The 57671-nt window shown below is 47.5% G+C and carries 54 protein-coding genes (2 of these 54 cut by a window edge); 17 read left to right on the top strand and 37 right to left on the bottom strand.

What is annotated here, in order from left to right; translation table 11 throughout:
* Together ZX61_RS06515 and ZX61_RS06510 are read left to right on the top strand one after the other, a co-directional pair.
* On the top strand, positions 1-1101 hold the 3' portion of the coding sequence (locus ZX61_RS06515) for an MFS transporter (protein WP_049843871.1). The gene continues 414 nt to the left of window position 1, outside the view; 1101 of the gene's 1515 nt are visible here — the last part of the coding sequence; its start codon lies off the left edge, out of view; its stop codon occupies positions 1099-1101.
* Positions 1102-1105: 4 nt separating this feature from the next.
* Entirely contained in the window at positions 1106-1933 is an 828-nt protein-coding gene (locus ZX61_RS06510; protein WP_049843870.1) for a transglutaminase domain-containing protein, read from the top strand.
* On the opposite strand, the gene ZX61_RS06505 is transcribed toward ZX61_RS06510, so the two are convergent.
* The 3 genes from ZX61_RS06505 to ZX61_RS06495 form a co-directional block, all read right to left on the bottom strand.
* The gene (locus ZX61_RS06505) at positions 1923-2144 is read right to left on the bottom strand and encodes a hypothetical protein (protein ID WP_150114966.1); all 222 of its coding nucleotides are present in this window, start codon (positions 2142-2144) and stop codon (positions 1923-1925) included. The genes ZX61_RS06510 and ZX61_RS06505 overlap by 11 nt on opposite strands.
* 147 nt (positions 2145-2291) lie before the next feature.
* Positions 2292-2516 carry a hypothetical protein gene (locus ZX61_RS06500; RefSeq protein ID WP_150114965.1) on the bottom strand — a complete coding sequence of 75 codons (225 nt, stop codon included), beginning with the start codon at positions 2514-2516 and terminating at the stop codon, positions 2292-2294.
* Positions 2517-2580: 64 nt separating this feature from the next.
* Entirely contained in the window at positions 2581-3084 is a 504-nt protein-coding gene (locus tag ZX61_RS06495; protein WP_049843867.1) for a YgjV family protein, read from the bottom strand.
* A 317-nt stretch (positions 3085-3401) separates the two neighbouring features.
* Here ZX61_RS06495 and ZX61_RS06490 point away from each other — a divergent pair, with 317 nt between their 5' ends.
* The 3 genes from ZX61_RS06490 (at position 3402) to ZX61_RS06480 (ending at position 6582) form a co-directional block, all read left to right on the top strand.
* A complete protein-coding gene (locus ZX61_RS06490) occupies positions 3402-4424 on the top strand; it encodes a zinc-binding alcohol dehydrogenase family protein (protein ID WP_049843866.1) in 1023 nt (340 codons plus the stop codon).
* Between the two features lie 239 nt (positions 4425-4663).
* Positions 4664-6160, top strand: coding sequence for a M20 family peptidase (locus ZX61_RS06485; protein ID WP_049843865.1), 1497 nt, complete (start codon positions 4664-4666; stop codon positions 6158-6160).
* A 167-nt stretch (positions 6161-6327) separates the two neighbouring features.
* Positions 6328-6582, top strand: coding sequence for a hypothetical protein (locus tag ZX61_RS06480; RefSeq protein WP_004744218.1), 255 nt, complete (start codon positions 6328-6330; stop codon positions 6580-6582).
* A 390-nt stretch (positions 6583-6972) separates the two neighbouring features.
* Here ZX61_RS06480 and ZX61_RS06475 read toward each other — a convergent pair whose 3' ends face one another.
* From ZX61_RS06475 to ZX61_RS06460, 4 genes are all read right to left on the bottom strand, one after another.
* The gene (locus ZX61_RS06475; RefSeq protein WP_004749455.1) at positions 6973-7581 is read right to left on the bottom strand and encodes a redoxin family protein; all 609 of its coding nucleotides are present in this window, start codon (positions 7579-7581) and stop codon (positions 6973-6975) included.
* A 2-nt stretch (positions 7582-7583) separates the two neighbouring features.
* On the bottom strand, positions 7584-8087 hold the full coding sequence (tpx, locus tag ZX61_RS06470) for a thiol peroxidase (protein ID WP_049843864.1): 504 nt from the start codon (positions 8085-8087) through the stop codon (positions 7584-7586).
* Between the two features lie 360 nt (positions 8088-8447).
* Positions 8448-8933, bottom strand: a complete 486-nt coding sequence (locus tag ZX61_RS06465) for a hypothetical protein (RefSeq protein WP_004744221.1) — start codon at positions 8931-8933, stop codon at positions 8448-8450.
* Positions 8920-9714: a winged helix-turn-helix domain-containing protein gene (locus ZX61_RS06460; protein ID WP_235431303.1), complete on the bottom strand. Its 795-nt coding sequence runs from the start codon at positions 9712-9714 to the stop codon at positions 8920-8922. The genes ZX61_RS06465 and ZX61_RS06460 overlap by 14 nt, the downstream gene beginning before the upstream one ends.
* A 1182-nt stretch (positions 9715-10896) precedes the next feature.
* On the opposite strand from ZX61_RS06460, the gene ZX61_RS06455 reads away from it, so the two are divergent.
* Complete coding sequence (locus ZX61_RS06455) at positions 10897-11763, top strand: carotenoid biosynthesis protein (RefSeq protein WP_268808139.1); 867 nt, start codon at positions 10897-10899, stop codon at positions 11761-11763.
* Between the two features lie 127 nt (positions 11764-11890).
* Here the strand turns inward: ZX61_RS06455 and ZX61_RS06450 are convergent, their stop codons facing one another.
* On the bottom strand, positions 11891-12715 hold the full coding sequence (locus ZX61_RS06450; RefSeq protein ID WP_004744224.1) for a LysR family transcriptional regulator: 825 nt from the start codon (positions 12713-12715) through the stop codon (positions 11891-11893).
* A gap of 89 nt (positions 12716-12804) precedes the next feature.
* On the opposite strand from ZX61_RS06450, the gene ZX61_RS06445 reads away from it, so the two are divergent.
* From ZX61_RS06445 to ZX61_RS06435, 3 genes are all read left to right on the top strand, one after another.
* Entirely contained in the window at positions 12805-13179 is a 375-nt protein-coding gene (locus tag ZX61_RS06445; protein WP_049843863.1) for a hypothetical protein, read from the top strand.
* Between the two features lie 399 nt (positions 13180-13578).
* On the top strand, positions 13579-14040 hold the full coding sequence (locus tag ZX61_RS06440) for a VOC family protein (RefSeq protein ID WP_049843862.1): 462 nt from the start codon (positions 13579-13581) through the stop codon (positions 14038-14040).
* Between the two features lie 228 nt (positions 14041-14268).
* Entirely contained in the window at positions 14269-14943 is a 675-nt protein-coding gene (locus ZX61_RS06435) for a glutathione S-transferase N-terminal domain-containing protein (RefSeq protein WP_235431302.1), read from the top strand.
* A 24-nt stretch (positions 14944-14967) separates the two neighbouring features.
* Here ZX61_RS06435 and ZX61_RS06430 read toward each other — a convergent pair whose 3' ends face one another.
* The 6 genes from ZX61_RS06430 to ZX61_RS06410 form a co-directional block, all read right to left on the bottom strand.
* The gene (locus ZX61_RS06430) at positions 14968-15585 is read right to left on the bottom strand and encodes a LysE family translocator (protein WP_049843861.1); all 618 of its coding nucleotides are present in this window, start codon (positions 15583-15585) and stop codon (positions 14968-14970) included.
* Between the two features lie 145 nt (positions 15586-15730).
* Positions 15731-16096: a cupin domain-containing protein gene (locus tag ZX61_RS06425; protein WP_049843860.1), complete on the bottom strand. Its 366-nt coding sequence runs from the start codon at positions 16094-16096 to the stop codon at positions 15731-15733.
* Positions 16097-16148: 52 nt separating this feature from the next.
* Positions 16149-17807, bottom strand: coding sequence for an SgrR family transcriptional regulator (locus ZX61_RS06420; RefSeq protein WP_082173415.1), 1659 nt, complete (start codon positions 17805-17807; stop codon positions 16149-16151).
* Positions 17808-18252: 445 nt separating this feature from the next.
* Positions 18253-18573 carry a hypothetical protein gene (locus ZX61_RS23955; RefSeq protein WP_150114964.1) on the bottom strand — a complete coding sequence of 107 codons (321 nt, stop codon included), beginning with the start codon at positions 18571-18573 and terminating at the stop codon, positions 18253-18255.
* 216 nt (positions 18574-18789) lie between these two features.
* On the bottom strand, positions 18790-19272 hold the full coding sequence (locus ZX61_RS06415) for a tetratricopeptide repeat protein (protein ID WP_049843859.1): 483 nt from the start codon (positions 19270-19272) through the stop codon (positions 18790-18792).
* An 82-nt stretch (positions 19273-19354) separates the two neighbouring features.
* Positions 19355-20287, bottom strand: a complete 933-nt coding sequence (locus ZX61_RS06410; protein ID WP_235431300.1) for a hypothetical protein — start codon at positions 20285-20287, stop codon at positions 19355-19357.
* A gap of 485 nt (positions 20288-20772) precedes the next feature.
* Between ZX61_RS06410 and ZX61_RS06405 the strand changes: the two genes are divergently transcribed.
* Positions 20773-21378 (top strand): porin family protein, encoded by a 606-nt coding sequence (locus ZX61_RS06405; protein ID WP_200904217.1) that lies wholly within the window; start codon positions 20773-20775, stop codon positions 21376-21378.
* Positions 21379-21499: 121 nt separating this feature from the next.
* On the top strand, positions 21500-21871 hold the full coding sequence (locus ZX61_RS06400; RefSeq protein WP_004744236.1) for a hypothetical protein: 372 nt from the start codon (positions 21500-21502) through the stop codon (positions 21869-21871).
* 103 nt (positions 21872-21974) lie between these two features.
* Here ZX61_RS06400 and ZX61_RS06395 read toward each other — a convergent pair whose 3' ends face one another.
* From ZX61_RS06395 to ZX61_RS06385, 3 genes are all read right to left on the bottom strand, one after another.
* Complete coding sequence (locus tag ZX61_RS06395) at positions 21975-24842, bottom strand: HD domain-containing phosphohydrolase (protein WP_049843856.1); 2868 nt, start codon at positions 24840-24842, stop codon at positions 21975-21977.
* Between the two features lie 152 nt (positions 24843-24994).
* Positions 24995-25606: a hypothetical protein gene (locus ZX61_RS06390; RefSeq protein WP_004744238.1), complete on the bottom strand. Its 612-nt coding sequence runs from the start codon at positions 25604-25606 to the stop codon at positions 24995-24997.
* Positions 25607-25893: 287 nt separating this feature from the next.
* Entirely contained in the window at positions 25894-26478 is a 585-nt protein-coding gene (locus tag ZX61_RS06385) for an outer membrane beta-barrel protein (RefSeq protein WP_004744239.1), read from the bottom strand.
* 344 nt (positions 26479-26822) lie between these two features.
* Here ZX61_RS06385 and ZX61_RS06380 point away from each other — a divergent pair, with 344 nt between their 5' ends.
* Positions 26823-28328 carry an aldehyde dehydrogenase family protein gene (locus tag ZX61_RS06380; protein WP_049843855.1) on the top strand — a complete coding sequence of 502 codons (1506 nt, stop codon included), beginning with the start codon at positions 26823-26825 and terminating at the stop codon, positions 28326-28328.
* Positions 28329-28608: 280 nt separating this feature from the next.
* On the opposite strand, the gene tpx (ZX61_RS06375) is transcribed toward ZX61_RS06380, so the two are convergent.
* The 4 genes from tpx (ZX61_RS06375) to ZX61_RS06360 form a co-directional block, all read right to left on the bottom strand.
* Positions 28609-29109 (bottom strand): thiol peroxidase, encoded by a 501-nt coding sequence (tpx, locus tag ZX61_RS06375; protein WP_004744241.1) that lies wholly within the window; start codon positions 29107-29109, stop codon positions 28609-28611.
* A 160-nt stretch (positions 29110-29269) separates the two neighbouring features.
* Positions 29270-29758 carry a hypothetical protein gene (locus ZX61_RS06370; protein WP_049843854.1) on the bottom strand — a complete coding sequence of 163 codons (489 nt, stop codon included), beginning with the start codon at positions 29756-29758 and terminating at the stop codon, positions 29270-29272.
* Positions 29742-30566, bottom strand: a complete 825-nt coding sequence (locus ZX61_RS06365) for a winged helix-turn-helix domain-containing protein (protein ID WP_049843853.1) — start codon at positions 30564-30566, stop codon at positions 29742-29744. Before ZX61_RS06365 ends, ZX61_RS06370 begins: the two co-directional genes overlap by 17 nt.
* A gap of 130 nt (positions 30567-30696) precedes the next feature.
* Complete coding sequence (locus ZX61_RS06360) at positions 30697-32112, bottom strand: EAL domain-containing protein (protein WP_230300142.1); 1416 nt, start codon at positions 32110-32112, stop codon at positions 30697-30699.
* A 459-nt stretch (positions 32113-32571) separates the two neighbouring features.
* Here ZX61_RS06360 and ZX61_RS06355 point away from each other — a divergent pair, with 459 nt between their 5' ends.
* The 5 genes from ZX61_RS06355 to ZX61_RS06330 all read left to right on the top strand — a co-directional run bounded on the left by ZX61_RS06355 (position 32572) and on the right by ZX61_RS06330 (position 36245).
* Positions 32572-33294: a winged helix-turn-helix domain-containing protein gene (locus tag ZX61_RS06355; RefSeq protein WP_049843852.1), complete on the top strand. Its 723-nt coding sequence runs from the start codon at positions 32572-32574 to the stop codon at positions 33292-33294.
* Complete coding sequence (locus tag ZX61_RS06350; protein ID WP_004744246.1) at positions 33269-33784, top strand: hypothetical protein; 516 nt, start codon at positions 33269-33271, stop codon at positions 33782-33784. The genes ZX61_RS06355 and ZX61_RS06350 overlap by 26 nt, the downstream gene beginning before the upstream one ends.
* 38 nt (positions 33785-33822) lie before the next feature.
* A complete protein-coding gene (locus ZX61_RS06345; protein ID WP_004744247.1) occupies positions 33823-34587 on the top strand; it encodes a winged helix-turn-helix domain-containing protein in 765 nt (254 codons plus the stop codon).
* Complete coding sequence (locus ZX61_RS06340; RefSeq protein WP_049843851.1) at positions 34571-35053, top strand: hypothetical protein; 483 nt, start codon at positions 34571-34573, stop codon at positions 35051-35053. The genes ZX61_RS06345 and ZX61_RS06340 overlap by 17 nt, the downstream gene beginning before the upstream one ends.
* Positions 35054-35264: 211 nt before the next feature.
* On the top strand, positions 35265-36245 hold the full coding sequence (locus tag ZX61_RS06330) for a GlxA family transcriptional regulator (RefSeq protein ID WP_004744249.1): 981 nt from the start codon (positions 35265-35267) through the stop codon (positions 36243-36245).
* Positions 36246-36278: 33 nt separating this feature from the next.
* Here ZX61_RS06330 and ZX61_RS06325 read toward each other — a convergent pair whose 3' ends face one another.
* From ZX61_RS06325 to ZX61_RS06250, 16 genes are all read right to left on the bottom strand, one after another.
* A complete protein-coding gene (locus tag ZX61_RS06325; protein ID WP_004744250.1) occupies positions 36279-36575 on the bottom strand; it encodes a PAAR domain-containing protein in 297 nt (98 codons plus the stop codon).
* A gap of 9 nt (positions 36576-36584) precedes the next feature.
* On the bottom strand, positions 36585-37148 hold the full coding sequence (locus ZX61_RS06320) for a DUF6931 family protein (RefSeq protein WP_004744251.1): 564 nt from the start codon (positions 37146-37148) through the stop codon (positions 36585-36587).
* Positions 37148-39139 carry a type VI secretion system Vgr family protein gene (locus tag ZX61_RS06315; RefSeq protein WP_049843849.1) on the bottom strand — a complete coding sequence of 664 codons (1992 nt, stop codon included), beginning with the start codon at positions 39137-39139 and terminating at the stop codon, positions 37148-37150. Before ZX61_RS06315 ends, ZX61_RS06320 begins: the two co-directional genes overlap by 1 nt.
* A gap of 68 nt (positions 39140-39207) precedes the next feature.
* Positions 39208-41109: a hypothetical protein gene (locus ZX61_RS06310; protein ID WP_049843848.1), complete on the bottom strand. Its 1902-nt coding sequence runs from the start codon at positions 41107-41109 to the stop codon at positions 39208-39210.
* Positions 41110-41128: 19 nt separating this feature from the next.
* Positions 41129-41767 carry a protein kinase domain-containing protein gene (locus ZX61_RS06305; protein WP_049843847.1) on the bottom strand — a complete coding sequence of 213 codons (639 nt, stop codon included), beginning with the start codon at positions 41765-41767 and terminating at the stop codon, positions 41129-41131.
* 2 nt (positions 41768-41769) lie between these two features.
* Positions 41770-45219, bottom strand: coding sequence for a type VI secretion system membrane subunit TssM (gene tssM / locus ZX61_RS06300; protein WP_049843846.1), 3450 nt, complete (start codon positions 45217-45219; stop codon positions 41770-41772).
* 1 nt (position 45220) lies between these two features.
* Positions 45221-46366: a type IVB secretion system protein IcmH/DotU gene (icmH, locus tag ZX61_RS06295; protein ID WP_004744257.1), complete on the bottom strand. Its 1146-nt coding sequence runs from the start codon at positions 46364-46366 to the stop codon at positions 45221-45223.
* A 7-nt stretch (positions 46367-46373) separates the two neighbouring features.
* Positions 46374-47690, bottom strand: a complete 1317-nt coding sequence (tssK, locus tag ZX61_RS06290) for a type VI secretion system baseplate subunit TssK (RefSeq protein ID WP_049843845.1) — start codon at positions 47688-47690, stop codon at positions 46374-46376.
* On the bottom strand, positions 47690-48157 hold the full coding sequence (gene tssJ, locus ZX61_RS06285) for a type VI secretion system lipoprotein TssJ (protein WP_049843844.1): 468 nt from the start codon (positions 48155-48157) through the stop codon (positions 47690-47692). The genes tssK and tssJ overlap by 1 nt, the downstream gene beginning before the upstream one ends.
* Complete coding sequence (locus ZX61_RS06280; protein WP_004744260.1) at positions 48157-49101, bottom strand: type VI secretion system-associated FHA domain protein; 945 nt, start codon at positions 49099-49101, stop codon at positions 48157-48159. Before ZX61_RS06280 ends, tssJ begins: the two co-directional genes overlap by 1 nt.
* A gap of 33 nt (positions 49102-49134) precedes the next feature.
* Positions 49135-49830, bottom strand: coding sequence for a substrate-binding periplasmic protein (locus tag ZX61_RS06275; protein ID WP_004744261.1), 696 nt, complete (start codon positions 49828-49830; stop codon positions 49135-49137).
* Positions 49827-50966: an ABC transporter substrate binding protein gene (locus ZX61_RS06270; protein WP_004744262.1), complete on the bottom strand. Its 1140-nt coding sequence runs from the start codon at positions 50964-50966 to the stop codon at positions 49827-49829. Before ZX61_RS06270 ends, ZX61_RS06275 begins: the two co-directional genes overlap by 4 nt.
* Positions 50963-53161, bottom strand: coding sequence for an MFS transporter (locus ZX61_RS06265; protein WP_049843843.1), 2199 nt, complete (start codon positions 53159-53161; stop codon positions 50963-50965). Before ZX61_RS06265 ends, ZX61_RS06270 begins: the two co-directional genes overlap by 4 nt.
* 3 nt (positions 53162-53164) lie before the next feature.
* A complete protein-coding gene (locus ZX61_RS06260; RefSeq protein ID WP_004744264.1) occupies positions 53165-54316 on the bottom strand; it encodes a D-alanine--D-alanine ligase family protein in 1152 nt (383 codons plus the stop codon).
* Between the two features lie 153 nt (positions 54317-54469).
* Complete coding sequence (gene tssH / locus ZX61_RS06255; protein WP_049843842.1) at positions 54470-57079, bottom strand: type VI secretion system ATPase TssH; 2610 nt, start codon at positions 57077-57079, stop codon at positions 54470-54472.
* Positions 57080-57088: 9 nt separating this feature from the next.
* Positions 57089-57671, bottom strand: partial view of a type VI secretion system baseplate subunit TssG gene (locus ZX61_RS06250; RefSeq protein WP_049843841.1) — the 3' portion only. Its footprint extends 401 nt past the window's final position; only the last 583 of its 984 coding nucleotides appear in the window; its start codon lies beyond the right edge, outside the window; it ends in the stop codon at positions 57089-57091.

Here is a 57671-nt window from a genome sequence, read left to right as displayed (position 1 = left end):
GCGATCATCGCCTCAGCGTTTTCCGTGGTCACCGTTTTGGGGCTCCCGAGTCTTAGCTATGTCTCAATACACATGTCCTGGCAAATGGGCTTTATTATCTTAGCCACGATCACAGCCATTACCGCCGTAGTTGCGTTCCAATTTTTGTCCCTCGGTCCCGTCCGTGGGTCGGAAACCTCGTCTGACGAACCGCTGACTTTCCGTACTACCCTCGCTGCCTCGCTAAACGGACTGGCGATCTTGCCTGCCTTCATCTTGATGCCCATTCTTGTTCCCCACCTGCTGATCAATGGCTTACTTAGCGAAAATGAGGTCTCTTCCCTATTTATGGCGGGTGGGCTGGCCTCTTACCTGGGCACCAAGCTCTCCGGCAAACTGTGTACATACACTACCCCACTCAGCATCGTGACAGGCTTTACCTTGCTTTTGCTTGCTTCCTTGGCCAGTCTGGCCCTGTTCCAGGTCCACGCCTATGTTTTCTATGCGCTACTGTCCGTCGCCATCTACGGTCGAGTCGTCGCAGGCTCAACATTGAGCGCCCAGTACCCACCGAACTCGTACCGCATTCGCTTCACGGCCTTGCAGTTGACTCTAACCAACCTGTTGAGTTGCTTAGCATTTACTGCCTCACCACTGTTAGTCAATAGCCAGCGACTTGAAGGGGCTCTATGGCCCCCTATTTTCACCGCGGTTGCCGTTTCTACTCTGATCTTGCCACTGGCCGCTACCGAGATCACTCGCTTCTTGTCGAAACGCGTCCCCACCCCCCGGCCCATGAGGCAGACAACCTGTCATGGTGCCCTACTCCACAAGGGCGAACCGGACACCTTGACTCTGAGCTTCCCCGCCCACTGTCCCTTCTTTACTGGACACTTTCCTAACCATCCAGTCGTCCCCGGAGTGATCCTACTGGATACCATTACCGAATTATGTCTCATGCCAAAGTCAAACCAACCCTGGACTTTGACTCAAGCGCGCTTTTTCTCTCCCGTCCATCCAGAACAAGTGCTGACCGTCAAACAAACACGGTCCGAGCAAGCCCTGCACGTCATTCTTTTTTGTCATGACCAAAAGATCATGACATGCCGTTTCGATTGGTGATTTTATGATTAACTATGCCACCCCTTCCTCCCAGACCCAATTAAATGAGTTCGGCGCTTCAATCGGCGCTCTGCCGGCTCACCCACGTGACATCCTCACCTATTGTCACAACGTGATTGAAAATCACAACGGGCAGAATGCTTCGCACATCGCTGTGGGTCGCTTAGAAGACTATCGTTATCGCAGTGCCTACCAACTTTTTCAGGTGATCCGGCAACGCGGACTTCGACTTGACGCGGACAACCCCTTTGAACAGAAAATCGTTGGCAACTGTCAAACATTGGCAATCTTGGCCCTTGCCTTGCTTCGTCATCAAGGGATCCCAGCCCGCATGCGTTTTGCACTCTGCACTTACTACCAACCTGGGCGCTACCTCGAGCAGGTGGTGATTGAATATTGGCAGCAGTCACGCTGGCGTATCCTAGAGCCAGCGCTCAGCCCAGAAAGGCTCAGCCATTTGTCGACGCCCATCAACTTTAGCCTCGACGATGTACCGCGCGACAAGTCCGTGTGCTATACCGACTTCTGGCAAGGCTACCGACGTGGCAAATTGGATTTGAGCCTGTTGAAACATCAAACTTACAAAAAAATTGTTGGGTTTGAGCTGCTGATCTGGCGCACCCTCCAAGATTTGCTCGCGTTGCACAAACGCGAGCTCTACTACTGGGATCACTTCGACTGTACCGAGTACCAAATCCAACCGGATAAAATTGACCGCCTGATCGCCAATTTAAAACAACCGCACTTATCAAAAACAACGACCCGACAGCTCCTTCGTCTGCACCGCCACCTCCGGATCCGAAACCCATTCTCTCAGGTGATCAATGATTAGCTATTTCCCTACCGCTCACGCTGCGCCATTTGCATTTATCGACAACGTCCTTCAGCTCAATCGAAAGACGATCATCGCGACCACCCAGTGGACGAACGCCCCCCAGTATCATACGTACTGGCGACACCCTTGGCCGCTGTGGTTGGAATGCTTGGCTCAGGCAAGCGGTGTACATCTGCGTAACCGCCTGACTGATTTCCCATCGGGCCACTACTACCTGTCTGCTGTGAACCGAGTCGTTCTTTTCCGACCTGAGACCTTGCTCACCCCCATCACGCTCGTTGCCCAGCATCAACGCACACTGCTCCAACAGTCACATTGCTACTTGTGTCGTGCTTTTGACCCGCAACGGCGACCACTATTGCGCTGTTCGCTGATGCTCACCGCCGCCACCGAGCTCAATCGGACGCGACGCGATGAATTTACGCCGAAACGAAGACACTGATTCAAGGCGAGTTTTATCTAAAGGTGCTGTTGCCAAGTCTATAGGACCTTGGTGAACGGTCGATAGGCAGGTTAGGGTGTCCGTCGCCACAATGTCCATGCTGAAGAAAAACAGCGAGTCAGGACACTGACGCTTCAAGACGAGAAAACCATCAATAGCTAAAACGGCAAAGCTTGCTGATGCTCACCGCAGCAGAGGACTATTATGCGACCCCCGCGCGTTTAAAATAGTAGCGGTAATAGCCAAAGAGGTTGCTCGACATGAACAAGACTTCCATTAGTACCGCAGTGGGTGAACCAACCAAATAGTTATGTAGAAGCCATAACGCTGTTCCTATTATCATCAGTTCCCTTAGTCGACGGTCACTCTCCTGAAATGCTGCGAGGGTCTGAAGCACGGAGCCCATACAACCGATGATGCTAGTAAGCCCTGTGAAGGTAGCACCAGTGACGAGAACCGACGCCGAACAAAACACATATTTCAAAATAGAGGAAGTCGAAAAAATACTGACTAAATAACGCAAAGTCGCCACCCCCATTAGGGACGCGGCTGTCCATTCCGAGAGCAATGCAAAATGCGTAGAAATCAACACGCCCGCACAAAACAAACACGCGACGATCTTTTTTCTATCCTTAAACTGAAACGACATCAGATCAAAACAAATCGCTATAGCCACAAGGACCTGGGATAAAAAGAACACATCCATAAATCAACTACCTATTGATACGCGCCCCTGCGCGAGTTTTCTCCCTGACAATCCGTCCCATCCGAAGACATGATGAGGGGTCTTGACCGCCCTGTTTTGTCTGTATCACGCTCACTTCGGATGCCCGCGATGATACCTCCCTCAGCGCTCTTGAGCCAGTGTCGCCACACAGATATGTGTGTGTTAATTATCAATAAACGTTTGAAAGTCTTTCAGCCTTGCGCTCGTTTTTCTCTGACATTGAGCTCCGTATAGTTGGCATAACACCAGACGACGGCAACGTTGCCGAGCCTCGAAAACAATAAGGAAAGTAGATAATGTCAACCACCATGAAGGCCATTGGATTCAGTCAATCACAACCTATCGAAGCCTCATCGAGTCTTTTTGAATTTGAAACCGCCCTCCCATCACTGGGAAAATTTGATCTGTTAGTTAAGATCGCTTCTGTCTCCGTTAATCCTGCCGACACGAAAATACGCATCAGAGCGGCAACCGACACCACACTAGAACAACCTCGCGTTCTAGGTTATGACGCTGTTGGTGAAATTGTGGAAGTTGGTGCAAACGTCACGAACTTTAAACTAGGTGACCGTGTTTACTATGCTGGAGATGTCACCCGCCCAGGCACCAACGCACAATACCATGCCATCGATTCTCGGTTGGTCGCTCTGGCGCCAAGAGGGCTGACAGACGCAGAAGCGGCCTCACTGCCTCTGACCTCATTAACCGGTTGGGAAACACTGTTTGACCGCTTGCGCGTCGACCCTACAGAACGAAAGACGCTCCTGATCATCGGGGGTGCCGGTGGCGTCGGATCAATCACGACGCAGATAGCCAAGCAACTGACGAACCTCACCGTGATTGCGACCGCTTCTCGACCAGAGACTGAAAATTGGGTCAAACAAATGGGGGCCGACTATGTTGCGAATCATAAGAATCTCTGTGAATCCGTCCAAGCTCTGGGGTTTGAGACCGTAGACTACATCTTTAATACAGCAGATACGTTGGGCCACTGGGATGCGATGGCTGAGCTCATTGCCCCTCAGGGCACAATCGCTTCGATTGTCGAATTTGAGGGCGGTGTTGATTTAAGCAAGCTACAAGGTAAATCCGTCGGATTTGTTTGGGAACTGATGTTTACACGTTCTCTCTACAAGACGGCTGATCTATACAAACAAGGGGACATCCTTAGACAGATTGCGAATTTGGTCGACGCGGGTCGGATTCGATCGACCTTAACAAAAGAGCTCCATGGCTTCTCAGCAGAGACCATCAAACAAGGGCACATTCTGCTCGAAAGTGGGGCCACAATCGGTAAAGTCGTCATCAATTACGATTGACTTGACGCCAAGTGACGGGATGTCTTGGGCAGTAGAGGCCAAATAAAACATCGTTCAACTTCGCCGTTCATCAAGGCTGATGATAACGGACTCTTAAGCAGCTCGACGCTGCTTAGGAGAGACCGTTTCCCAAACATGACCTGTTCGATTCTGCACAATCACACTCATCGGGTCAGCTTATACGAAGACAGCGGATAAACTAGTGCCCGACAAACCATGCCGCCTTTTTTGGACCACTGATGACACTCCGATCTTTTGTTTCTCTCGTTTCTCTCGCACTGCTGGCTCTTGTATTCACGTTACTAATCCGAACATGGTTACACCAGAAAGCACTTCCTAACCAACCCCACATTGAGCAAAAACCTGCCAATGCCGCTCAGTTGACTCGTCTTAGCCAGGCCATACAGTTTCCTACTGTTTCACGCTTAGATGGGCGAGATCCCAATGCCACGCGTGTCGACCCTGCCGTGTTCTTAGATTTTCACCGATGGCTTGCAGGCGCCTATCCTCTGGTGCATCGTGACTTAGAACTCGAGCGCATCAATCAGTTTAGTCTTTTGTACCGCTGGCCCGGCAGTGATCCAAAGGCGCGGCCCATTGTCCTAACCGCACATCAAGATATCGTGCCCTACGCAATATCGACACGAAAGACCTGGATCCACCCTCCTTACTCAGGCGCGATCAAAGATGGCTATGTTTGGGGGAGAGGAACAATGGATGATAAAGCCTCAATGCTCGCCATTTTGGAAAGCATAGAAGCCCTCTTGTTATCCGGTGCCAAGCCCCAGCGCGATATATACCTTGCCTTCGGTCATGATGAGGAAGTGGGTGGTGAGCACGGTGCCAAAGCGATGGCCGAACGATTAGCGCGCCTCGGCGTTAGCCCTGCCCTGGTTCTTGATGAGGGGGGCTTTGTTCTTGATGAGGTGGTGCCCGGCGTCCCTGTCCCGGTCGCTTTGATAGGCGTAGCAGAAAAAGGCTACCTCAATGTATCCCTGACAGCAAAAGGGATCCCGGGTCACTCATCCATGCCCCCAGCCCAAACCACACCTGGGCGATTGGCTCGAGCGATTTCACGTTTAGAAGACCATCCCATGCCGGCAGAGTACAGTGGCGCTACTCAACAGTTATTCGATGCCACGTCAGGTTACATGGCATTCAATTATCGCCTTCTCTTTGCGAACCTTTGGCTATTTAAGCCTCTTTTGCTTGACCAGCTGACGGCCAGTGCTGCGACCAATGCGGTGGTCCGCACGACTATGGCTGTCACTTTGTTGAACGCCGGAGTGAAAGACAACGTGCTTGCCCCTGAAGCAACGGCCAATATCAATGTTCGCTTGCTTCCTAATACGGAGCCCAAACAAGTGCTCGAGTACATAGAAGCCATCATTGACGACCCTGCCATACAAGTGGACATTCGCCCGCCTTACAATCGTGCAACCCCTATCTCCGAACAAAACAACCGCGCGTTCAAGATACTCAAGCACACCACTGAAAAAGTATTTGGCGCGTCACGCACCGTTGTCGCCCCTTATTTGACGATCAATGCAACCGACGCTCGGCATTACATTGAACTAACAAGCCGAGTCTATCGATTCTTGCCGCTCGCACTTGATGACAGTGATCTCCCACGGATACATGGGCCCAACGAGCGGATAAGTGTTGAGGCTTATGGACAGATGCTGACATTTTATCGCTCACTTGTTCAACAATTGGCTATGCCAAACTTGAATTAATTAAAACCATTAATGTTTTATTTCAAAGACTTAAAATTAAGTAATTACTTTAATTTTGAGGTATTCATACAAGTTCATTACCGATGATTCTGCCTTCTAAGTAGAGTGGTGTCTGAGGGGGGCAATTACACCTCCCATATTCAACTCTTGAAATCATAGGAATAGACATGTCATTAAAACTTGCGCTAAACGACCTTGAAGAATACCAGACGTTGACAGGCCAAGAAGGCCCCCATATTGACGATCTGAGCCTGTCATTAAAATGCTTCTTCGTAAAAAGTAAATGGTTAGATGAGCAAGATAAATTGCGTTTAAAACAACGAGCTCTGGCTCAGTTGGAGCAAGAAACACGCTTTTGCCAAACGACTTACAACTATGAGGCCGAAGACGTCATTTCGTCCCTGGCAGGCAGATTGACCTAGAGGGATTTACTCAGTAACGAATTAAAGCGGCATTCAGCCGCTTTTTTTGTCACTGTAATACAATCCGTGTATTTTTTCCTTGAAGAAAAAGGCATGACGCCCCGACTAAACCGATTCGGTCAGTGAGGAAGAATCACCCTCGCGGCCAGTGACTGGAGTGGCAGACATTGCGGCTAGGAAAACGTTGAGAGGATTCAAAGCGCCTGAGCTCTTGGCACAATTGCTCAGGAGAAAAACCCACAGGCAGTAGAGAGTAAAATAGCCAAAACGCCAGCGTTATCAACGTGACCGCTATTAGTGGCTTCAAAAGGTTCATTATTCTGTCACTCATACATAAAAAGCGGCATCAAGCACGGGAGAGAAGGCGCTCGATGCCGAAAATAGCCACCGTTAGATATGGCGTTTCGCAATCGCTACAGCGGTGTTCAAATCCGGCAATTGCGTCAGCTCTGGAACGCGTTGGATATGCAGAATACGGTCGTCTTTACCTACGACGATAATGGCACGCGATAACAAGCCCAATTCTTCGATATGGGCGCCTGTTTGTTGGCCAAATTCGTGCTTGTATGAATCAGAAAGAAACGCGACCTTCTGGCTTAACTTTTGCTCAGAGATAAAACGCGCTTGAGCAAACGGAGTGTCAGCACTCACATTAATGAATTCAAGCTGATCCGCGTATTCAGCATGTTTTTCAGCCAGTGTATTAAACACGACGGCCTGTTCCACACACACAGGCGTATCAACCGACACCAATAGGTTGTAGATTCGAACTTTACCACTGCCTTGAGTCTCGACCGGTTTCAACGCTGAATTGGCCAGTGTCATGGCCGGAATAAGGTCACCGACTTTGACGGCATGGCCGCCTAGCGTGAAGGTCGTAGAATGTTCCAACGTGACATTCTGATCCTCTCCTAACTCCGCGGTTTGTTGTGTCACATCGTAACCTGCGTAAGCGGCACCGGACATGATCATGGCAAGTAACACTAATGCGCGCTTCATGATCATTCTCCCTTTACCGCGGCAATGGCTTGCTGATAATTTGGCTCGTCAGCAATTTCACTCACTAACTGTGAATGCAACACCTGACGCTGCTCATCGAGTACAACCACTGCACGCGAAGTCAGACCGCGCAACGCACCGTCTGCAATCGCTACACCGTAACTTTGAGCAAACTCTGGCGAGCGGAAACACGAAGCAATAGACACTTGATGTAACTTGTGTCGCTCGACAAAACGAGCAAGTGCAAATGGGAGATCAGCAGAGACACACAAGACGACAGTGTTGTCCAAGGTTTTTGCCGCTTCATTGAATGATCGAATACTATCAGCGCACGTCGGCGTATCCGCACTTGGGAAAATGTTGAGCACCAATTTTTTCCCATTAAAACGCTCAATGTTGATATCAGCCAATGTTTGGTCACACAGAGTAAACTCTGGGGCTTGCTCCCCTTTTTGCGGTAGTTGACCGTTTACAGAAACCGGGTTCCCTAAGAATGTTACTGACATGATTACCTCTTTTATGTACACATAGTGCATTCACTTTGATGAGTTCACTCGTTAATAACAGGATGTTGAGCAATCCAAACGAGCAACCCTTAGAACGAGGCACATGGTGTCAAAATACTCATTAGTTCCATAGTGAACTAATCAAAACCTTTATGATTCACACCTATGTGATTGTTTTTATTGATGAATAAGCACTATCTTTGGTGATCTCATGCAAGAGGAAATCGTGCGTGTCTTACTTGAGCCAGAAGTCACTGATGAGGCGCTGAAGTAATCCTGGGTGGAATCAAACAACAGGTCGAATTTAAGGTAAAAAAAAGCACCGCAAAAAGCGGTGCTGATTTGAAATACGGCGTGGTTTTATTTTCGACGCGTGATGCATTTCACCCCACCCTCAAGTAACTTCGTATAACAAAGGACTTTGCGGTTGTGATGAATGATCTGCAACATTTCGTTATTGAGACGCCTCATAGCATGAGCCTCAACCTGAATCACGTTGTTCGCAGGCATAGGCGCATCTATCGGTAGTGAAAACTCCGTAAACTGTACCAAATTATCACTATAAAAATCCGTAAAGTAACTAAAGTACAGTCCGCGTTGTCCATCTTCTATCACACGACTCGTGTGGGACTTTTGATTGAAAAACAAACGATGGTTAATCGTGTGGTAATCCTCGATTAAAAACACATCGCCGCTTAACGTCACATTAAGCGTGCCACTGTAGAAAAGTTGACTTGTTTTTCCATTCATGAAGTCAGGCACATCGGCAATTTTGAGCGCTACGTTCGTCAGCGTAGCGAGACCTGCTAGGGAAAAAAATACCAGCAATACTCTATTGACAGACATCGCGTACCATTCCTCCCATTAGGTAAAAGTTCTCCTGCAAATCAAAGGTAAAGTTTCTGACTTCTTGATCTCCCGTCGATTTACAGCGGTAGACACAGGAAAGATAATAATTACTGACACCTGTGGAAATCAGCAGATCGGTTACAGGCGTCCCTTCGAGGTGGGCGCTTTCATCACGGAAATAATGATAGAGTGTTTTACTCGCAGGGTTGTCGAGGAACATAAACGTCCTCTCATCTTGTGTCTCAGTGATCCAACGATCCAACGGCACATTCCAACCGAATGTCCAACGATTCACAGCCTGAGCAGTCTGAAACAAAAATACGACAGCGAAAAACAGCGCCAGCAATGCTTTCAGTTGTTGGTGATAATGATGCTCTTCTGCGTCACGGGACGTTGCCGCAACCGTTGCCTCTTCCGGCGCACAAACGGCAACTTCAGGCAATTGCTGATGCTCAGGCTCTGCCAACTGCACGACATTTTCAAACAGCATGTAGCCACGCGAAGGGATGGTTTTGATGTACTTTTGCTCTTTGCCATTATCACCCAGTGCTAGTCGCAACTGAGCAATACATTGGGTCAAACTGTTATCGGAGACAATACGATCACCCCAAACTTGAGTAAACAGCTCTTTTTTCGGTACAACCTGACCTTGATTCGCGATCAAAACTTCTAACACTCGGCACTCTGTGCCTTTCAGTTTTTTGCCATTCAAGGATTTCACATTAACCAGTTGTTCCCGGGCAAGAGGATACAACTGCCACAAAGATTCGCAGTTCATACACGTACAATTAGTCAATCTACAACTTCTTAGGTGCGACACCTAAGGCTAAGATCGTCCTTGATAGGCCATCGATAGCCGATTTGCTCCCTTGGGAGCACGTGACTCCATCCTAGAGTACGTCATTAAGCCTAGCCATAGGTAACGGTTGCTCTTCGCTGCAGACAGGTCGGCTTGCAGGTAAAAAATCCCCGCACCATGTACTTCAGCTTTATGGAAAGAAGCCCGTTTTTGGGCGTACGATACCCGCTCAATTTATAAAAAACAATAATAAAATATTACCATTTGATATAAAAAGTAAATGACTGTATACCATCTAGTTCTAAGGCTCTAAATAGCAAAATACCCTTAACATTAGCTATACAATCCAACAACACGTTTTAATTAATTGATTATTATTCAAAGACTTGAGATAAAATCACTTGATGGTAATTTAATATTACTCTCACATTTTATCGCCTAACTGAAGTCGGGGGATCGATCCCATCACAGGCCACAGAGCACAATATAACGGCCTATCACAACTGTAACGAAATCTGAATTTCCGTAAATCAACGGCAATTCGCAGTGAGGATAACCACATCGACTATGCCGGGGTAGTTCTCAAAATGATATTCAGAGTTTCCATATGGAAACAATGAAGTTCGACTCGCGACTGCCAGTGACACCACTCATATGGTTGAGTCCCCCGTCATCTCTCGTGAGCAATAAAAAAGCCACATCATCCGATGTGGCTTTCTTGAAGCCGCTGACCAAGCGTCCTTGGAAAGCGCACTGACCCACAGTCTAGACGCCTCCAACCAAAAGTGAAGAAAAACAACATTCTTCAGCGAAATTTCTGAAGCAAGATTCATTTATATCAGAAATGCCTAGCGCAATTCACTCGAACAGATGCCCCCTTCACCAGATTGCCAGCGTCAGATCACTATCGAGGCCAACATAATGGCGGACCCATTTATCAGTGACGCGACCTACATGCCAATTCGATATATTATCTAATTGGGCAACTCGAATATTTCCCTGTTGTCTCTAAATTGATACTGATTAGACCAGACAACAAATTTTTTATGATACTTTGTGGCGCTTTATTATTACAGCTCGACTGATATCAATTAATTCGCACCATCTTTCATTGTGCTTAATTGCTATCATGACTTTTAATTTGAAAAATAAGAGTATCATATGAAGCATAGAACCTCTTTATTCTTGCTTGCAATCACCATTGTTTATATTGTTTATTCATTCATTCGGGGTTATACCGATATAAATATCTCGAGTATATTTACCCCACTAATATTGCTCCCGTTTGCAATCATTCACGGTAGTATGTACTGTGGAGTAAAGAAAATGTCTTATTTCTTTCTTCTAGTCTTTATTGTCAGTGTTTTCTACGAAAGCGTCAGCGTTTCAAGTGGATTTCCTTTCGGTCACTACTATTATTCTGATAGGCTAGGTACCAAAATATTTGACGTGCCATTGGCAATCATGCCGACCTATTTCAGTTTGGGCTATGTTTCTTGGTTTATATCAATGATCCTGCTCAATCAGTTTGATAAACCGATCCCAACGGTAAGCAAAGCCATCATCATCTCCCTGGTTGCCTCATTTGTCATGGTTTCATGGGATGTCGTGATGGACCCAGTGAATTCGCTCATCAAATCTTTGTGGGTCTGGACCGATCGTGGTGTGTATTTTGGCGTGCCTTTAAGTAATTTCTTTGGTTGGTTTTTGTGCGTCTTTACCTTTTATTTGCCTTTCACATTATGGTGCTACAACGATAAAGTGCATTTGAAACAGATCCCAACCCATGGCTACCTATACCTGCCCTCAATCGTTTACATTACCATCATGTCGAAATACATCCTTTGCTTCTTGTTCAAAGACAGCGTTGATGTCACCACGTTGCATGGCGAAGTTTTTAGTTCCAAAGACGTTTATGGGAGTGTCATGCTTATTGGTCTCTTTACCATGCTACCGATCGGCATCCAATCTATCTATAAGATCTACCGACACCGCAATCATTCGCTCCATGCGACAACAGCGCTTTAATTCACACAATACGGTACCCTGTTACCTGGCGCTCGCGTTGCCTGACAACATAAGTACCGTATTCGCCTCACGACGCAGCCACCTTACAAAAACAACCTGCTAGAGCGCAAAAAAATCGGCTGCGACGTTAGAGTTGAATATGAAGAATCCTCTTCATTTCACTGGTGATGATCGCGGATATTTCCAGCAAATTCTTTGGTAAAGGCGATTGAAAAGGGTATGTAATGTATATGTTGTGGCAATCTTGATACTTCTCTAGAATCGTCACATCACACATTGAATTCGCCTTGAAGTAGTAATCTGGCACAATGCCTACACCAATACCATTCTCCAAGAAGGTGATCAGCAATGGCACATTATCCACTTCGATAGTTCCATTGTAGTTGTTCGCGACTGTCTCTTTATGACGGAACTTCTCATAGACAATCAGAGTATCTCCGCGACTCTTTTTTGAACTGACTAAAATGTTGCTAAATGTCCCAATATTGTGAGCAATGAGGCTTTCATCGCGGATGCTGCCGATCCTAATCGCCATATCTATATTGCCCTCAATCAGGTTTTCCACCTTATTCGTTGCAATAATTCTAAAAGAGACGTTGGGGAAACTGCACTTCAGTTTTTTCAAGATATCGATAAACAATGAGGCCGCAATGGAGCTCGGCATTGTAATCGTGAACTTACCACTCATCTCATCGTTCATGGTCGACGTCTTGTAACTCAATTCATTTAGATTGGCGAGTAACTCAAGGGCCGTTTCCTTAAGGCTCTCTCCTTTTGGGGTGAGAGAAATGTTACGAGTGGTTCGATAGAGCAATTTCACGCCAATCGATGCCTCCAGATCGGCGATATGACGACTAATATGAGCTTTTGATTTACCAAGTTCATTAGCGGCTTTGGTAATCGAGAGGTGCTTGCATACAGCGGCGAAGCTTATCAGTTCATTATTCATCATAGTTAGATCATTGTTCCCTATATGTAACACTATGTCACGTTGTTTTCATTACTGGCTATTGATATAAATCATTCCAAGGAGGGGGAATAATGTTAAGACTACATGAAGAAATCCTTATTAGGAAACAAACCAATGAATTTCTTATCGCATTATCCAAAAATGAACTCAGCCAGTTTAATATTGTTGGCTGTTCGATTAAAGGAATCAATGTCGATGAAATTCACCATATTAACATTCAGAAAAATGAACAATTAGTTGAAGTAAAAGACAACCAGATTACAAACTATGTCGCCATTATAGGAAGTCTGCCCAGATTAGCTCAACCGACAAAATTCGTCATTACGTTAGAGTTCATCAATGACGATTTAATTCCACAACTCAACACCATAAGGATTAATGATTATGACGATAACGCGCTCTTATTCGAAACAATATTACTTAAGTCTAAGGGGTTTATTGATTAATAAACTCGTCAAGTTCATCAAAGGTTATATTGAATTAGTCAGCCAACTGAAACCATACAATATCGAGGTGTACTATGCTTATCGTAAAAATGATTAAACGCACTTTGTTAAAGTTAAAACCTGCCCCAAAACGCTATCAACACTTGGAACCAGAATCTAAATCAGCCCATGTTCTTCGCGATTTGGGGTTAGACTAATCAATCCTAACGTCTAAACCACTCGATTCAGGATTCAGGTTGAATTCAAGCGCGCTTTTAACCTTGGCCAAAGTAGACAATCTCTACCCTAAGACTATTCAGTTTTGACGAAAACTGTTTTTACATTTCCCCCTCTTCTCTTGGCCGTCACCCGTCGCGTATTGTTGCACACAAGTTTTCTTATCAGTCACAAGGTCGTCACATGCGCATAAAGGCCATCGATCATTTTACAATCAGAACCTCCGACTTAGAAATGACCGCTCTGTTTTTTGAACAATGCATAGGGCTTCACCGTGGTCCACGCCCGCAATTTGCATTTCCAGGGGCATGGATGTACAACGACGACGGACACCCTATACTGCACTTAGTGTCGCTGCCAGAGGGGCATATTCCCGAAGCGCTCGTCGCTTATTTAGGGAATAAAGGCGCTCAATCTGGCTCAGGAGCCATCGACCATGTCTCTTTCAAAGGACACGACCTAGCCTCGACTCAGCAGCACTTTGTACACCAGAAAGTTCCGTTTCGAGAACGTGTGATCCCACAAATCAATGAACATCAGATCTTTCTCGACGATCCCAACGGTATAACAATTGAAATCATTTTTCCTTTTTCACCTAGCAACAAGATAGTCGGTACTCCCTTACCAGTCGTCGATGTGATTTAGTGCGAAAGTAAACATGCGCCTAAGTTTGAATAGCCGTCGCGTAGGCAAGGACTGGCAGTCGATAGTCGATTCTCGGGTCAATGAAGGCTCAAAGAGCTCTCAACTCTACTTTGCGAGTGAGAGAAGTGATAGACACTCGCCCTCCTCAAGGGGATTGAACTCCGCCTCCACATACTCTAATGTCAGAAACAACGTGAATGCCAAGCGAGCGATGCAGAAGGAGAGCGCATGATTACACTCTATGAATTAGCGGGAGAGCAAGGGGTAAACTTCAGTCCATATTGCTGGAGAACCCGGATGGCGCTTCAACACAAAGGGCTGCCATTCACAACGGTCGATGTCGGGTTTACCGAAATAGACGAGGCTTCACAAGGCCTATTTCACACCCTTCCTTTCATTCACGATGATCACAATCGCCGTATTGGAGGCTCATTTGAGATCGCCGAGTACCTCGAAAACGCCTACCCTGATACACCCTCACTATTCTCCTCGCAACAAGGTAAAACGCTGGCGTTATTCTTTGAGAAGTGGGCAAGAACCTTACACACCGATATCGCGCGTATCGCGATTTTCGATATCTTCAATAAACTCAAGGATCGAGACAAAGCTTACTTCAGGGCCTCACGTGAAAAAGCGCTCGGAGACTCGCTAGAAAACGTGCAATCAAACTGTCAATCCGCGTCCACAGCGCAGCTCACAGACAAACTGCAATTGCTGGAGCAACATCTTAAAGATCTCCCCTTTGTCGGTGGTGAAGCGCCACTTTATGCCGATTACATTGTTTATGGCACATTAAAGTGGTTATTCACCGTCAGCGAAAACGTCAAGCTCACCCACCTAGGCCCCCACATTCAAGCATGGTATCTTCAACTAGACAGTAAGCACTCCCCCAATGAAACCTAGATGCCCAACAAGCTCGTGACTCAATTACCGATTTTTTAGCGCCAGCGCGCCAGCCGCCCCTAATAGAAGGACACCGCTTCCTCTAGTGACAGACAGCAATGATAGTCGTGTTGTCGAGGCCAGGTGGCGGGCTAAACAGGCATAGAGCATCACCAGAGTAAAATCCAACACCGCCATGGATGGACACATGATCAGCAGTTGTGGCAGAACTGGCGTATGTATGTCGATGAATTGAGGGAAGAACGCCGTAAAGAAAACGATGGCTTTAGGGTTGCCCGCGGCGACCATAAAACCTGACCAAAACAGTTTATAATTAGAGACAACGTCGCCAACGGACTCTGGCTCTTCAATGGCCGTTGGTCTTGCAAGCAACATTTTAATCCCCATAAAACATAAAGTGATGACCCCGAACACTTTAATAACTGCAAACGCAAACTCGGAATTGGCGATCACTACCCCTAAACCTAAGGCCACCAAAAGCATTTGTATCCCATTGGCAGTGATATCCCCCAATGCGGTATAAAAGACACGTCGATGCCCAAAACGAAGCGCGTGAGCGATCCCTAGAAAAATGCTCGGTCCTGGAGTCACCGTTAAGATCAGCGATGCGGCCATAAAACCAAGCCATACTTGAAAGTCCATTTTGCGTCCCCCTTTAATCAACGCCTATATAAGCCGCTGCGAACAACATTCAATGTCAAGTGTGTTGAGCTGAGCACGACCGTCAGCCTCGCCGCGTTCTAACCCTCTCCCTGCGGGGAAAAAGGGTCAATTGCTCAGTGAAAGCTTAGAGCCAAGACTGATGCTCGAGTGACACCGTTCTGTCACACTCCGTTTCACCTGTATGTGCAGTTGACTCAGGTTCAATCATCATAAAATGAGTGTCTGGCAACGCTTTAGGGCAATGTTCGACGCCCTTCGGTACCACGTACATCTCTCCTTCGTTCAACACCACATCCCCATCTCTTAATTGAAGCGTCAGTTGCCCTTTCAGCACTAAGAACAATTCATCTTCATTCTCGTGGGCATGCCAAACCAGTTCGCCACTCCCTTTCGCGATCTTCACCAACTGACCATTTGATTGGCCAACAATTTTGGGTGTCCATTCTTCATCAAACAAACGAAACTTCTCTGACAAATTGATTTTTTCCATTTTCACCTCGTAACCCATACGTTTCACTGTCGACTGAGTAACAAAACTCAGGTCACTCTAACCACATATTGGCTAAAGACATCAATCCCATGTTTCCAGTTTCTGTCCCGTACACGTTATCTGCTCTTTGATACACAACATGGTCGCGCCATAAGGGGCAAAAATGGTAGTTTTGGATCAACCAATCTTCAGCGCGATATAGCTTTTGCAAAAAATCCTGACTGTGTTCACTTTCCTGCATTAACGTATCCACAAAACTCAACAGACTTTGCTGAGCCGGGTGGGACAAACAGCGCGCAAACACGTCTCCACACAACAACCACTCGTAATATTGAAAAGTCAGATCATCGCCAAACGCATAGCAATCATAGACGATATCGACCTCGCTACCCGCCACATCTTCGTCAGGGTCGTGGATCCGCACTTCAATCCCTTTTTCTTGTAAAGCGCTCAATAAAGGCTTCACTTCAGCTCGATGGACGCATCTCACTTCAACTACCACAGGTCTAGAAGGCTTCAACCTAGTTTGGTCAAACAAGTGAAACCCTTTATCCTGATGACAATCCATGACACTGTTCGCCGCTTGGCGTGAGGTTCGCTCCAGAAAGCCGCGGCTATGGTACACAACCCAGCTCCGCTCAGCGGTCGATAGGGCATGCTCATGGTGTCGAAACTGGAGGACAGTACACCCACTCTGCTCAATGACCTCCTGATCTTGCTCCAGTTCCCCATCCGTCAGGTAAGATTCCGTAACATGCATCGACCCAGCGGGTAAGGCCTCATTTGTCCAAAATTCCGCACGCTCAATTTCACCTCCCAATCCAAAGTAATGCTGATTTCGCACTAAACTCCAATGTTGACTCTCTAGGCGTTCAACAGCATACGCCCCCGTCCCTTGCGGAACCTCAGAACGAAAGTCAAAAATGGCGCTATGGGCATCTGCCAATAGATGAAGAAAAACCGGATCGTTTTGACGCAAAACAAACGCCACCCACTGGCCATCCACGTCGATACGCTCCAAATGGCGAAATAGAATCTGGTATGGATGTACCGTATCGCGTCGCATCTCAAAGTTCGCTTGAACCCATTCTGGTGTTAGGCGCTCACCGTTATGAAACGTAATATTGTTGCGAATTCGAACGCGAATTTGGCACTCACTCAATCGTAACTGATGGCCGAGATGTGGGTAAATTTGTTGGTGTTTACTGTCATACCGCAAGAGTGTGTCAAATACACTCTCGATCAACAAAATTGAACGCGTTGACAGGGCACAATGGGGCCGCCATTCAGGCAAATCGTATGGCACAAGATACATCAATGTATTTTGCTCACGTAAGGTTTGTCGAGCACTATCAAGCCAATAGGGCATACGTTCTTGAAACAGTCCAACTCGACCGAACTGCTCTGCCAATCTATAGGCCTGATTCAGATTTCCATTCTGAGCCAGTTGCTCCAGTTGCTCAGTCAAAGCCTCTTCAAAACTTTTTAACAAGGTGAATTGCGAATGATGCCCCCTGCCCCGGCCTGGTACCCAACTTATCACCCCCAACTTTTGCAACGAGGTCATTAGCTTACTAACATTGCGCTCTGAACAAACTAATAGCTCAGCAAGTCGGGAAATATTGACACCACACGCTATTTGCACCGAAAACTGACTTTCGAGCTGCTTAACACGCTTCAATTGACTGGATGAAAGGAAACAGGATTGCACGATACCTACTCTATTATTGTTACTTACCCTAACCGCCACTCCTCACTCCGTGTCGCTCGCTTGAGCTCCTAGATAGCGACTACAGCGGCAACCACAGACCAACGACGAAACCGAAGAAAAAGACGTAAGGCCACCGATATGATTTGCGCGACACACCTACAACGTGTGCAACGTTTGGTTCAATCAAATAACGTTTTGCATTCAGCGTATAAAACGTATAGTCGAGTGGGTTCATTGTCGTACTCCTGGCAACTTGCTGTAAACGTGCTAAGCAGTATGCGGAGTGAATAACGAACTAAGAACGATCACTTGAATGAATATGGTTCACCTTTTACGCCATGGCGCCTTCACGGTCTATGTAAGAGAGGCGTTCGCGCACCAAACGACTGCCAATACTCATTCTCTCACCCCTTCCTCATCAAGAGAGACCGTCAGGTTCGCCTCGTTAATAGCTTAGAACTAACTCACAACGGACCACATCCGAATCACGCAATATCGTGTGAGCCTCTCGAATCGCCACGCAAAAACCATCAATATCCGAATCACACAACGCCACTAGGTGTCGCGCCGCATCTCTCGCTCGCGGATAGTGCAGCAGAGCGTTATATCGACAATGGGTAAATCGTTTGCTGTCATAGCAACCATTCACGAAAATAACGAGCGCTAACGCCTCTGTAGACCCGCGCTCTATCGTTTTTATGGACTTTGAGAATTCGTCCAATGCCAAGTTGACGTTTTGATCGATAGATTTTTTGGATAACCACATGTTTACCCACCAAGCGATGCATATGAGTTTAAGATGGCTCTGTCATTGATGACACAAACACATTACCCCAATCAATCCAAGTATGGTCCTATCCCTGTCGAGAAAAGGAGAGATGCATCCCAGAACGAGCCCCCCGACCGCAAAACGTCCTAAAGCCCCCACAATTAGTGTCCCAAACCCCTCACCTTCCACACTTAACTCTCTATACTTGTACACTCACCAGGTTCGATCAAGATCATTTGCGTACAAAGCAATCGCGCGTTGATACTCTTTGATCTCTGCCTTGTCGGTTGTCGACAGTAACAGCTTTAACAGCAACGACACCGCTTCCTTGTGACGTCCCAAATTATACAAGCACATCGCATAGAAAGGCTGAACTTCCAACGCGTCCGGATAAGCGACCAGCGTTTGCTCAAAAAACTCGAGCGCCTCGTGATATTGCCCCAAACTTCGGTAAGTACTGGCCAAACCAAACAGAGTATCAAAACGCTCATCTGAGGACAGTGAACCGGAAAGGGCTTGTAGGTAGTGCTCAATCGCCCTTCGCTCTTTTCCTTCGTTGTCATACGACCAGGCTATATGCAGGTGTGCGCGTGCCGCAAACACTTCATTTGAGAGCAGACTTGCTAACGTATCTCGTGATGCTTGGTACTGCTTTTGTTCACGCAATGCAATTGCTTGCATCAATATCGATTCCATACATCGTTTTCCTTTCAGGGATACCACCGTGCTAACGCACTTAAGCGCCAAACCACGCCAACTTGTCATAATTTTCGTGGCGCTAACCATCAACTTGCGCGAGCGTGTAGTTGCGTAGCGTTACGTCATCAATACTACTTATTTTAATAGTTTGGTGGGGCAAACGCTCTCCTTTGTTCCTCGCCGCCAAGTAGTCAAGACAAAATGGGATCAAGGCGACGCCTTTCACTCTGGCGATAGACCGATCTTTCACCCGAACGTGATGCTCATACTCAGCCATAATTCGCGGCTTGTGGCGCAAGCTAAAATAATCCACTTTGAATATGTCAAAGGACACATCCACAACGATATCGAGCTCGAACTCCAAGCCAATATCCCCAGCTCCAAAATAGATTGGTTGGCTAAATTCCGCTTTGACCGCCCCACACTCTCCCATTCCAATGATATGGGCCATGTTATCATCATTGGGGATCAATAAATCGCAGATCTGTAAACCAATCACATGCTCTTTTAGCGCATGTGACAGCCGCTTTCCTGCAGACACCGCGAGCGCTTGAAAACGTGATATCGCCAGAAAATGCTGACCGGTTGCGATCCCCCGGTCCAATCGTCTTAACAAGCTCTGAACATCGTTACGCTTAATAAAATCGATCAACTGACGACAGCACGTAATGTGAGCGTGCGGCTTACACGCTTGGCTCAGTGCCTCGTCTTTCGAAATGATGACAGTAGGCACTCCATCACCTGCGTGCTCGAGTACTTGGGAAACATAACCTTTCAGACGTTCTGACTCACTGCGGAGAAATTGACTCACAGGTAACTGAGCATGATAAGCGGCCATAAAATATTTCGTCTCTGACTCACCTAAGGGCAACGTGTCCTGGTTAATCGCCCGAAACCATGTCAGAAACTGACGTTCAGAAGCTTGTAAGATCTCCCGATAGCTCGCTTCGATGGTACGTTTTACTGTCCCAAGTTCTTTACTCTTCGGGCCTGTTTGGTTGCGTTGTATCAAGGCCTCTATCCTCGACAAATACTCCGTGGTCTTGTTCTCAAACCAGCGCAATCGTTGAAGCCGCATAGAATCCGAGAACACTGGTGGCGAATAGAGCTTGACTTCATTTGCCTCTATAAGCCTCGATAGAGCCTGGCGATCTTTATGGAGCAAGAGATCCTCGTTCGCCTCGAGATCCGTATTTAGGACCAAACAAATCACCGTTGACCTCACTTAAAGTATTCGAAGTTATGCGTATCAAGATGCTAATTTATTGCATCTTGTCATGCAGATGAAACCTCCTAGTAAAGAAAGTCCCAATCCCCAAACAAACGCGTCTGATATCACTGAAACGGCATTGATAGAATTAACATCAAGACCCTCCCTCCGACCGTAGGCCGACGCAGTGTCCATGGTCGAGTGATTTCCCTTCTCCCGTAGCGTGAAAGGGAGCAGATCCACGGATTTTCGTTACACCAATTCACTGTAGATAGAGAGGAATGATGATGAAGAAAATAATACTTTTGGCCGCGATCCTACCGGCATCGGTTTCTGCACTGACGTTTGACGGCTTTTACGTCGGTGCTGGCTTTGGCACAACCGACTACAGTGAAGATCGCTACTTGGATGACAACATTGCGGGGGCATACTCGTTCGACGAGTCCTCGACGACCAAGCTGATTGCAGGCTATGCCTTTAACAGAATCATCAGTATTGAGGCGCAGTACACAAACTATGGCGACATTGATGTCAAACCCCAATTGAACACTCTCTCCGATTTTACAATGGAGCATAGCTCCTTTACATTAGCGACAAATGTTGGCTATACCTTTGACAATGGCGTGCGTCCTTTTGCCACCGCGGGACTGGGTTCCATCTCACTCGACAATAAATCGAGTAGACTGAGTGAATCTGACACCGGCACTGCTTATCGACTTGGTCTCGGCGTCGACTACACGCCGCCTCAATTCGGGGGGATCACCGTCAAAGCAGCGTACGAAGCAGATGTTTATGAAGTGGAAGTCCAAAAAAACTACGGTTTCTTCCGCCAAACCAAAACCTACACACCGACCATTGGTACTTTTTACTTAGCGGCGAGCTATACATTCTGATCCCTTGGCGGTGGCTTAGTACCGCCTTGGCAATTTATTGGAAGTATTAACTCTCCAACAATGATCACCGTCAAGTCGCTTCAAGGTGAGCGCCTTTCACACAAGAAGAGGAAAAATAGGAGTGTACATAAGATTCATCGCCAGTATGGAAGAAGAAAAAAAACTTCAACATACCCACGGAATCATTACTCAAGCAAAACTGATGCTCGACGAAGGATTGATTCTTTACTCTTACCACCGAGAGCAATTAGACGCGATTTTCGAACAACTGAATGATACCCTGCCGTGCCCTCCTTTTGAGCATTCAAATTGGCCTAACAATGCGATCTCTTGGTTTCTCGATTCGAGTACGAGCTTTGTGGCTCTGATGTACGAGCTCAAGCATATTCTTGAGGAATACGACACCATCGTGACTGTACTTCAATACCAGGACGTCGGTACCGTCCTATATCGAGACGCATATCAAGTCGTCGCGAAATCAAGCCAATTGTAAAGAAAACTCAACCCGACTGAGTCATTTCGCTCGTTAAGTGAAGGCGTTCCAGCGAAACATGGCTGCCTGTTTGACCTTTGAACCACGTTCTTCCCCCCTCACTCTAGTGTTTCGGCCTCTCGACACGGTCTAAATAACGTTCGACGTCCACACCATCAATTTGGTCTGCGCGCATGAATTGATTAGCAAATCTCAGATATACCCCAGACGAGAGAAACAACGCAAACAGATCGGCATCCAAATGCTGGTTGTTGACCATGTGGCTCATAATTTCAATCGACTCCGACAATGATTTAGCCTTCTTATATGGACGGTCTGTACTGGTTAAAGCTTCAAAAACATCTGCGATTGCCATTATCCGTGCGGTGATTGGCATCTGCTCTTTGACTAACCCCATCGGATAGCCTTTGCCATCCATTCTCTCATGGTGACCACCCGCGATCGCGGCAACACCTCGCATGTGTTTCGGAAAAGGCAGAGACTCAAGGATTTTAATCGTCTGAATAATGTGATCATTGATGATAAAACGCTCCTCATCGGCTAACGTGCCCCGTCGAATAGACAGATTGTACATTTCCCCCTGATTCGCTTGATATTCCGTCGGCTTCATGGTAAATCGCGCTTCGTTTGTAGGGGGAAAATCCCAAGGGATCAAGTGTTCGGGTTTATCACTTAGCAGTCCCTCTTTCACAGGCAAAGTGTCAGTTTTAGGATAGCGCTGTTTCTCTACCCAAGACAATCCCGCCGTTTTACTCAGAGTTCGTGTCCAAGTTCTACTCGCGATACGCTCTAGTCGCTCAAGATCTGAGTCGCTGACAAATTCTGCCCCTAAATTCATTTCCGCGATAAACGCAAAGTCAGCATCGATATCTCGATGCACCTGATCTAATTTCTCACGCTGTTCTTCGGACAGTTTCGAAGTGTTTTGACGGAGTATGTCTATTTCATGGTCTCGTTTAAGCACCTCAAAGCGCATCCGAATTTCGTGTATTCGATTGTAGATCGTCTCGAGTTTAGTGGCTTTATCCACCACATGTTCGGGTGTGGTGATTTTGCCGCAGTCATGCAACCAGCTAGCCATCTTCAGTTCTTCCCATTGCTCAGAAGTTAAACTAAAGTGTTGAAAGGCTTCGATCTTCGAGTCCTCCGCAGCTTGAGTCAACCATTCGGTGATCACCGGAACACGTTGACAATGATGACCAGTGTAAGGTGACTTCTTATCGAGCGACCCCGCAAACACCTGAATGAATGAATCCAGTAACGCTTTTTGCGTGTCAAGCATGTCATGAGTTTCAATCGCCACCGAGGTAAAGCCCAACAAAGTCTGCAAATAGTCGGCGTATTGAGCATAATGTCTCGAAGCATTCGCGTACGGATAGAGTAAACCGAGTGAACCAACTACCTCCCCTGAACGCCCTTTAATCGGTATACAAACAACCTCACAGCGATCGTAAAAAAGGGGCAGTTTCAGGTGAGGCACTTCATCTACCGTAAATGTCGCGGTCTGCTTTGCTACAAAGATCTCTCTAACAAAGCGCGTCGCTTCAGAGACCGGGATAGGCGAAGCACTAATGTCTGACGAATTGCCTTGGTCACACCAAAGCATGCTTGGCACCAAGCACTTAACTTCCGTATCAAGCAGGTACAATAACACCCCCTGCGCTTCTACCGCTTGCGCGACCTCACGACACACCATACTAAGCATGTCGTCCAAATTGTCTTCACGCGCTATCTTGTGCGTCAAACTGACAAATTGCCGTATGGTCGTTTGCGTCGACATCTGCGCGTCGTTAAGTTGCTGTATCTCGCGAATCACGCTCCGCTCCAAAGCGCCACTGTCAAGCTTAAACCCTTCTATGTCTTTCGCTTTTTCTGTCGCTCGCTGGATAGGTTTAGAAATAAATTTTGAAATGACGTAAATCATGGGAACCATGAGGACGAGTACCAGTAATGACCCATACAAAGTCTGTTGCTTGATAAGAGCGCCTTTGTTGAACAACGCGTTGGCTTTAGATGCCATCAATAAATGAACATGCTCGCTGTTTAAAGGCCGTATTGTCACTATTTGACCAATCCACTGTTCGTTATTGTATTCGAATTCCCCCAGTTGACCACGTTCCGCATTTTCTTCGATAGCATGGGGCACCACTTGATTGGTCACCATCTCAATATGAGTGATCACTCCCTGGGAAGACCTTGGTGGCTGAGCACTATCACTCAAGGCGAGAATTTGTCCCGAGTCGTTGTAAAGCACTCGGAGTGAGGAATCATTTGTGAGTGTATCCGCCAAAGATCGGCGTAAATCGTCAAGTAAGACATCGGCAGAAATGATCACTCCTGACGAACTTTGCCGATAGATTTTCAGCCCTAAGGATTCAGGACCTGGCAACAATAGAGGCTTGGAAATGAGGTTGGTGCTTTGATTTGCTTGCTCAAACCACGAACTCGTTTTGTACAAAATCCGCTTGTCATTGGGCCGCGTTTCTAACACCTTCAGTTCTTGACTCATGATCTGTATCTGACTCGAAAGATCATTAGAGACAGTCAGTACATAACGCGCCGACGCTGAAGCAGCAATTCTCTGCCTCATGACAGGATCTCTGATCCGCATTACCGAAAAAAAATCACCCGAAGGGTAATAGAAAGAGTACGCATTCACGTGCTCGAATTCCTCAAGGAGATGCGCGATTTCCGGGAGCAGTTGTTGGCTTGCGAGCTCAGCAACTTCATGGAGTGCGTGACTTTTCGAATACGTTCCCAGTGCAGAAAAAGCCGTTTTGTAGTGATGATTTAACTGATGGCGTGTTTCAGCAGCGACACGAGTAAAAATCTTATTGTTGGCTTCAACAATCAGCGTCGATAAGCCCCGACTCGCTAACCCGATCTGAATAACGGAGGCTAAAATCACAACCAGGATAATCACCGTCGCTAAGTGAACATGGATCGGCAAAGTGAGGCGTTTCGCTGTCATTGACGGCACTCCAATAGAGAATATTCTCCATTAAAGCGTAGACTTTTTATGTTTGTTTATTTTTAAACAGACTGGATATTCATTTTATATTTCAATAACGTGAACACGATCAGTATGAGTCGTTACCCTAGATGGTGAACGGCTACGACGCGCTAGAACGAGAACTGAAGACCCAGTTCGTAACCGACCTCTGCAGCATCACGCTTGGCATACTCGAACCCAGCAACCAGACCAAACACAGAACCAAACTGAAAAACGTTATCGACCTTAAATTCGTCTCTGTCGAGAGCCAAAAAATCTCGTTGATAGGAGATCCCAAGTAACCAATGACGCGCGATCTGCTTTCTAAGCATGGCTTTGCAGTAAGTTCCGCGCTCAGAAAAAGATGGGCTATAATCACTGTCCGCACGGTAATTAACGGCCCCACACGACACAGAGCCGGCAACAGCGCCCCCAAAACGACCAATGACGCCACCGCCAGCTTGCCACGCATCCACCTCGGAACTGAATCGAGTGAGAAAATCCGCATTTCCTTCCACAAAGACGCTGTCAAACAGTTGAGCACTTACATCCAAATAAAGCCCCCCTAACGTTTTTGTCTCTTGGTTGTCATACTGGTTGTTCAGGTAAGGTTTCAGCGCCCCTGAATGAAAATTAGCGCCCTTATAGCCAAATCCGATATGTGAGAAATTATCCACGATTTCACTGGACGCCTGACTCGTCAGGGGAAACATGAACATAAACGGAATGAGTTTTTTAAACATAGATGTTGACCTTGTCTTTCAGGCAGAGAGGACTGGGGGTCAGACGGCACGACAACGCAACCCTAAGAACTGCTTTGTTAACATACCGTCTCACCAATCCCATAATGGCGACACCGTTGCAAAAAGACAGCGGTGTGTAGGACGTTGTTCCACATCATTTAAGTCGACATCAATAGATTGTGACATCAAGCTCAGCTTTGAATTTATGCAAATCGCTGCATTTGGTTCTTGAGCGGGCCGCGTTCGCTGTTTGAATTCAAGCCTGTTTTATTCTGTGGGGTTGCAGACTAAAAACGAAGCGCCACTCCGGCATACAGAGCATTGGTGTCCTCTTCAAGGACACGATATCCCCCTTTAATCGCCAGTTGCTGAGTAACATCAAAGCCCAGCTCACCGCCAAATGTTAAGCCAGAGTCATCCACTTTGTTTGAAAAATCTTGCTGAAAAGTTTGTCCATTGATGGTGTATGAGGCACTGCCTTTTGCGTCCAACCTCGTATAACCTACTTGGGCGGATAGATAGAAGCGATCAATGTAATACTTCGGCTTATAATTCAAACTCACACCCGTAATTTCAATGTTCCCGGAGCCAATGATGTTCAATGCAGGGAACGTATATTTTACACTTCCCGCATCAAAATACTCGAGTTCAACACCATGCTTGAAGGCACTCGAGGAAGGAAACACGTAACCCACTTGAATCGCATATCCCGCGTCTTCTTCTTTCTGCGCCGAAGGCAGATCGAGAAAGCTAGCTTGAAGATAGTCCACTCCGAGGTAAATACCATTCAGTCGCTCATTGGCATGTACTGGCGTGATATTTCCTACGCCTACTAATAGGGAAATTAATAGTGTTGTTGCACGTGTTTTCATTATTATCTCTCGTATTTGATTATTATGACGAGCATAACCCAGACCGACCAATGACATCGGACAATATAACCAGCCGTTTAGGACACCAGACTAAAATATGAAAACACTGCTTCCAAAAACAAACAAAAATAACGAAAAAATACAGCTTACCTTGTCAGTACAAATGAGACATATATCAATATCAATTCAGACTTTAATAAATTAAAATTCATTTATGTTGTTGTTTTATATGAACTTAAAATCCACACAAAGCATGTATAAAACAGGTTTAATATTTTATTGCCTAACAAATACTGGATAATTTTCCACGGAATTGAAATCCGATAAATTTGAGGGTAAGCATAATGTTATACGCAAAACCAAATACAGATGGTGCTATTATTCATTTTAAGAAAAAGTACCTCAACTATATAGGCGGGGAATGGGTATCCCCTGTCAAAGAGCAATATTTTTCAAACACTTCACCAGTGGATAATCGAGAGTTTTGTCAAGTCCCTGCGTCGACGAAAGAAGACGTCGACCTCGCTGTAGACGTTGCGCACAAAGCACTGGCAACGTGGTCTAAAACTTCCGTTACAGAACGCTCAAACCTGCTACTAAAAATTGCCGATCGCATTGAGGCCAACAGCGAAATGCTGGCCGTGGCGGAAACTTGGGACAATGGTAAACCTGTTCGCGAGACCTTAGCCGCTGATTTGCCGTTAGTGGTGGATCATTTTCGCTACTTTGCAGGTTGTATTCGAGCTCAAGAAGGCACAGCCGCTGAACTAGACAATCAAACGACCACTTACCATTTTCCTGAACCTATTGGGGTAGTGGGTCAAATCATCCCGTGGAACTTCCCGTTGTTAATGGCAGCGTGGAAATTGGCTCCGGCGTTGGCTTCAGGTTGCTGTGTGGTGTTAAAACCCGCTGAACAAACACCGGCCTCCATCCTAGTAATGATGGAACTGCTAGACGATTTGCTTCCTGCCGGCGTTATCAATGTTGTCAACGGCTTTGGTGCTGATGCAGGTCAAGCACTGGCAACACACAAACGTATTGCTAAGATTGCATTTACAGGTTCAACCGAAGTCGGCCAACAGGTGCTCAAATGTGCGGCAGACAACTTGATCCCATCAACAGTTGAACTAGGCGGCAAGTCACCAAACATCTTCATGGCTGATATTTTTGATCACGAAGACAGCTATGTCGATAAATGTGTTGAAGGTGTCCTCCTTGCGTTTTTCAACCAAGGTGAAGTATGCACCTGCCCTTCTCGTTTATTAATTCAAGAGTCGATTTATGATCGCTTTATGGCGAAACTTATCGAACGAATGAAGACCATTGTTCAAGGCAACCCATTAGATACCGACACTCAAGTTGGTTCCCAAGTGTCACAAGAGCAGTTCAACAAGATTCGCGGTTATATTCAACTTGGGTTAGATGAAGGGGCAGAGCTACTGGTCGGTGGTAACAGTCACGAGGAAAATGGTTACTTCATCGAACCGACACTGCTAAAAGGCAGCAACGAGATGCGAATTTTCCAAGAAGAAATTTTTGGCCCGGTCGTTGCGGTTACCACATTCAAAACGGTAGGAGAGGCACTTGAGATCGCTAACGCCACCGAATACGGTTTAGGGGCAGGGATCTGGACTAGAGACAACAACACTGCATATCATATGGCTCGTCAAATCGAAGCGGGTCGTGTCTGGGTCAACTGCTACCATGCTTACCCAGCCCACGCTGCGTTTGGCGGGTACAAAAAATCAGGTATTGGTCGCGAGACACACAAAATGATGCTGGGTCATTACCAAAATACCAAGAACATGATTGTCAGTTATAGCGTCAATCCGCTGGGTTTCTTCTAACGAGCTCGCACCCCCACTTGCCCGGCGCATTGCCGGGCATTTTATCCGAACAAAACATGGGGTAACGCCTCTGTCTTGATTGGCCTCGAACCGCGCACGATCATGGGTCCACGGCACAGCAGCAGAACCAACGACTAAGTTAACTTATCAACAAATCAACGAGCCAACACAGTAGGGAAATAAAGGGGAAGGCTCTCTCCAGTCAGGTCATCTGAAGAGAGCAGGTTGACCAGTCATTCGCTACGCAGTGAGTTAGCTAGCCGGTCAAAACTTAAGTGACTTATCCCTGAATAGCGCGTACGGCGGCAGAATAATCCGGCTCTTCGCTGATTTCCTTAACCAATTCAGCGTGCAAGATGTGACCTTCTTCATCCAAAACCACAACAGCACGTGACGTCAGGCCTCTCAAAGCCCCCTCACTGAGCGCAACACCGTAGTCAGCGGCAAATGTCGGCGAGCGAAAACACGATGCAATCACGACATTGCTGAGCTTCTCTTCATCAACGAAACGAGCAAGAGCAAACGGTAAATCCGCAGAAACGCAAACCACTTCTGCCCCTTGCAGTGAATCGGCTACGGTATTAAACGCTCGTACACTGTTTGCACACGTTGGCGTATCCACACTTGGGAAGATATTGAGAATGATGCGTTTCCCTTTAAATCTTTCTAACCCAAAATCGTTCAACTCCTTATCGCAAAGAGTGAAATTCGGTGCCATTTGTCCAGCAGTAACAAACTCACCAGCCAGTTGAACTGGATTACCTAAGAAAGTGACTAACATGATTACCTCTCGTTTTTAGTTTTTTAGTTTTGTCTTCGCCGTCAAAAGATAACGAACGAAGCCCGCACTGTTCCAAAAACGCCGTTCATCGACAAATGAACTAATCTAAACATTTGTGAATCAGACACAGTTAGTCAATAAGGTATTGATTAAAAGGCAATTATGATTTTCTTCGGAGCATACACTTTACCCCACCTTCTAGCAGTTTGGTGTAACATAGGACGCGCGCATTACTGTAGATAACTTGAATAACTTCATTACTCAAACGCCGAAGCGCATGCGCTTCGACCTCTATATAATTGTTCTCCGCGACTAGGCCTTCTGGCATCGAGAAGTCAGAAAACAGCATCAGGTTGTTGCTGTAAAAATCCGCATAGTAGCTGAAGTACAAATCGCGATCCTCGCCATAGATAGATCGACTAGAAAACGAGCGTTTGTTGAAAAATAGGCGATAAAACAACGTATGATAGTCTTCGTAAAAAGTCACATCACCGTTCATTTTGACGTTAACATTATTACTGTAGTAAAGGTGGGTGTTCGCCCCGTTCATAAAGGGAGGAACGTCTCGATATTTTAATCCTGCATTAACCAGCGCAGTCACAGTGACCATAAGTGCGAGGCGCTTTAGCCACTTATCGACAGAGGTCATTGATCATCCCTCCGATAAAGTAAAAGCTTTCCTGCAATGAAAAAGTAAAATTCTTTACGTCATCGGCGCCCGTGTGGTCATTAAGATAGAGACAGGATACGTAGTAATTACTTACTCCGGTAGAAATCACCAAATCAAGGGGTTGTTGGTAGCCCGTTAATCGCTTTTCCGAACTTAAATAATGATATAGTTTTTCGCTTGCTGGCTCTCGCTGGTACAGAAAATTTACCGACGCCCTTTTAACATTCACCCAATCATCAACTTGGAGGTTCCAATCGAAGCTTAATCGATTGATGATCCCACTCAGTTGCGCCACAAACAACATCATCAATAAAAGTAACAATAGCCACTTTACTTTCCTGTTAAAGGTGGGAGTTCTTACAGAGAGTTGGGGCAGATTGTGCACACTCGGCCGGAGAACATGTTCGCCTTCTCCATCCGCTGCACCGGGCTCAATCTCCCACTCAGAGTCCGCCATTTCCACGACATTGTCGTACAGTAAGTAGCCCTGAGAGGGCAACGTTTTGATGTATTTTTGCTCCTTCCCGTTGTCCCCCAGCGCTAACCTTATCTGCGCAATGCTCTGCGTCAAACTGGCATCAGAAACCACTCGCTCGCCCCAGGCTGATTTGAGGATCTCTCGTTTGGACACCACTTGTCCTTTATTTTCAATCAAAACTTCCAAGACTCTGCAGTCCGGTCCCTTCAGCTTGGTAGCTTGTCGCGTTTTTACGTTGACCAATTGTTCTCTGGCAAACGGGTACAACTGCCAAAGCGCATTGCACTGCGATCGTATCTGTACATTCAAATTAATTACCTATCTACAATAGCCGACGACGCCCTCCCTCCCTGAAGACGTCAGCTTGCTCAGCGTGAATGACGCATCACTGCGACTCTCTACGCCAAAACGGGCAAATCTTGTTAAGCGCTATTCTTCCTTAACCATTTAGCGTCAAGTCACCTTTCATCCTCTTAGGACGCGAGAACAAATACCCTTGTAGGTAAACGTGAGACTTCTTCGGTAAGAACTTCATCTGTGACGCTTCTTCGACCCCTTCAATGATCAATCCAACACCAATGCGCTCGCACAACTTAACCATAAATTTCAGTGTTTCACTGGCCGTCACATTGGTTTCACTGTCTTTAACCAGAGACTTATCAAGCTTAATGAAGTCGAAATATTTTTTGGACAGCAAGGCAAAATTTGAGTAACCACTACCAAAATCATCAATTGCAAATCGGAAGCCGGCTTGTTTCAGCGCTAAGAGATTGTCGCGGGTGTGCTTTCTTTCAAAGAAATCGCAGTATTCCACAATCTCAAAAATAATCTTACTGCGCAGCTCAGGGAAGTTTTCAGTGGCCGACATCACGTCAGCATAGAAATCCATCATGCTCAGATCCGAGTTACTGATGTTGATACTGATATCGGGAAAATTGTGCTCTGGGTTACTGATGAAACTGACGACTTTCTTAATGATCATCAAAGTCAATGAGTAGTGCAGAGGAGGCTCTTGCGCGACCAATGGCATAAACACCCCTGGACCGCCATACTCACTTCGCTTCCAACGCAATAGCACCTCAGCAGCGTAGACTTGCGAAGTGTTTAAGCTATAGCATATCGGTTGATGATAGAGCTCAAATTGATCCCCACCCTGACGAACGTCTTGATGCAAGGCGTGTATCGTGGCACGTTTCATCAAATTTAGGCTGTAGTCCTTATCACGATAGATGTACAACCCATCCGCCTGTTTTAGTGATTGAGAGACACCAAAGGCTATGCGTCGGAAAATTCGGTCTTTGGACTGATGCAAATCTCTGCTAGAGATGTCCATACTGGCAATGGCATATTCAAACGGAAGCACTTTACCTTTGATGGTTTTTTCTGAAGGCAAAGTACGCTTCAGCAATTGCTGCTGCTCAAGGATTTGCTCATGTTGCCAAACGGAATTCTTCGTAAAAATGAGCACAATGTACTTGTCTTCAAACAAGCCAATAATGCTCGGTGAAAGTGTTTTGCTCAACGTGTTATGCAATTCCGATTTAATGGCATTAGCGGTTCTCTGATCAAAAAAGCGGTAGTAATCAGGAGTACGACCTACGCAGATAATATGTATCACACTTTGTATGTTTTCTTTTCTCTCGTAGATTTTGCAAAACTTGTCTTGAATGTAATTGATGTTTGGGAGTTTATTCTCCTCACAGAAAAAATGTTTCGCTTTCTGTTTTTGCTGCTCTCGTTTGAGTCGTTGCATAAAAAACGACGTGGTTTCTTTTTCGCGGATAACGCGATGAGCGAGAACGATACATAATGTTGCAAGTAGACCAAAAATAATAAACGGTCCTGATATAGACAAAAATTCCAAGTGTCCCCCAAAATGGCAATGGTCAGCAAAACCTGCTGCCCTCATAACTTGACGTGAGTATTTCTATTATTCTTCTTCACGTCATTTCGAATTTAGCGACCTTCAACGAACGTTCTTATCAATAGCAACGCGCACGAGCGCCTCTCCTCACTCAATTGGTAGGAAAAACGGCGTAAATAACATTATTGTCAGCATTGATCAGTGAAATCTAAGATATAGATGACTCTTTTCAGTGATTACTCGAGTTATTATTTGCTAGGTTATCCGCAAAATAGTACTTGCGGGATTACAAACTCCTCATATACTGCTGTTATAATGTAATAGTATATAGGCAGTAGGCGGGCAATTATGTCGGTCGCCACCCTCAAAAGCGACCACCAAATAGGACATATTACCGAGTCAAATCAGCCACATATTGTTGGTGATGATGAACGAGATTGAGCAACACTGATGTGGGAATTTAGGCCTCAAAACGAAATTCAGCTTCGTGATAGGGAAACGGGACAAGAAAAACGATTAACGCACTCTGAATGTCAGATGCTGACATTGCTCATTGCCAATGCCGATCGCGTCGTGAGTAAAGAAGAAATACACCGCTTTGTGTGGAAAGAGAAATTCGTCTCCGACACCAGTATCACCAATACCATCGCTTCACTGAGAAAAGCTCTAGACGATAACGTTGAGGAGCAACGTATTATCCGTACCGCACCAAAGTTAGGCTATTTTATGATCGGGAACATGATCACATTGGTCGATGAATTGCCAAATGTTGCCGACCCTAAATCCGAACAAATCCTCAGCGCTGATTCGTTTCGAAATTGGCAGGTAGGTGTGTGTGTGTTTCTCCTTGTCGTGAATCTCGCCTTGTTTTGGTTTCTCTTTGTGCCTCCCAAACAAGCACAAGCCATTGATGTGCTCAAACTGACCACAGAAAACAACGCCTTTTTTGTTGAGTACAATGATCCTCATACACAACAGTTAATGGATGCCTTAGCAGGGCAAGCGTTGCCAAAGAACGTGGACTTCTATATCTCCTCTAATGGAACCCGTATTTACGTCAGTTGTGTCCGTCGTGAAGCAAAAACAACTGAGCGGAAAAGTGTCAACTTCTCCATCGATATTGAACGCCCAATCGAGATCATCCGTGATGAAGTATTACAAGAATGCCAATAAGTTTTTTCTCATCAGTGTTTGCGTTCTGCTGCTTATGCTACCGCTTCAATTAGTCGTTAATACCCATCTAGCGATACCCACATTTGCGCTCAACCCACACACGACCATCAAAAAGACCATTTTAACTTATGGTGTCGAGCCGGCCGACAAGATCGCGAGAAATCTCGATTATCAGCTCATTCCCTATGTCTTCAACCGATTTATTTTGCTGACCACGATTCACTTTGACAGTGGTGAAAAACTAAAAACTCAGTTTTTGATCACCTTTTGGCCTCAAGCTTTGTATTCGATTAAGTACATCAATCAGCTCGTTGAAGCCGACGAAACAAAGTACTTCGATCCCCCCGAACAACACGTACTGTTTGATGGTGGGGATGAGGCATTCCAAGTGTTAGAACAAAGTGACTCCCTCTATTGCTATATCCAGTTGTCAAACCAATCCGTCCAGTGTGTAGACATTGGTTTAAAAGACGAACGATTGGCAATGTAGTGTTTCGCCAAGAACAAATAATACTGAATGAAGGAAAAATGTGGACCTTTAACCCAACCGAAAGAAGACAACTGGTTAACAACCAAACTCAAGAGAGTCGCAAGCTAAAATCGACAGACTGCCAGATCCTCAAACTTTTGGTGGAAAACTCTGGTCAAGTGGTGTCGAAAGACAAACTAAATCATAGCGCCTGGCCAGAGCGAGTGGTCGCCCCCGCTAACCTGCCGCAAGCCATCGCTCAACTCCGCTTAGCTCTTGGGGATACTGGCCGCGAGCAACAGTTTATCAAAACCGTTCCAAAACAAGGCTACCTGCTGGTTGAGGGCGTCGTTACCTTTGCGGAAACTTTCTCTGACAACACTCAGGAGCTTCTCCCTCACACACCAGGTTCGGTCTCACCAACAGTCAGTGCAACGAACGTCCCCCCTGCGCGAACCAAGCTCGCGACGAAGCTGACAATAACCAGTTTATCGATACTCCTCGTGTTTGCCTTATCGTGGTTAATTCGTATTCTCTACATTGATGCCTTCACTGCCCGACAAATTTGGCAGCAAAGAACTTATCTCGGCATCACGTATTTTTTCCCAAACACTGACATCGGTACACAAGAGTATGAGGCCATCAAAGACACCTACCCCGAAAATGTCTTGATGATTTATCTTTCTGAGAACCCTGAGCAACACTACGTCTCTTGTGTCTACACTTCCTCAACACTTCGTGAACGCAGCACACAAAACTTGAGCTTCAGTCGAGATTACTCGACTTCCCAACGTAAGGAGGCCATTCGTGAATTATGCCAGTAAATGGATTGTTGCTCTCATTGTGACCAACCTCAGTGTGTTTGCCATAATTGGCGTTCTCAACGCAAAACATCACCCCGCGTTCCTGACGGGGCGTTACAATACGCTCATGTTTGCACACGGTTCGACCTACAGCTCGTCAGGAATTGAAGCATTCAAGCAATTTTATACTGTCGATCAAAACTGGTACGGACGGCATGATCTTCATTCCAGCTTTCTCTCACAGGGTGACAAAAAAACACTCAAGCTCTACTCGTCAGTCTATTTTTGGGGAGACAACTTGTTTTCTACCAGCAGCCCTTCTTACTCCAAAGATTACACTCCCAGTGTGGAACCTGACGTCACTGAAGCCCATTTAATTGACCAGCCGGTTCGGCAATTCTTCCAAACCCTCTACCAAGACAGGTATAACTTTTGTTATGTCAGTTTACTTACTAGCAGCGTTCAGTGCATAACGGCAGACCAATAAATTAGAGTAATTAACCTAATTCTTTCAACATAAATCGTTATAACCACTTTTGTTTAAATTAATATCATTATTTATCAGATACTTAATGTTGTTATTTAAAATCATTATGAAAAGGCATGAACCGATAATTTCGCATTTGTTCATTAGGATTCTGACCGAATTGGCGACATAGTATGGCCATATCAGACACCGCAACTTGGTCAGAAATGTCATGCTTACTCCATTACAGCCTTTGAGAATTACAGCGTTATTACTAGAAGGAATGCCAACAACGGCGATCTCTGGACCGCTCGAAATGCTCACTATTGCCGCTCAATTGGCCGGACACCCGGCGCCTGAGATCAGCTACGTTTCTCCTCACCAAGGTCCAATAGCGTCGTTCGCTGGTTTTACACTGTCAAACATCACGCATTGGCCAACGGTCAACGATGCAGACATCGTTTTGATTGGCTCTTGTGGAGAGCCCGATTCTAGAAGTTACCAGTTGCCGGATGACATGAAACAATGGCTAAAAAAGCAAATCGCTCAATGTAAATATGTCATCTGTATGTGTACCGGAGCGTTTCTTTTGGCAGAACTGGGGGTTTTAAACCGACGCAGTGCCACCACGCATTGGGTCCAAGTCGAGCGTTTCCGCCATCTCTATCCGGACGTCAAGCTCATGCCGCATCGCAATGTCACCCATGACGGGCCTTTTATTTGCACCTCGGGCATTCGCGAATATTATGAAGCAACAATCTTATTGATTGATGCCTTATTCGGTGCTGCCCATCGCGAAAAATGCGAACAATTCATGGGAGGCAATTTTTCGAACCAGCCCCTATGTTTAACCAGTTTTGCCCAATACCGTCAACACAGTGATGAACTGATCCATGGGTTGCAGGATTGGATGCATGATGCAGAGCCCAGCGCCCTATCTGTTGCCCTGTGTGCAGAAAAGAGTTTTCTCAGCGAACGACAAATGAAACGTCGTTTTAAAGCAGCAACTGGAGAATCTCCCATGAATTACATTCAGCGAATTCGTATCGCGATTGCAAGAGAAAAACTGGAGACCACCAAGTTAAATATCGATCAAATTTGCCAGCAAGTCGGGTACAGCGATACGAATCATTTCCGGCTGTTATTTCGCAAGTTCCATGAAATGACGCCAACGCAGTATCGTAAAGTCACCCAGCTATGCGCGAGCGCATAGTGACAAAGACTTAGTTAAGATGCCCATGGCTGCTTAGCCCCCCACTAAGACCGTGGGCATCCCCATCACTATGGTTCCACCATGTGCAGTGAGGTCGCCCATTCTTGCTGCGGGCTTATTGTTCACTAAAACCGTTGCGCTGCCTTTTACCACGCTGTCAGGTGGACCCACGCAAACACACATTTGACCAAGTGTCGCTACCGGGAGGTTACCCACCAATACCGTACTCGGCATCGGTAGTAGTGGCCCTCCCACATGTGGGATCGGTACAACAGCGGGGGTTTGCATTGGACACACATGCATGTCCGTCGCTCTAGCGGCTGGTAACATGACTCTCTCCTAGCGTTTTCCATTCCCACCTGAAGCAATGTTCAGGCCCATGTCGATAAATTCATGGTATCGTGATTGTGCGTGCTCACCATCAGGGAGAACCGCACAAAGATTGACGCTTCCTGCTACCGCTTGAGCATACAGATAAGGAGGCGGGGGCACTACAGGATCCTCTGGTTTAATCATACTACCACCACTCCAGAATGCCGCTTGAGCTACCCATCCAGCGCCGGTATCTAAGCCCGCTTTGTCGATCATTTGCTCAGCAAATCGGCGACTGGTTTCATCCGGCGTATGCACCCAAGCACGCGCAGCGCGTACGGCATTGGTTTCATCTTCATTCCAATCCATACGTGTGTCAGCGCAACACACCGCCCACCACACTGATTCGCGTATTGGTAAGGCATGAGCAATGAACATGACAGCATCAGAAAACAGTGCCCTGTGCGTCGCCTCAGCAATCAACTTTGCGGGCGCAATAGGGGCCGTCGCCAGTTCTAATATTTCCGGACTCGGCTCATAGGCACGAAAGATCTCTTGAACATCATCATGAGGAATTTTAATTAATGTCATCAGTTTACCTTAGCAATCGCCCCTTGTATTTGTACCATTGCTCCCGCTTTTACCTGAGTACTCAGACTACCGTTAATCGAAACAAGGCTGCCTTTAAGATCGGCTTTGCCCTGTGCTTCTAAAGCCAACATCGTGGCCTTAACTTCCGCCTTCGATTTCCCCGCAATCGAGACTTGCGGAGCATCAATCTTTATCCCGCTCGCACTGATTTCTATTTTGCTTCCACCGACACTGAGTTCAATTTTACTCTTACCCGTAATAGAGACCTGTTGACCGTCAACAGAAACGTTCGACTTTGCCTCAAGAGCAATATTGGACGCCGCTTTTAGTGCCAAGTCTTGACCACTATCGCCCGTCCAGTTTTGTTTGCTTTTAGCCACCAGCGTTTGCTCTGTTTCTATCGTGATCCCTTCTTTGGCTGCCATAGCGACCGTCTTTTCCACCTGAGTCGTTTTTGAGCCTTTAATCGAGGTTAGGCCATCGTTTGTCACCTCAATCTCAAAATCTTTTTCGGCATGCAAATACACGTGCTCTTTGTCTTTTTGGTCATCAAAACGCAGTTCATTGCCCTGTTTACTGCTGCCGTTTGGTGTAGTTCGAGTTTTGATGCCACTTTGAGTCGCAGAGCTGTATGGAGGGGTACTATTCTGGTGATAAAGCGAGCCCGTGATCACAGGACGATCCGGATCGCCATCAATATATTGAACGAGAACTTCGTCACCCACGCGAGGCGTGAATTGCGCTCCGAACCCCTTACTGGCCAAGCTTTGAGACACCGGCAACCAGCACGAACTATTCTCGTCCTCCTTGCCATTGCGATCCCAATGAAACTGCACTTTCACACCGCCCAATTTGTTGCGATAGATCTCCTCGCCACTAGGACCGGTTACCGTGGCGGTATGCAAACTGTGTACACGCGGTTTTGTCGGTATTTCTGGTCGATAAGTCACCGAAGCCGGAATGCAGGTAAACTGATTGCGATACGTTAGGTCGCTGCGGGACTCTTCACTTGCAATTTGATACGTAATCTTAGTCACCAGATATTCTTGGTTCATAGATTTCAATGGATGCTCGCTGAGAGTAAATTTAGACCCACACACCAACGCAGTAATGGTCGACGACGCTTGCGATGCCAATTTGTCGCAATCTAACGCCTCCATCTGACGTTTGGCGGCGTCACGCGCTTCTGCTTTTGAATCATGACCATAAGCATAGCCTTGTCGTGATAATGTTTTTAGTGACGCTTCGCTGGCGGTCTGACGTTCGCCGCTATCAAAAACATCCCCTTTCGCCTGATGATGGTCAGCAAAAGACACGGTCGACGTACCCACACGGCGCAAATCACTCCAATGGCTGATCATACGATTCGATTCACGCGCTCCCACTTGATAACTCAGTGTTGGCGCCGCGATCTTTTTAAAACGCTGGTTGGTATCCCCGACGCAGACCAAGGGCTTACCCGATGAGTGCTGAATGTGAAAATGCCACCCCTCACTGGCGAACAAACGCTGAATAAAGGCTTGGTCCGACTCATCCAGTTGGACACAATATTCGTGTTTTTTTCCGCTGCCAGACACATTAAAACGAAAAAAGCCTTTTAAGTCAGCTTGCCTAAGTATGTCTTCAACAATTTGCTTTGTCGTCATGTTTTGAAAGATTTGACGACTGCCGCGATGGGCGAGAATAGAAAGCGGGTCAACCATTTCTAATTGATAAAAGTACTGCTGTTTTTCTTTGCTGAACCCTGTGAACTGGATTGAGTTACATAACCCCGTGTAGTGAAACTTCTCTTCTGCTTGTGAATAGATCACCCGCACTGCTTTACCGAGGTTTTTCACATTCACTTCTGCACTGGCGACCAGCGAGAGAACAAACCTAGATCCAAGCGACACAGTCTCATCTCCGGTGAGATGAGTGACGATGTAATCCTCATTGTCCGATAACGTCGCAATAAGTGGGCGAGATTGATGTTGTATTGTGTTACTGCTCATATGTACTTTAAACCACTGATTCAATCATAGTTAGGCGGACATCCATTTCCGCCATCACAGGTCTGCGATTAAGCCGTATGGGGCTGAACCGCGAGCAACCCTGCAGGAGACGGCCCCGCCTTACGACGAATCGCGTTAGCCCTTTTGAGTCGCTTACCCTTCTTCGAGAAAGCTTTCTTAGCCTCTTTCTCCCGCTTCGCGTTAGCCTGAACTTCTCGAGCATCATTATCGATATCAATAGCAGCTTGCAGGACGTCGTCATCATCCATGTGCAAGTGATCTGTCACGCCCAACGTCTTTAAGTATTGATCAAGCACGTGTTGATTGGGACGAGAGATCTCGTCATGTATCGTAGTAACCTCATTTTGAGTCGATACATTGGTGAAGGTCGGGATCCGCCACAGTTCTTCAGCCAATGTTCGATATTCCAGATCAAGATTGGTCATTGCCGTCCTAATGTTGTCTTGACATCGACTAACAGCAATTTGGTTGACCTGTCGGTTGTATTGAATGTTGGTGATTCGCTTGGTTTGTTGTGAATGAAGACGATGACCTAATTTGTCCCAGAGAAGGATTTTCACCAGCATAGGGTTCACCATGGTACCAAAATCCACACTGCTACCGACACCAACCGTCGCTCCAGCTCCCGCCTTAAAGCTAATATCGCCTGAGCTCTTTACAATGGTTTCAACCGCAGCCGACACACCGATGCCTGCCGAAACGGAACCCGTCACACTCGCACCCGCCATTTTAATGCCGCGCGCTTTAAACGAAATGGAGCTGCTGCCTGTGGCTTTCACGCCTGCAAATGCGCTCGCTCCCGCCTTAAATTTGATTATCTCATCAGACGCAAAATAGTTTGCCGTGTTCGCCGTCGCGACAAACTCGGCCTTGACGTTTGCTCCTGCAAACAAGTCCGCTTCGTTTTTCATCTCCATAAAGTCACCAACAGTGAGTTCATGTTCAAACTTTAACCTCAACCCAGCCTGAGCCGCTAAGGAAACATTAACTTCGAGGTCAATGCCTGGGATCAACTGCATCGTTTCAAATGAGTCGTCGCTTGCGCCTTCCTTTTTGTTGACTTCCACCCCTTTACCTGGCGTGTAATCTTCTGTGTACTTGGTCGACGCTAGTTTACGCCCAGCCTCTTCACCCACCTTTTTGTCGCGAAAACCAGCCGACCCACCTTGCCCAAACTTAGCATGTGTATTGCCCTTAAAGCCGCCACGCGCACCGACCTCCATCGCAAGGTTGATTTTGTTGCGCATTTTGCCAAAGTCCCAGACCTTTTCGTACGCAAATTTATACTCGGCAAACACGTCGCCCGCGATATCGATTTCAGGTCCGCCCTCCTTCACTGAGCCTTCTGCTTTACTCGAGGTCCCCACATGTTTTTGAAACAGCTCGTTTAAAGCAGGCCACAGCTCATCATTTTGCTTTAGATGACCGTTGTAGGCATCCACTAAGGCCCCCACTTGGGCATCCAGCAGTTCAACTTTAAGCACACCAAGCTCGCCCGAAGCCAGAATACTGTTGCTAGAACGCTCAAGAACGCGATTCTTGTTGTAAAGCATTTGAGAGAAAGTACGGTTGATCAATTTGGAACGTACCGATTCCGTTGGCGAACGGTGCGGCTTCACGACCCGAACCAAACTGCCATACTTGTTTGTAACGAGCTTTACAAAAAAATCCCACACCGGGTGTTTCGCTACTTCGGCTGCGCTATAGGCGCTAGCTTTGCCTCCAGACGAGCGATACAGTTCGGCTTCCACCTCCGAGTACACCAGATCAATGGCTTTCTCTAGATACGGTAAAGCGCCCTGTGATTTACTACCTCCTGTTTCGAGCTTTGATAACCAATCATTAATGGCGAACGCGCATCCTAAATTGTCCTTTAGTCCCCCACCACTTCTCTTAATTGTTGAGACATCAAAGTCGAAATTCTCGGTTGCAGGTTTTTTCTTTTTCATACACTTTCCTATCGCTGATTCACGTACATAAACGCTGCGCTAAGCGCTCCAATTCTGTACGTCTTGTATAGTCACGCTCCAACGGCATGACTTGCTCGATGATTTTGTTAAGCGAATACCAGTCGTCTCTCGCCTCAACCCGCCCCTCTCCATTGAGCTGTGCCGACGAAGCAAACATGGGGGTTCCTTGCCAGTGACGGAATGTTTCACGGCGGGTGCCCATGCGATGACTGGCACCAAAATCAATCAAGCGCACTTGATGATTCTTAGGCACATAGAGCAGGTTCGATGGTTTAATATCGCCGTGCACCCACCCTCGGTGGTGACAGTGCTCAATGGCCGAAATAATACGTGGCAATATGGCAATAAACGTCGGAAGATCCGCTGAGGTAAACTGGCTTAGCGTGACGGCGCACGGGTCATACGACAGTCGTAAAATTCCATGAGACCAGTCGACGCCTAACACCTCTTGAACGCACGCTCCCTGACAGTCAATCAAGGCCGAGTATTCCCGCGCCAGCTCGGCTGGCGCGGTAAACTGCTTGATATACTCGTGGGGTGTCTCATGACAGTACCGAGTTTGGTGCCCGGCGGGCACTCGGAGAGCATTACGATTAACGAACGCTCTTCCTTGATTTATCGCCCTTTCCATTGGCATGTTTACAACTGCTTAGGCAAAGCGAATTGTGAAAACACTGCCTTGTCCAAGCTCTGATTGGAGTCTCTCAATGAGAACTCCAGACCAATCTGGTTACCATCAAGGTCATAATCCAGAGTTCGCACCAATCGACTGGTGGTTGCACGACTGCTTCGACTAAACATGGCTCGAAACAGAGCCCACTGACCCGTAAAGGATTGCCCGGCCAGACGATTGTCTCCGTTGAAAAACTCAGCGCTAAGACGGTCGTCACCGCCGAGCGAAGGCCACGTCACATCACGCCATACCCGTGGACCATGTCGGTAGCTAAAGAGCGTTTGGGCATCTCGTAAACGAAACTCCGTGACATCTGTACTCATTGATTGAGCTTTTAAGCCAATCGTTAATGCCATTTCTCCCCCAGATGATCCGAAGAAGATACGCGTAATTTGTCGCGTTCTTTCGAGCTGTGCTCGTGTCGAATCACTGATCGGTAAGGTCAATCCATCCACTTCATTGATTTTCAAGCGCCCATTATCCCAATACACGAACGGCTTAAGAAATTGGTCAATGTACTGGTCAACCCGGCCACTGGGTTTAAAAAAGGCACTGAAATCATCTAAGTTCACCTCACCCCGGCCATGCTGAGCAAATGGGAAACGCCCTTCAATCGCCGCCGCGTAAAATTGATAGACTTGTTCGTCCCACTGAGTGTTCAAATAGTCAGCACTTCCTTGCACTACCTGTCCCCAGACCTGTTCGCTGATGCTTTGCACCCAACTTGCAACCTGGTTTGGTGCTTGGCTGCCCGCTAAACGAAACTTCACAATCGGATCTCGACTCCCCTGAGCATGAGCCAGTGCATATTCATGAAATGCTTTGCCCGGATTAGCATTCGTCAACGCCGTATCATAGAAACTGGTCAACTCCGTCACCGCAACAATCAGCTCATCATGAGGGGTCGCCCCTTTTCCGCTGCCGTTGACAAACTGAGAGAACGGTAAAAAGGCTTCATTAACCACAAACGATGGCTGGAGTCTAAGTAGTTTGTCGCCTACCGCGCGATTGATTTTGTTGGCTTTGTTGAGCACTTTCTTGGCTTTTTTCAGCCCCAACTGACTGGCTACCCGTTTTTGTCCTTTGGTATCTGGTTGCTCTTCAACCGCAAGTGTTGTGTTGACGACCACCGCTTCCATGACATCCAGCAATGGGCTGCTGGCCGGTGTCCTTACATTGCGCAGGACGTAATTTAGCTCCGCGGCATCGGCAAAAGGCTTCACCTCAATGTTATTGACCATTTCTTTCCAGTAATAGACATAGTCGGCAAAGTACAACCTTTGGATCTGCTTACTCAGTTCCGTGAGTTCCACGACAGAGGCCCCGGACATGTCGCCTTGGATCGCTTTGAACTCTCCCATCAGCTCTCTCAACAAAGGAGATTTAGCCGTCAAGTCAAGCTTGCCATACCCTTGCTTGGTAAAAACCTCTGGTACTAAGTAGCCATGGAAACCGGTAGAGAACGTAAACAGGCTATCGAACTTTTCACCCAATTGTCGGCGCAGATCCACCTGTGTGCGGTATTGGGGCATGCTTTTAATCCGCGCATAGATCAAACGTTCGGGCGACAACCCTTCCAAATTATTGGTCGCAACGGCGATCAGCTCTTGATTTGGCACTAACTGTTGGTCGTAATCGCCACTGAACAAATCTTCGATGAGCAGAGAGAGTTGAGCCAACTCATCTGAAGATAATTCCCCCTGATCTTTCAGAATATCCACTAGATACGCTTGCAGCTCTTCTATGTTGAGCTGGTCGCGGTCAAACAACATTTGGTAGTAACGCAAAATTTCAAAGATTCGGCTTGGATTACCCAAATTGACGTATACATACAACTCACTACTGATCAATTCTTCTAACTTCGGTAACAAGATTTGATGAAGCTGTTTTTCGTACGTTTTGTAGATGGTTTCTGCCGTTTCACCTTGCTTGATACTGACGAGCTTATGCCAAGGTTTAGGTTGGATACCAGCAATCACAACGTCGCCCAACTCAACCAAGACCGCCACCAAATCAGACATTGAATAGTCTTGGCTTAATGCTTGGATATCCGACTGGTAGAAACGAATCTGAGAGATAGCCGCACTGCGCCAGTTTTCATCCGCCGTCCAGTTATCCCTTAACTTCAGGCCTCCAATCACCATTAACGCCATGATTGAGACCAAGATCGCTGAACGAAAAGCCAAATATCCCGCATGTCGCCACTCGTTGACGCCCACCAGATTTTTCTCTGGAAGTATGACTTTACTGAAGATTCGCTGCGTAAAGTAGCCACGACGACTCGGTTGCTGCTCTTTGGTCTCGAGGCGATTGAACTCTCCGCGCTCCGCGACAGAGTGAGTTAACAAGTCATGCTTGATGCCTTTTTGCCCCGATGACATTAAATAAGCGCCACGGAGCCAAACCGCTTCACGCACACGGTTCTCTCGACCGATCTCGCTCAGAAGCTCATTGATCCGCTCAAACACAATTCTCAACTGATAAGGCCAAGCGAGTATCGCTTCCGCCTTGTCCACATTGGCATTATTGAGTTGTTCAAACTGTTGCAAGGCCAGCGCCTCAATCAGCTTGTGACTCTGTTGCTCAAAGTCATGTTTGTCATAACGGCGTGACACATCATAGTCACAAGTAATGCCGAAAGGGTTTTCAGAATCACAAGCGGTAAAGCCTTCAAAGAAATCGATGAAATCCGCAATGCCATCGGCTTTAGAAAAAGCCATATAGACGGGCAGAACCAGATCCAGTGCCCCTCCCATTGATAAAATGGCTTCCTGGTAGATCGCCGCTAACTTTGAACGTTCTTTATTGTCCGTTACGACCAAACGCTCACAACCAATCACCGTTAGGATCCCATTAAGACCTTGGCGAGGACGATACTTTAAAAGCTGTTTGGCAAGAACGCCCCACAACGCTTCGTCGATGCCTTCACTGTCGAATATGCGATGACCAACTTCGACGACAACCGCGTGATCATTGCTCCAAAAGCGCAGGTACTGCTCGGTATCACTGTCGTGCTCGGTGCGTTCATTGATCGGTTCAAACCCATTTTGAAGCAAGACCGAACTTTTGGCGTCTTGCTCACCTCCGAGCACCAAGTACCAAGGGAGACGGTATAAACTGTCAAGCTTGTTGCGCCCTTGCCCCAGTATTTTTTTGACCGCCAGACGAAACAGCTGTTCGATCACTCTGGTGTCTTGCTTCAATAAGACCGACTGATCGTGCTCTTCTGACGTCGTTTTAGACTTTGCCCGCTGGCGCCACCAGTAGATCACCGTCACACTCATAATTACCGCGGTAAGGCTCAGCGCGACCCACTTGATCCAAGCCGGCTGTTCATCAGGTAACCACAACCAAAGTGCAAGCGTCCCCATCAGCGCACTCATCACCACAAATATTGACAATATCTTTTTACCCATCTTACTTCTGCGCTCTTTTGATTGTGGCGTTTAATCCAAAACGAACATTTAGCTCATTCTTCAACTTACGTATGGTTTTGAGGTCTTCACCTGCATCCAGATACAGCTCGATACCATGCTCGCTTTCCCGCGTGAATGACTCATACCCCGCTTGGTTAAGCTCAGACGACAACCGAAGGGCATCACTTGGTCGAGAGAACACCGCTAAGATGATCTCCCATTCCAATGCTGCGACTTGCTCTTCCTTTTTCTCGCCTTGGAGATCAGGGGTGTCGCTCACTCGACCTAAATCATCATCCGTACTCAAATACACCAAATCACTGTTGGATTTCTTGAAACTGACGCCCGACATGTCGATGGCTGAAAACTGTGTCAGCAGCGGTTGACTGCGGCTGTGGTACCAATATTCTGTAAAGCCATACGCACACCCAAGAAGCAAAAACGTGACCGCCATCGTTTTCGCCATACTGATCATTAGCCACGGCTGTTTCCCTTCCTTTAGCACTGGCGTTTGAGGCACAGGCATTGGCGTTTCAGAGCGATAGTGGCGAATTAATCCGTAAGCTCGGGCAGTGATGTCATAGAGTTGACTATCATCGCCATGGCGATAGCGTCCTTTGAAACCCAATGACAGTAAGACATACTGCAACTCAATGAAGTCCACCAGTTTGCCTGGTTGCTGACTCGCTTTTTCCAGCAACACAAAGAAAGCTTCGCCACCGTTGCGCTGTGAAAAAACTTTGCTCAACAAAGAGTGGTTTTCCCATCGAGCCCGGTCCCCCCACGTGGTATACAGCACGGCTTCATCAAAAGCGGCGCAGAGTACAAAACAGCTTTTCTCAATCACACTTGGGTGATAGTCCAAGTGCAAACCCCGTAAACGAAACGCCTCGATCGCCCCTAACAGCTGTTGGCGAAAGCGGTTGATATCTCTCGGAGCGCCTTGACGACGTATGGTGACGAGTATGCCGAGCAGTTCGGTCGCCGCATTCATTAAAGGACTCCCGTAGACCGTCAGCCCTTCGATTAATCGTTCGGTCCCTGAAGTATCGACATTTGGGGCTTCTCTTCGCTCCCGTATTTGAGGTTGTTCGCTCGCCGTACGTTGAAGGCGAACCGTTGGCTCTTCGTTGAATAATCCCGCCATCTCACACCTACCTAATCACATGGAAGTCGACACGAATGTCATCGATTCGTTCGTCGATATGTAACGCGATTGCCTCGTCTCGCTTGACAAGGGTTTGCCACAAGTCCGACTTAGTGTCGACTTCGAAATAGGCAGCATCGTTCAACGATTTAAGCTCCGACGGAGCATACGGCAAATGACGTAATGGAATGCCAGACAGCGCATTACGCACCAACCCTGCGATATCACTGTTGCCGGCTAACTTAGCAGCGCGAGGGAACTCTTCACCCAAGCGAGTCGCCCCAATAGACGACGACACCACCATGATAAATCGACCTTCATGATACAGGCTGCGATCGTCCACTATGGTGCGCAGCAAACGACGACTAACAAACAGTTGCTTGTCCCAAACTAAGGTGGAAACATTGTCAATTTGCACTTCGCGTAACAAGACTAAGAGCTCGGAGAACACCGTCGAAAACACCGCGTAGAGATCGTCTGGGTTCCAAGCAGGAAAAGATTTTGGCATCTTACCTTCAAGCCCTTGCATCTGACCGGCCATCGACACACATTCTAGGTACAGGTGTCGCGTCAATAACGTAGGATCGAGATGCCACTGTTCAAGTTTCGGCATCCAACTCCCCAACACCTGTAGCCATAGATAGTCACGCATCAAAGATTGGTAACTTTTGCTGTTTGCCTCTGCCTGAAGGCGGGCATGAATGGCGCGCGAACGGTACTGAACCTGTGCAAACACATCCGCGATACAATCAGACAAATAAGTCGAGACCCCAAAATGCAAACACTGGGGAACAAAGGCTTGATTGAGCACAACCGCACCCTCAGACTTATGCTCACTGATTTCCGCGATGGCCAACAAGACAAAGTCCTCAAGCTCATCCCCTTCAAGCTTGAGTTGTATATTCAAAATGGCCAATTCCAACTCGGCGGGATCACTTTGCTCTCGGCTTGTGTCATACACAGGATGTTCCAGAGCACGGTGCCTTAATCTGGCGTCCTCGCCCACATCTACGGCGCCTGGTCGGGTAACCGGAAGCGCCAAATACACTTTTTTGTGATGGGTGTTTTTAGGCACATCAACGACCAGCGCTTGATCAACCACAAAAGGGGTACCATCTGGGAATATCCCTTTAGCACGGCGCACAGAGACTTTGCCAATATTGAGCATTGAACGATCTAACTCGAGGTGCGTAACACCGAAGCACTTCGGGCTGACTTGACCTGCAAACTCACGCGTGAAATTCTCAACATAGCGCTCTTGCTGCTGGAAGTGCTGGGGTGATAAAAACATCCCCTCACTCCATACAACTTTATTGTTGTCCATTATTCTTCTTCCCCAGACACCGTAAGATTGATGCCATCTACTTCTATGTTGATTGCCGCTGAATGGACAATAACAGGTTGATAAATCACCTTATTTTTTGCTTCTCGATAATCAGCGAACCCCGCAATGACACCGATAAATTGAACGCCGGCCCCCAATGGAATAACCTCCTGACGCGATTCACCTGGCAACAAGCTTGGTAATTGACGCACAACCGCTAGCTCAGACTTTAAGATCCCCTGATCGTCGTCATAGATTTGAATAAAATCCGCTTGCTCAAACGCATTGCGTTTGGTGAGTTGGTACACTCGCAGCTCCACTGGAGAAGGTTTACCTTCTGCATTCGGGTTAATGTTTGTTGCCGCCGTCAGATTAACGACCAACCTTGGTTGCCCTAAGTCCTCACTCCATAAACTGCAGCCAGACAACCACAGCGCCAGCAGCGGTACCCAAAATCGAATATTCATCACTTTTCCCCTTCTAAATTTCTCTGAAGACGCAGCGCCTCTCGAAAGTACGCTTGAAACTTCACTTGCCAGTCACGATTGTCGACCTGACGATGAAAGTAATGTTTGTACATCTCCCAATACTTAGGCTTGCGAGACCAAAACCCGTTACCAGACAGCTCATCAAACATGCTCTCCATGGCAGTAGGTGAAATGTCTGACAACAAACGGGTCAACGCCATTTCTAAGGCTTTGTCAGTTCGGTCTTGGGAGCGTTGGTCATGATGTTGCAATTCCGCTAACGCATAGGCTGTAGGGCGAACAGACGTGCCGAGATCCGGATGACGTGCAGCAGACACCTCCGACGGTGGGAAGATCGCCCTGACCTCAGCCTCGGCAAGCGGGTCCTCATCCGCAGATTGAAACTCAAGATCTAACGACGCCGCCGCCTGTTGAGGAGGAGGGACATGGGCGACAAACGGATCGTCATCAACCACATCCAACGTGGAGATCACGACCTCCGGTTCATCCACTTCTTCAGTTGGGATCTCACCCACGATAGGAGTCTCTTGACTAAACGGATCGTCTCCAAAAGGGGAATGACGCTCCGCTCCCAATCCAGATTTCACAACAGCAAGATCGGGAACAAAACACGACACCAGTAGGCGGTAACGACCGATATCCAACACGTCTCCATCGCTAAGAGTCGATTGGTTTCCATTCCCTAATGGCTTGTCAGATCCATTGATAAACAACCCGTTGGTACTGTTATCGGCAATTTGGTACCCACGCGAATTCTTGCGAATGATCGCATGCGTTCCCGAAATTTCCCGACTGGCATCACTGAGCTGCAATGTGTTCCCGAAAGCACGACCGATATCACCACCGTCTTCAGGAAAGGCTTGATTCCACTCGGCAATGCTTTCACCGTCCGGAGAACTGATTATTCTGATTGATAGAGGCATATAATTGACCTGTCATTAAATCCATATTGAACGCTAACGGCACTGTTCGGCCGCGTCATTAAACTCCGCCAGAAAACGGGGATATCGCTTGATAAAGGCTTTGGAAAAGTACACCCCCAAAGACTGGGACTGAACACGAGTACGGGATATGGCTCGGTAGCTAACGCCCATTTTTTTGATGGTTTCGTCGATCACGGCGTCATTTCCTAAGATGGCACCGACTTCGCCGTTGAGCAGTAACTCAATCAACGCTTTAGGGGTTCTTGGTTTTTTACTGACGCGATAGCCGTTTTTCTGTAACCAAAACCATTTGTTCGAGCCAAACAACGCCGCCACCTTGATTTGAGACTTGAACATCGCACTGTCGACCTCCGTCGAATCCGACAGAGAAAACCAACTCCAATTCTGCTCTTCCAAAGGTGCGGAATACTCAGCGTACTCATCGCGTTTGCTGTTGTGTGAAGCCAAGAAAAAACCATGTTGAGACCCAACTTCAGTCATCAGTTGCGCGCGGTCCCATTTGGTCATGGTCAGTTGATAGGGCTGATCCAGATGGCGCATTACGCATTTTACTTTATCGATCCCTGGGCCTTTCATTACCCCGTTCTCTTGATACTGGTAGGGAAACCACTCTTGCGTTGCGAGCAGTAAACGGTCTGGTCGACTGAACGCCCACGCCGATTGACTGCTACTTCCAATGATTAGCAGCAGAAATAGAACGATTCTCATGGTGTATGCTCCTCCATGCTCATGCCCGCAGAGCGCACAACACTGCCATCACTGGCGTAGATGTCACTCGCCATTTCGAGCAAAACGAATGGTACAGGGGTGTTGACTCGCTCAGCTTGTTTAAAACTGATCGCAATATCAGGGGGGGACAGGAGTCCAACAGGTAAAGAATGAGGCTTTACCCCTTCGTTCAGAATGCGAAGACCATAGAGCGCCGCTTGATGTGCGTTGTTTTCAAACCCGACACCAACCGACATTAACGCACTTTGCGCACTGGCATTGACCGCATCCGGTACTGCCGTCAGCAAAGGTAAACGCTGCGAATACTGGTTTATCTCATCAATCCGACTGAGCAAACTCGAACTGCCAGTTAACCAAAGCAGTGAACGCTCAAACGTATCATCACCAACTCGCATGGCTTGCGTTTGCGCTGCCATGCTTTCTTCTAGCGTTTGTCCGGGTTGGGTTTCATCCACTTCAATAGGAAAAACTCGCACACCTTGCTTTTCTGCTTCCATTTTCAGTGGTAGGTACTGAGTCAAGTAAGCACTGGTGTTGGTTTTGGCATACAGCACACCAATTTGCGTCAAGCTTGGTCGGAAACGACGTAAGAAGTTAAGCGTGATATCCGCTGGCAAGTTTAAAGATGTATACGCAAAGTTGTTTCCACTGCTTTGGTAGTTGTCTGTCAGCCCCATCAAGACAGGATCTTTGGCATTAACTGAGATCACCGGCAGTTTTCCGCCCGAATAAACCTCATGAAGCGACACCGTCGCCCGCGATCCCACGCTGTAAATCAGAGCCGCCTCGCGTTCCGCCGCATGCGTCCACGTTCGCAACTGCTGCTGAGTCGCTGGCAATAAGAACACTCGAAATGAGACATTAGGCATCTCGCGACGAAAGACTTTTAGCATGGTGGAGAGGGCCACATCGTAAGAGTCCGCTTTGCGTGAAATAAGCACCCAGACACGCGGACGTTCTGCGCGCGGCGCGAACACAACGTCCCCCTCTTGAGCCTTTATTTCCCACTCCACCGAATGATTGTCTCTGAGCGGTTCTCCCAACCACTGAGGCCATTTCGCCTGAACGAACGATGACATCGTCACCCACAGCAAAACTCCCATTAACCTCTTCATGACTGCCCCTCCATGCTTGGCGTTCGATCAAGAAGCCACATCGTCGCCCCGGCGAAACCAAAGAAGATCGATAGGGTAAAAAACGCCCAAGTGTGTCCCAAATGAGTCAGCAGTGCTCCAACAACAATGGATCCCAAAACATGTCCGAGTCGCTCAAGGAAGCGATACGTTGACGCGACTGAGTTCGCGTTCGCGCCCTGAGTCGACGTCACTACGTGCGTCACAACTGGGGCGTTGATCAATCCGTGGGAAATCCCCATGACTAACATCGCAAACGTGGCAAGTAAAACCAGATACGTTATGTCTTCAAAACGGAAAGAAAAAGACAACAAAATAAGTGAGACAGCACCGACGCCACTGCCAAGACACAGCGCCCATTTCGCCGAGCCTACTCGGTCTATCATCGGTGACACCTTGCCGCTAACAAATAACACGGAAAAAGCGTACGCCATCAATACTTGACCGATGCTCTCTCGCTCTACGCCGGCATTCGATAACAAGATAGGTACGGCAAAAAACACGACACCTGTGAGCATCATTTTGGTCGGGATCCCTACCAGCAACATTGTGCGCATAAACGAAGGGACTCGCATCAGTGCTGACGCATCTTTGACCATGGCGGTGAAGTTTTCTTTTAACGTCCCCTGCTTTGTGGCTTGCATCGCCATCGAAGGGAGAGTCAACGCGAACAGATACATTAACCCCCCAACAAACACCGCCAACATGAAGATGCCCTGAACCCCCACAGTGTCCGCCAAGAGCGCACCAATTGCGGCGCCTGAAATAAAGCCCGCATTAAAGCAAAACACGATAATACCGGCGGCTTGCGTTTTGTTGCTTTGATCGCTGCAGCGCAAGATATACCCTTGCACAGCAATGAAGATCGTGGCTTGACCCACCCCCGAAATCAAACGAGCCACGAGCACCGTCATCAATTGAGAGTCATACGCCAAAAGTAAGCAACCCAGCGACGACAGTACGATCCCTGACCCCAACACTTTGCGGATATCCCACACTTCGAGTAATCGCGCCACCGGCAGTAATGTCGCAGCAAATCCAACGAAGTACAGGGTGAAAAAGTACGAGGACCAACTTTCACTCGCGCCACTCTCCACCGCTATCTGCGTCAAATATTGCGGCAATACGGGCGCCATCAATGACTCCATCAATACCGTCACAAGCAACAAAGGTTTCACTTTTGCTAACACGGCCTCATTGTCAGATTGTGCCTTGGAGTGACAAAGCAAACGCACAAATGCAAAGCAGATGAACGCACACCCAGCGAACAAGATCGCAAAGTTTTTCAGCGTTTTCAGGAGTTGAGCCAGCAATGCCTTGGGATCAAAGGCCACCGTAACTTGGCTGCCTTTGGTATCCTCCACAAGAAACGCAGCCATACTCTCCACAGCCATGGAATCGGCGCGAGCCTGACTTTTGGCGATCATCGTATTCCCTTGCGACACGGAGATGGATGAAACTTCAGGATTGGACTGACGAAAACTGTCCAACATTCGATCAATACCGCTGACTTGCTCGTACCCAATTCCAGCACTCAATACAGGCGCTAATCGCTGCGTTACGATGTTGGCCATGGAGTCGGCTTTGTTCTCCAAACCCGACTTATACAGAGCCCCCACCATTAAAAATACACTCGTGGACATTGCCAAAAACACCCCGCCAAATGCGGTAAAGTAGATCTTAGGATTGGCACTTCGAAGCACAAAAAACACAAACGCGGCGGTCAAAAAGAGCACCAACCCCAGCATGGGTTTGAAGTGCCCATCAATTGTCTTGGCAATCTCATGATCACTGAGCATCACTTCCAATGCTCCCACCTGGGTAAACTTGTTGTTCAAAGGGATGCTGACCAAGCTTCCGAGCATGCTTTCATCGGTATAGCGATACAATTCTTGTTGTCCCGAGATCACGCGGATATCGACCACTGACGAATCGGCATCTGCGATGGGAGCCAACACTTTTTCTAACCCCGCAATGTCAGGCAGCGGGACCCCAGAGTTCAGCACTTGCTCTATACCGATTCTGGCCGCTTCCGTTTGGGCTAGAATGGCGTCTCGGCTTTGTTGTTGATAGCTTTTCAATGCCTGGGCATAGCCCACGACGAAGATCAACATCAGTGACAACAGGACCAATAACGCCCCAAGCATCAAGCGACTGTATTGCTTAAACGTGTTCAACCATTACTCCTGCAAAGCATCAAATTGCGCCGTTAGGCAGTGGGCCAACGCCATCGGTCTTTTCTGTTTTAAGAAAGACAGACGATTGAAGACCAGTGACTGGACGAGATCTGTGTAGTCCATGCCTTCACGGGCTAAGTCATGGCAAACCAAACTGACGTTGTCCCCTTGAGGGCGTTTAAGATCCGGCTTTGGATTCGTTTCCAAAACGTACACTTTGCCAGTGCTATCCATACGTAAATCAACGCGAACCAGCGTTTGAAGACCCAATTGGCGGTAGATTTTCTGCCCAATCGCTGCCAGTTCACTACGCAGAGGTTCGTCGGTGACCGCAATCAGACGATCTTGGGTGATGGGTTTTACGTCCATAGACGTAAAAATCGGCTCGTCCTCGCCAAGCACACGCTCAGTGATAGAAAAAGCCAGCGGTGTATCCGACTGTGTAAGCTGACCAGACTTGAAAATGAACTCGCCTGCCACCGCCACCACAAATTCACGACCGCCGAGAAAGGGTTCGATCATCACCGTGTTCCCCGTCGCTGCACGCACTTTCTCGACCACCCCTGCCAAGGCCTCTCTCGAAAAGACCGGGTAAACATGGATCGACGCTCTCCCAGACACAGGCTTTACGATAAACCCGTCCGAAAACTGCGCCTCAATTTGGTCAATCGCGCTTTGCTTGACGTCATCCTCGAAGCGTTCGTCAATGCCTATAGTAATAAAAGGTGTCGTCGGTAATCCCGCGGCGTGGATCTCATGCTTAAAGAGGTGTTTGTTGTCCAATATGCCTGCCGTCATTGGCGAATGTCCGACGTAAGGGACGCCCAACATCTCCAATGTGGATGGCAGATGACACATCGAATCAAATCCCTGAAGTCCCCCGCTATTGGTGATCACTAAGTCAATGGCTTTGTCTTTCAACTGCTGAGCAAGATCAATGTCCTCAGCCAATACCTCCACATGTTGAAAACCCGATTCTCGCAGAGCATTCGCGATATCGTGCGCCACAGGTTCGTACGTCTTAGTTGAACGCGGGCTTAAGTTCTCGAAAATAAAGCTCTCCGCGCGCGCTTTGTCCCCACCGTGGATCACGGCGACAGTGAGGTTGTGTCGAATCCATTCCAGTTGTGACTTAGAAAAAACAGGTTGCGTCATCTATATCTTACTCATGATGTAACGTTGCTAACGTGGGAGCGCTGACATCGCCCCTAGCAACAAAAAAATCAAAAACTCACGTCGTTGTTGGTCAAGGCAGCGGTGATCACTCACCGCTGCTTAATGTGAGGTCTAACGCCTCTTTATCACTTGTTATTGAATGCGAATGTCGAACAAGCCATTGCTGTCGACACCAACATGCACCGCTTCCACCGGCTGGTTCTCGCTCATGCGTTGAATGCATTGATTCGCCAAGTTAGGCATCAATTGACGATTGATGATTTGTTCAATGGCTCGCGCCCCTGTTTCCGGGGACTCATTCAGATGAACTAACTGCTCAATCACTTGTGGGTCGTAATCAAAGCTCGCCCCGTAGTGTTCATCAACACGCTGGCGAATTCGCTGAAGAGATAACGCCGCAATCTTTGCCATTTCGTCGTCATTGAGTGGGAAATAAGGCACAATCGTTGCTCGACCTAAAAACGCTGGCTTAAAGTGTTTTTGCAGTTCAGGAAAGATCGTGTGAGTCAGAGAAGGAACGTCAGGTCGCTCTTCTGAGCAAGCATCCACGACGGCACTGTCCGCGGCGTTTGAGGTCATGATGATAATGGTGTTGCGAAAATCGACATGGCGACCTTCGCTGTCTGAAATCGCCCCTTTATCAAAGATTTGATAGAAGATGTCATGCACACTTGGGTGCGCTTTTTCCATTTCATCCAGCAGGAGTACTGAGTAAGGGTTTTTGCGTACCGCTTCCGTCAAGACGCCTCCTTTTCCGTATCCAACATAGCCTGCTGGCGAGCCCAGCAGCATCGAGACCTTATGCGCTTCCTTAAACTCCGTCATGTTAATGGTGGTGATATTACGCTCGCCCCCATACAGCAAATCAGTTAAAGCCAACGCCGTCTCGGTTTTGCCGACCCCACTCGGTCCACACATTAAGAACACACCGACAGGCTTGCGCGGATCCGTTAATCCCGCTCGCGAAAGACGTATCGCCTGTGACAACTCAGCAATTGGGGTGATCTGGCCAATAACACGTTCACCAATGTGTGACTCAAGCGCCATCAGTCGCTCGACCTCTTGGCTTAACATGTTGCCGACAGGGATCCCAGTCCACAGTGCAACCACCTCCGCGATCGTCTGTGCCGTCACCTGAGGCAGAACCAATGGCTGCTCGCCTTGCAGTTCGGCCAATGCCGCCATTTTCTCAGATAGCGTGTCTCTTAGTTCATTGGACGTGATCTCGCCCTGATCTTGCAGCTCCTCATCCAGACGAGTTTGCAATTCGAGGATTGACGTCACTAAATCACGCTCCTCATTCCAGCGTGATTCAATGGCCTCATGTTCAGCCTCTAAGGTGGTCAACCGCTGCTTTGCCGCCGCTAATCGAGGGTCATCCATCGACCATAAGGCCGCTTCATGCGATAGCGTGTCAATTTCATTGCGGGTATAGCGAATTTGCTCTGCCACCGCCTCCATTTGACGTGGAGTGGCACTTTGGCTTAACCCAATTCGTGAACACGCAGTGTCCAACAAACTGATCGCCTTGTCCGGCAACTTGCGTTCGGGTAAATAACGGATAGACAACGACACAGCCGCATCAATGGCTTGCTGCATCACTTTGACACTGTGGTGCTTTTCCAAGCTTCGTTTAACGCCGCGTAGCATATGCACCGCATCCTCAGCACTCGGCTCGTCAACAGACACGACTTGAAAGCGTCGCGTCAGTGCCGCATCCGATTCAAAGTATTGTTTGTACTCCGCCCACGTCGTCGCCGCTAAAGAGCGAAATTCCCCCCGAGCCAGGGCTGGTTTAAGAATGTTCGCCGCATCGTTTTGACCTGCAGCGCCTCCGGCGCCAATCAGCGTGTGTGCCTCATCAATAAACATGATGATCGGTGTCGGCGATTGCTTAATTTCATTGATGACATCTTTTAAGCGATTCTCGAATTCCCCCTTAATGCTCGCACCCGCTTGGAGTAGGGATAGATCAAGGCTTCGCAGCTCAACATTCTCGAGCGCAGGCGGGACATTGCCATTGACAATTTCTTGTGCCAATCCTTCAACGATAGCGGTTTTTCCCACACCGGGATCACCGACTAAGATGGGGCTGTTTTGACGTCGACGGCACAAGATGTCAATCGCCTTACGAATTTCATCACCACGCCCCGTGATCGGGTCTAACGTTCTGCTTCGTGCGGCCTCCGTTAAATTTTGCGAGTACTTGTCCAAAGCCGGCGTGGTGGAATCACCACGGGCTGAGACCATGCTTTCGGACGTCTCCGAGATTGGACTGGGCGTATTGGCCACCAAAGCCTGCTGGCGCAACCACTCTGACGATAACGTTGTCACCCAGCCACTCAAGACACCATTGTAAGTGCTCTGTTCCATTCGCTGTTTAAGCACCATGAGAACGTGATACTCGTTGACAACCGATTGTTGATTGTTCAGCGAGGCTAACATCCAGGCATCTTTCAGTAACTCAACCAACTCTGGTGACAGCGCGGGGGACGAGTCATTCCCACGAGGTAACCCTGTTAAATGAGCATGACAACGCTCGAGGATTTGAGCTTTCGATAAGGATGCTTGTTGCAACGCCGCATCCCATCCTTTACTTTGCTGCAGCAACAGTAAGAACCAATGTTCTGGCTCTATCGAGAAATGAGTATGGCTGACACATTCACCAGCGGCTGACTCTAAAGCGTTTTTTAACGCTGGTGTCAGCCTTTTAACCAAGCTCTGCAGTTCAATGTTGATCATTCTTTTTTCCTAACTTTTCGCCAGTGGCATTTCCACAAACTGTGGTTGGGTTGATTGATTGTCCATCCACGCAGACTGCCCTATTCGCAGTGCTTTCTGATGGTCGGAAGAGAGCGTGACTCGCGGCAGGTACTGGCTTCGCACTTTCATGTACAAAGCAAACTTGGTATTGACTCCCATGTAACTGCGCACCATATGATCAATCGCATGTATCATTTTCTCGTCATGCCGAATGGCAAGGTAATGGGCGTAGTTTCTGGGACAAATTTTGATCGCGAGTTTGTGTCCGAGCATCGGTGTACTCTTCCCTGCCAATGCACCTATCCCAAGCTGTTGATTCTGACCACTCTGCCCAATTTGGGTTAACGAACATTCCGTAAGAGGGAGGTACTCTAGTCCACTTCGGGCGATATCAAACTCCGCGTCAAAATAGTCCTCCAGCAACGCTTTCAAAGCGAGCGGACACGTCAGCTTCAGCCCAAGCAGTCCGGTGTATTGCACCAAGTGAGCTTCGGGTATAGCGCGCATCTCTCCCGTCTGACCAGCCAGTGAAGACAGCATGCCAGTCATCGACTGACGGTGTTGGTTCCAA

The organism is Vibrio sp. VPAP30, assembly GCF_001188205.1.
Taxonomy (GTDB): domain Bacteria; phylum Pseudomonadota; class Gammaproteobacteria; order Enterobacterales; family Vibrionaceae; genus Vibrio; species Vibrio bivalvicida.
Note: the sequence above shows the minus strand (reverse complement) of the source record. Positions and strands in the feature narration are given on the sequence as shown.

Coding starts and splice junctions, on each gene's coding strand:
- ZX61_RS06510 (WP_049843870.1), top strand. CDS start 1,106: ATGATTAACTATGCCACCCCTTCCTCCCAGACCCAATTAAATGAGTTC.
- ZX61_RS06495 (WP_049843867.1), bottom strand. CDS start 3,084: ATGGATGTGTTCTTTTTATCCCAGGTCCTTGTGGCTATAGCGATTTGT.
- ZX61_RS06490 (WP_049843866.1), top strand. CDS start 3,402: ATGTCAACCACCATGAAGGCCATTGGATTCAGTCAATCACAACCTATC.
- ZX61_RS06485 (WP_049843865.1), top strand. CDS start 4,664: ATGACACTCCGATCTTTTGTTTCTCTCGTTTCTCTCGCACTGCTGGCT.
- ZX61_RS06480 (WP_004744218.1), top strand. CDS start 6,328: ATGTCATTAAAACTTGCGCTAAACGACCTTGAAGAATACCAGACGTTG.
- ZX61_RS06475 (WP_004749455.1), bottom strand. CDS start 7,581: ATGAAGCGCGCATTAGTGTTACTTGCCATGATCATGTCCGGTGCCGCT.
- tpx (WP_049843864.1), bottom strand. CDS start 8,087: ATGTCAGTAACATTCTTAGGGAACCCGGTTTCTGTAAACGGTCAACTA.
- ZX61_RS06465 (WP_004744221.1), bottom strand. CDS start 8,933: ATGTCTGTCAATAGAGTATTGCTGGTATTTTTTTCCCTAGCAGGTCTC.
- ZX61_RS06460 (WP_235431303.1), bottom strand. CDS start 9,714: ATGAACTGCGAATCTTTGTGGCAGTTGTATCCTCTTGCCCGGGAACAA.
- ZX61_RS06455 (WP_268808139.1), top strand. CDS start 10,897: ATGAAGCATAGAACCTCTTTATTCTTGCTTGCAATCACCATTGTTTAT.
- ZX61_RS06450 (WP_004744224.1), bottom strand. CDS start 12,715: ATGATGAATAATGAACTGATAAGCTTCGCCGCTGTATGCAAGCACCTC.
- ZX61_RS06445 (WP_049843863.1), top strand. CDS start 12,805: ATGTTAAGACTACATGAAGAAATCCTTATTAGGAAACAAACCAATGAA.
- ZX61_RS06440 (WP_049843862.1), top strand. CDS start 13,579: ATGCGCATAAAGGCCATCGATCATTTTACAATCAGAACCTCCGACTTA.
- ZX61_RS06435 (WP_235431302.1), top strand. CDS start 14,269: ATGATTACACTCTATGAATTAGCGGGAGAGCAAGGGGTAAACTTCAGT.
- ZX61_RS06430 (WP_049843861.1), bottom strand. CDS start 15,585: ATGGACTTTCAAGTATGGCTTGGTTTTATGGCCGCATCGCTGATCTTA.
- ZX61_RS06425 (WP_049843860.1), bottom strand. CDS start 16,096: ATGGAAAAAATCAATTTGTCAGAGAAGTTTCGTTTGTTTGATGAAGAA.
- ZX61_RS23955 (WP_150114964.1), bottom strand. CDS start 18,573: ATGTGGTTATCCAAAAAATCTATCGATCAAAACGTCAACTTGGCATTG.
- ZX61_RS06415 (WP_049843859.1), bottom strand. CDS start 19,272: ATGGAATCGATATTGATGCAAGCAATTGCATTGCGTGAACAAAAGCAG.
- ZX61_RS06405 (WP_200904217.1), top strand. CDS start 20,773: ATGAAGAAAATAATACTTTTGGCCGCGATCCTACCGGCATCGGTTTCT.
- ZX61_RS06395 (WP_049843856.1), bottom strand. CDS start 24,842: ATGACAGCGAAACGCCTCACTTTGCCGATCCATGTTCACTTAGCGACG.
- ZX61_RS06390 (WP_004744238.1), bottom strand. CDS start 25,606: ATGTTTAAAAAACTCATTCCGTTTATGTTCATGTTTCCCCTGACGAGT.
- ZX61_RS06385 (WP_004744239.1), bottom strand. CDS start 26,478: ATGAAAACACGTGCAACAACACTATTAATTTCCCTATTAGTAGGCGTA.
- ZX61_RS06380 (WP_049843855.1), top strand. CDS start 26,823: ATGTTATACGCAAAACCAAATACAGATGGTGCTATTATTCATTTTAAG.
- tpx (WP_004744241.1), bottom strand. CDS start 29,109: ATGTTAGTCACTTTCTTAGGTAATCCAGTTCAACTGGCTGGTGAGTTT.
- ZX61_RS06370 (WP_049843854.1), bottom strand. CDS start 29,758: ATGACCTCTGTCGATAAGTGGCTAAAGCGCCTCGCACTTATGGTCACT.
- ZX61_RS06355 (WP_049843852.1), top strand. CDS start 32,572: ATGTGGGAATTTAGGCCTCAAAACGAAATTCAGCTTCGTGATAGGGAA.
- ZX61_RS06350 (WP_004744246.1), top strand. CDS start 33,269: ATGAAGTATTACAAGAATGCCAATAAGTTTTTTCTCATCAGTGTTTGC.
- ZX61_RS06345 (WP_004744247.1), top strand. CDS start 33,823: ATGTGGACCTTTAACCCAACCGAAAGAAGACAACTGGTTAACAACCAA.
- ZX61_RS06330 (WP_004744249.1), top strand. CDS start 35,265: ATGCTTACTCCATTACAGCCTTTGAGAATTACAGCGTTATTACTAGAA.
- ZX61_RS06325 (WP_004744250.1), bottom strand. CDS start 36,575: ATGTTACCAGCCGCTAGAGCGACGGACATGCATGTGTGTCCAATGCAA.
- ZX61_RS06320 (WP_004744251.1), bottom strand. CDS start 37,148: ATGACATTAATTAAAATTCCTCATGATGATGTTCAAGAGATCTTTCGT.
- ZX61_RS06315 (WP_049843849.1), bottom strand. CDS start 39,139: ATGAGCAGTAACACAATACAACATCAATCTCGCCCACTTATTGCGACG.
- ZX61_RS06310 (WP_049843848.1), bottom strand. CDS start 41,109: ATGAAAAAGAAAAAACCTGCAACCGAGAATTTCGACTTTGATGTCTCA.
- ZX61_RS06305 (WP_049843847.1), bottom strand. CDS start 41,767: ATGCCAATGGAAAGGGCGATAAATCAAGGAAGAGCGTTCGTTAATCGT.
- tssM (WP_049843846.1), bottom strand. CDS start 45,219: ATGGGTAAAAAGATATTGTCAATATTTGTGGTGATGAGTGCGCTGATG.
- icmH (WP_004744257.1), bottom strand. CDS start 46,366: ATGGCGGGATTATTCAACGAAGAGCCAACGGTTCGCCTTCAACGTACG.
- tssK (WP_049843845.1), bottom strand. CDS start 47,690: ATGGACAACAATAAAGTTGTATGGAGTGAGGGGATGTTTTTATCACCC.
- tssJ (WP_049843844.1), bottom strand. CDS start 48,157: ATGAATATTCGATTTTGGGTACCGCTGCTGGCGCTGTGGTTGTCTGGC.
- ZX61_RS06280 (WP_004744260.1), bottom strand. CDS start 49,101: ATGCCTCTATCAATCAGAATAATCAGTTCTCCGGACGGTGAAAGCATT.
- ZX61_RS06275 (WP_004744261.1), bottom strand. CDS start 49,830: ATGAGAATCGTTCTATTTCTGCTGCTAATCATTGGAAGTAGCAGTCAA.
- ZX61_RS06270 (WP_004744262.1), bottom strand. CDS start 50,966: ATGAAGAGGTTAATGGGAGTTTTGCTGTGGGTGACGATGTCATCGTTC.
- ZX61_RS06260 (WP_004744264.1), bottom strand. CDS start 54,316: ATGACGCAACCTGTTTTTTCTAAGTCACAACTGGAATGGATTCGACAC.
- tssH (WP_049843842.1), bottom strand. CDS start 57,079: ATGATCAACATTGAACTGCAGAGCTTGGTTAAAAGGCTGACACCAGCG.